This window comes from Rhodoferax sp. GW821-FHT02C08 (assembly GCF_059421805.1).
On the sequence record NZ_JBWKVR010000006.1, the window covers coordinates 1 to 56,697 of the forward strand.

General features: G+C 61.7%; 53 protein-coding genes and 1 other RNA gene (1 of these 54 only partly in view). 23 read left to right on the plus strand and 31 right to left on the minus strand.

The window, feature by feature from the left end:
• Positions 1-155: 155 nt before the first annotated feature.
• Both AC07VY_RS08975 and AC07VY_RS08980 read left to right on the plus strand, forming a co-directional pair.
• On the plus strand, positions 156-1,274 hold the full coding sequence (locus AC07VY_RS08975) for a succinylglutamate desuccinylase/aspartoacylase family protein (protein ID WP_495099955.1): 1,119 nt from the start codon (positions 156-158) through the stop codon (positions 1,272-1,274).
• Positions 1,275-1,292: 18 nt separating this feature from the next.
• Complete coding sequence (locus tag AC07VY_RS08980) at positions 1,293-2,069, plus strand: ABC transporter ATP-binding protein (RefSeq protein ID WP_495099954.1); 777 nt, start codon at positions 1,293-1,295, stop codon at positions 2,067-2,069.
• Here the strand turns inward: AC07VY_RS08980 and AC07VY_RS08985 are convergent.
• From AC07VY_RS08985 to AC07VY_RS08995, 3 genes are all read right to left on the minus strand, one after another.
• Positions 2,062-4,434: a putative bifunctional diguanylate cyclase/phosphodiesterase gene (locus tag AC07VY_RS08985; protein WP_495099953.1), complete on the minus strand. Its 2,373-nt coding sequence runs from the start codon at positions 4,432-4,434 to the stop codon at positions 2,062-2,064. The two genes, AC07VY_RS08980 and AC07VY_RS08985, sit on opposite strands and share 8 nt — an antisense overlap.
• Before the next feature lie 12 nt (positions 4,435-4,446).
• Positions 4,447-5,907 carry a cobyric acid synthase gene (locus tag AC07VY_RS08990; RefSeq protein WP_495099952.1) on the minus strand — a complete coding sequence of 487 codons (1,461 nt, stop codon included), beginning with the start codon at positions 5,905-5,907 and terminating at the stop codon, positions 4,447-4,449.
• Positions 5,908-6,028: 121 nt separating this feature from the next.
• Positions 6,029-6,949, minus strand: a complete 921-nt coding sequence (locus AC07VY_RS08995) for a sensor domain-containing diguanylate cyclase (RefSeq protein ID WP_495099951.1) — start codon at positions 6,947-6,949, stop codon at positions 6,029-6,031.
• A 145-nt stretch (positions 6,950-7,094) separates the two neighbouring features.
• Here AC07VY_RS08995 and AC07VY_RS09000 point away from each other — a divergent pair, with 145 nt between their 5' ends.
• On the plus strand, positions 7,095-9,302 hold the full coding sequence (locus AC07VY_RS09000; RefSeq protein WP_495099950.1) for a phosphocholine-specific phospholipase C: 2,208 nt from the start codon (positions 7,095-7,097) through the stop codon (positions 9,300-9,302).
• Positions 9,303-9,352: 50 nt separating this feature from the next.
• Positions 9,353-9,982 (plus strand): choice-of-anchor R domain-containing protein, encoded by a 630-nt coding sequence (locus tag AC07VY_RS09005; RefSeq protein WP_495119483.1) that lies wholly within the window; start codon positions 9,353-9,355, stop codon positions 9,980-9,982.
• On the opposite strand, the gene AC07VY_RS09010 is transcribed toward AC07VY_RS09005, so the two are convergent.
• The gene (locus AC07VY_RS09010) at positions 9,979-10,650 is read right to left on the minus strand and encodes a nucleoside/nucleotide kinase family protein (protein WP_495099948.1); all 672 of its coding nucleotides are present in this window, start codon (positions 10,648-10,650) and stop codon (positions 9,979-9,981) included. The two genes, AC07VY_RS09005 and AC07VY_RS09010, sit on opposite strands and share 4 nt — an antisense overlap.
• Before the next feature lie 9 nt (positions 10,651-10,659).
• Positions 10,660-11,643, minus strand: coding sequence for a TIGR01777 family oxidoreductase (locus tag AC07VY_RS09015; protein ID WP_495099947.1), 984 nt, complete (start codon positions 11,641-11,643; stop codon positions 10,660-10,662).
• A 238-nt stretch (positions 11,644-11,881) separates the two neighbouring features.
• On the opposite strand from AC07VY_RS09015, the gene AC07VY_RS09020 reads away from it, so the two are divergent.
• From AC07VY_RS09020 to AC07VY_RS09040, 5 genes are all read left to right on the plus strand, one after another.
• Complete coding sequence (locus AC07VY_RS09020; RefSeq protein WP_495099946.1) at positions 11,882-12,709, plus strand: helix-turn-helix transcriptional regulator; 828 nt, start codon at positions 11,882-11,884, stop codon at positions 12,707-12,709.
• A 73-nt stretch (positions 12,710-12,782) separates the two neighbouring features.
• The gene (locus tag AC07VY_RS09025) at positions 12,783-13,340 is read left to right on the plus strand and encodes a YbhB/YbcL family Raf kinase inhibitor-like protein (protein WP_495099945.1); all 558 of its coding nucleotides are present in this window, start codon (positions 12,783-12,785) and stop codon (positions 13,338-13,340) included.
• Positions 13,341-13,599: 259 nt separating this feature from the next.
• The gene (locus tag AC07VY_RS09030; RefSeq protein WP_495099944.1) at positions 13,600-14,775 is read left to right on the plus strand and encodes a YjgN family protein; all 1,176 of its coding nucleotides are present in this window, start codon (positions 13,600-13,602) and stop codon (positions 14,773-14,775) included.
• A gap of 1 nt (position 14,776) precedes the next feature.
• Positions 14,777-15,826 carry a M48 family metallopeptidase gene (locus AC07VY_RS09035; RefSeq protein ID WP_495099943.1) on the plus strand — a complete coding sequence of 350 codons (1,050 nt, stop codon included), beginning with the start codon at positions 14,777-14,779 and terminating at the stop codon, positions 15,824-15,826.
• A 210-nt stretch (positions 15,827-16,036) separates the two neighbouring features.
• A complete protein-coding gene (locus AC07VY_RS09040; RefSeq protein WP_495099942.1) occupies positions 16,037-16,924 on the plus strand; it encodes a VOC family protein in 888 nt (295 codons plus the stop codon).
• Here AC07VY_RS09040 and AC07VY_RS09045 read toward each other — a convergent pair.
• The gene (locus tag AC07VY_RS09045) at positions 16,921-17,775 is read right to left on the minus strand and encodes an amidohydrolase family protein (RefSeq protein ID WP_495099941.1); all 855 of its coding nucleotides are present in this window, start codon (positions 17,773-17,775) and stop codon (positions 16,921-16,923) included. The genes AC07VY_RS09040 and AC07VY_RS09045 overlap by 4 nt on opposite strands.
• Positions 17,776-17,961: 186 nt before the next feature.
• Between AC07VY_RS09045 and aroQ the strand changes: the two genes are divergently transcribed.
• The 3 genes from aroQ (at position 17,962) to AC07VY_RS09060 (ending at position 20,306) form a co-directional block, all read left to right on the plus strand.
• Complete coding sequence (aroQ, locus tag AC07VY_RS09050; RefSeq protein WP_490593867.1) at positions 17,962-18,411, plus strand: type II 3-dehydroquinate dehydratase; 450 nt, start codon at positions 17,962-17,964, stop codon at positions 18,409-18,411.
• A gap of 9 nt (positions 18,412-18,420) precedes the next feature.
• A complete protein-coding gene (locus AC07VY_RS09055) occupies positions 18,421-19,254 on the plus strand; it encodes a shikimate dehydrogenase family protein (RefSeq protein WP_495099940.1) in 834 nt (277 codons plus the stop codon).
• 89 nt (positions 19,255-19,343) lie between these two features.
• Positions 19,344-20,306, plus strand: coding sequence for an AEC family transporter (locus AC07VY_RS09060; RefSeq protein ID WP_495099939.1), 963 nt, complete (start codon positions 19,344-19,346; stop codon positions 20,304-20,306).
• A 155-nt stretch (positions 20,307-20,461) separates the two neighbouring features.
• Here AC07VY_RS09060 and AC07VY_RS09065 read toward each other — a convergent pair whose 3' ends face one another.
• Complete coding sequence (locus tag AC07VY_RS09065) at positions 20,462-21,601, minus strand: sensor domain-containing diguanylate cyclase (protein ID WP_495099938.1); 1,140 nt, start codon at positions 21,599-21,601, stop codon at positions 20,462-20,464.
• Positions 21,594-22,751, minus strand: coding sequence for a nitric oxide-sensing protein NosP (gene nosP / locus AC07VY_RS09070; RefSeq protein ID WP_495099937.1), 1,158 nt, complete (start codon positions 22,749-22,751; stop codon positions 21,594-21,596). Before nosP ends, AC07VY_RS09065 begins: the two co-directional genes overlap by 8 nt.
• Before the next feature lie 327 nt (positions 22,752-23,078).
• Between nosP and AC07VY_RS09075 the strand changes: the two genes are divergently transcribed.
• Positions 23,079-25,376: a coiled-coil domain-containing protein gene (locus AC07VY_RS09075; protein WP_495099936.1), complete on the plus strand. Its 2,298-nt coding sequence runs from the start codon at positions 23,079-23,081 to the stop codon at positions 25,374-25,376.
• A gap of 39 nt (positions 25,377-25,415) precedes the next feature.
• On the opposite strand, the gene AC07VY_RS09080 is transcribed toward AC07VY_RS09075, so the two are convergent.
• From AC07VY_RS09080 to AC07VY_RS09090, 3 genes are read right to left on the minus strand one after another with little or no spacing between them, the layout of a single operon-like run.
• The gene (locus tag AC07VY_RS09080) at positions 25,416-26,042 is read right to left on the minus strand and encodes a P-loop NTPase family protein (RefSeq protein ID WP_495099935.1); all 627 of its coding nucleotides are present in this window, start codon (positions 26,040-26,042) and stop codon (positions 25,416-25,418) included.
• Between the two features lie 36 nt (positions 26,043-26,078).
• Positions 26,079-26,495, minus strand: coding sequence for a GNAT family N-acetyltransferase (locus AC07VY_RS09085; RefSeq protein ID WP_495099934.1), 417 nt, complete (start codon positions 26,493-26,495; stop codon positions 26,079-26,081).
• Positions 26,496-26,533: 38 nt separating this feature from the next.
• Entirely contained in the window at positions 26,534-27,460 is a 927-nt protein-coding gene (locus AC07VY_RS09090; protein ID WP_495099933.1) for a LysR substrate-binding domain-containing protein, read from the minus strand.
• Positions 27,461-27,543: 83 nt separating this feature from the next.
• Here AC07VY_RS09090 and AC07VY_RS09095 point away from each other — a divergent pair, with 83 nt between their 5' ends.
• The gene (locus AC07VY_RS09095) at positions 27,544-27,672 is read left to right on the plus strand and encodes a hypothetical protein (protein WP_495099932.1); all 129 of its coding nucleotides are present in this window, start codon (positions 27,544-27,546) and stop codon (positions 27,670-27,672) included.
• A gap of 6 nt (positions 27,673-27,678) precedes the next feature.
• Here the strand turns inward: AC07VY_RS09095 and AC07VY_RS09100 are convergent, their stop codons facing one another.
• Both AC07VY_RS09100 and AC07VY_RS09105 read right to left on the minus strand, forming a co-directional pair.
• Positions 27,679-28,800, minus strand: coding sequence for a leucine-rich repeat domain-containing protein (locus tag AC07VY_RS09100; protein ID WP_495119484.1), 1,122 nt, complete (start codon positions 28,798-28,800; stop codon positions 27,679-27,681).
• 196 nt (positions 28,801-28,996) lie between these two features.
• Positions 28,997-29,206 (minus strand): hypothetical protein, encoded by a 210-nt coding sequence (locus tag AC07VY_RS09105; protein WP_495099930.1) that lies wholly within the window; start codon positions 29,204-29,206, stop codon positions 28,997-28,999.
• On the opposite strand from AC07VY_RS09105, the gene AC07VY_RS09110 reads away from it, so the two are divergent.
• From AC07VY_RS09110 to AC07VY_RS09120, 3 genes are all read left to right on the plus strand, one after another.
• The gene (locus AC07VY_RS09110) at positions 29,205-30,257 is read left to right on the plus strand and encodes a Gfo/Idh/MocA family protein (RefSeq protein ID WP_495099929.1); all 1,053 of its coding nucleotides are present in this window, start codon (positions 29,205-29,207) and stop codon (positions 30,255-30,257) included. The genes AC07VY_RS09105 and AC07VY_RS09110 overlap by 2 nt on opposite strands.
• A gap of 981 nt (positions 30,258-31,238) precedes the next feature.
• Positions 31,239-31,739, plus strand: coding sequence for a hypothetical protein (locus AC07VY_RS09115; RefSeq protein WP_495097163.1), 501 nt, complete (start codon positions 31,239-31,241; stop codon positions 31,737-31,739).
• A gap of 205 nt (positions 31,740-31,944) precedes the next feature.
• Entirely contained in the window at positions 31,945-32,652 is a 708-nt protein-coding gene (locus AC07VY_RS09120; RefSeq protein WP_495097164.1) for a hypothetical protein, read from the plus strand.
• A 92-nt stretch (positions 32,653-32,744) separates the two neighbouring features.
• Here AC07VY_RS09120 and AC07VY_RS09125 read toward each other — a convergent pair whose 3' ends face one another.
• From AC07VY_RS09125 to cobU, 10 genes are all read right to left on the minus strand, one after another.
• Positions 32,745-33,704: an aminotransferase class I/II-fold pyridoxal phosphate-dependent enzyme gene (locus AC07VY_RS09125; protein ID WP_495097165.1), complete on the minus strand. Its 960-nt coding sequence runs from the start codon at positions 33,702-33,704 to the stop codon at positions 32,745-32,747.
• Positions 33,705-33,798: 94 nt separating this feature from the next.
• A complete protein-coding gene (locus tag AC07VY_RS09130) occupies positions 33,799-34,752 on the minus strand; it encodes an SAM-dependent methyltransferase (protein ID WP_495097166.1) in 954 nt (317 codons plus the stop codon).
• A 94-nt stretch (positions 34,753-34,846) separates the two neighbouring features.
• The gene (gene cbiB / locus AC07VY_RS09135; RefSeq protein WP_495097167.1) at positions 34,847-35,824 is read right to left on the minus strand and encodes an adenosylcobinamide-phosphate synthase CbiB; all 978 of its coding nucleotides are present in this window, start codon (positions 35,822-35,824) and stop codon (positions 34,847-34,849) included.
• A gap of 4 nt (positions 35,825-35,828) precedes the next feature.
• Entirely contained in the window at positions 35,829-36,209 is a 381-nt protein-coding gene (locus tag AC07VY_RS09140) for a cupin domain-containing protein (RefSeq protein ID WP_495076552.1), read from the minus strand.
• Positions 36,210-36,235: 26 nt separating this feature from the next.
• Positions 36,236-36,664, minus strand: coding sequence for a GNAT family acetyltransferase (locus AC07VY_RS09145; protein ID WP_495097168.1), 429 nt, complete (start codon positions 36,662-36,664; stop codon positions 36,236-36,238).
• A 5-nt stretch (positions 36,665-36,669) separates the two neighbouring features.
• Positions 36,670-37,341: a 5,6-dimethylbenzimidazole synthase gene (gene bluB, locus AC07VY_RS09150; protein WP_495097169.1), complete on the minus strand. Its 672-nt coding sequence runs from the start codon at positions 37,339-37,341 to the stop codon at positions 36,670-36,672.
• 5 nt (positions 37,342-37,346) lie between these two features.
• Positions 37,347-38,126 (minus strand): ABC transporter ATP-binding protein, encoded by a 780-nt coding sequence (locus AC07VY_RS09155; protein ID WP_495097170.1) that lies wholly within the window; start codon positions 38,124-38,126, stop codon positions 37,347-37,349.
• Positions 38,123-39,118: a FecCD family ABC transporter permease gene (locus AC07VY_RS09160; RefSeq protein WP_495097171.1), complete on the minus strand. Its 996-nt coding sequence runs from the start codon at positions 39,116-39,118 to the stop codon at positions 38,123-38,125. The genes AC07VY_RS09155 and AC07VY_RS09160 overlap by 4 nt, the downstream gene beginning before the upstream one ends.
• Positions 39,115-39,972 (minus strand): ABC transporter substrate-binding protein, encoded by an 858-nt coding sequence (locus AC07VY_RS09165; protein WP_495097172.1) that lies wholly within the window; start codon positions 39,970-39,972, stop codon positions 39,115-39,117. The genes AC07VY_RS09160 and AC07VY_RS09165 overlap by 4 nt, the downstream gene beginning before the upstream one ends.
• Positions 39,969-40,550 (minus strand): bifunctional adenosylcobinamide kinase/adenosylcobinamide-phosphate guanylyltransferase, encoded by a 582-nt coding sequence (gene cobU, locus AC07VY_RS09170; protein ID WP_495097173.1) that lies wholly within the window; start codon positions 40,548-40,550, stop codon positions 39,969-39,971. The genes AC07VY_RS09165 and cobU overlap by 4 nt, the downstream gene beginning before the upstream one ends.
• A 171-nt stretch (positions 40,551-40,721) precedes the next feature.
• Here cobU and AC07VY_RS09175 point away from each other — a divergent pair, with 171 nt between their 5' ends.
• From AC07VY_RS09175 to ssrS, 3 genes are all read left to right on the plus strand, one after another.
• A complete protein-coding gene (locus AC07VY_RS09175) occupies positions 40,722-40,967 on the plus strand; it encodes a DUF904 domain-containing protein (protein WP_495076559.1) in 246 nt (81 codons plus the stop codon).
• Entirely contained in the window at positions 40,964-41,284 is a 321-nt protein-coding gene (locus AC07VY_RS09180) for a cell division protein ZapA (protein ID WP_490593883.1), read from the plus strand. The genes AC07VY_RS09175 and AC07VY_RS09180 overlap by 4 nt, the downstream gene beginning before the upstream one ends.
• Positions 41,285-41,331: 47 nt before the next feature.
• Positions 41,332-41,511, plus strand: a non-coding RNA gene (gene ssrS, locus AC07VY_RS09185) — 6S RNA.
• Positions 41,512-41,530: 19 nt separating this feature from the next.
• Here the strand turns inward: ssrS and AC07VY_RS09190 are convergent.
• The 4 genes from AC07VY_RS09190 to AC07VY_RS09205 all read right to left on the minus strand — a co-directional run bounded on the left by AC07VY_RS09190 (position 41,531) and on the right by AC07VY_RS09205 (position 47,355).
• Positions 41,531-43,954, minus strand: coding sequence for a sensor domain-containing protein (locus tag AC07VY_RS09190; protein ID WP_495097174.1), 2,424 nt, complete (start codon positions 43,952-43,954; stop codon positions 41,531-41,533).
• Entirely contained in the window at positions 43,951-45,264 is a 1,314-nt protein-coding gene (locus tag AC07VY_RS09195) for a cyclic di-GMP phosphodiesterase (RefSeq protein ID WP_495097175.1), read from the minus strand. The genes AC07VY_RS09190 and AC07VY_RS09195 overlap by 4 nt, the downstream gene beginning before the upstream one ends.
• Positions 45,265-45,512: 248 nt before the next feature.
• Positions 45,513-46,325: a prolipoprotein diacylglyceryl transferase gene (gene lgt / locus AC07VY_RS09200; RefSeq protein ID WP_495097176.1), complete on the minus strand. Its 813-nt coding sequence runs from the start codon at positions 46,323-46,325 to the stop codon at positions 45,513-45,515.
• 127 nt (positions 46,326-46,452) lie between these two features.
• On the minus strand, positions 46,453-47,355 hold the full coding sequence (locus tag AC07VY_RS09205) for a LysR substrate-binding domain-containing protein (RefSeq protein WP_495097177.1): 903 nt from the start codon (positions 47,353-47,355) through the stop codon (positions 46,453-46,455).
• Between the two features lie 106 nt (positions 47,356-47,461).
• Here AC07VY_RS09205 and ilvD point away from each other — a divergent pair, with 106 nt between their 5' ends.
• Positions 47,462-49,156 carry a dihydroxy-acid dehydratase gene (gene ilvD / locus AC07VY_RS09210; RefSeq protein WP_495076564.1) on the plus strand — a complete coding sequence of 565 codons (1,695 nt, stop codon included), beginning with the start codon at positions 47,462-47,464 and terminating at the stop codon, positions 49,154-49,156.
• A gap of 67 nt (positions 49,157-49,223) precedes the next feature.
• Here the strand turns inward: ilvD and AC07VY_RS09215 are convergent, their stop codons facing one another.
• A complete protein-coding gene (locus AC07VY_RS09215; protein WP_495097178.1) occupies positions 49,224-49,466 on the minus strand; it encodes a TIGR04438 family Trp-rich protein in 243 nt (80 codons plus the stop codon).
• Between the two features lie 85 nt (positions 49,467-49,551).
• Here AC07VY_RS09215 and AC07VY_RS09220 point away from each other — a divergent pair, with 85 nt between their 5' ends.
• Complete coding sequence (locus AC07VY_RS09220; RefSeq protein WP_495097179.1) at positions 49,552-49,872, plus strand: c-type cytochrome; 321 nt, start codon at positions 49,552-49,554, stop codon at positions 49,870-49,872.
• A gap of 115 nt (positions 49,873-49,987) precedes the next feature.
• On the opposite strand, the gene acs is transcribed toward AC07VY_RS09220, so the two are convergent.
• The gene (acs, locus tag AC07VY_RS09225) at positions 49,988-51,985 is read right to left on the minus strand and encodes an acetate--CoA ligase (RefSeq protein WP_495097180.1); all 1,998 of its coding nucleotides are present in this window, start codon (positions 51,983-51,985) and stop codon (positions 49,988-49,990) included.
• Positions 51,986-52,135: 150 nt separating this feature from the next.
• Between acs and AC07VY_RS09230 the strand changes: the two genes are divergently transcribed.
• Complete coding sequence (locus tag AC07VY_RS09230; protein WP_495097181.1) at positions 52,136-52,738, plus strand: TIGR00645 family protein; 603 nt, start codon at positions 52,136-52,138, stop codon at positions 52,736-52,738.
• A 33-nt stretch (positions 52,739-52,771) separates the two neighbouring features.
• Here the strand turns inward: AC07VY_RS09230 and AC07VY_RS09235 are convergent, their stop codons facing one another.
• Together AC07VY_RS09235 and AC07VY_RS09240 are read right to left on the minus strand one after the other, a co-directional pair.
• Positions 52,772-55,978 (minus strand): bifunctional diguanylate cyclase/phosphodiesterase, encoded by a 3,207-nt coding sequence (locus AC07VY_RS09235; protein WP_495097182.1) that lies wholly within the window; start codon positions 55,976-55,978, stop codon positions 52,772-52,774.
• Between the two features lie 96 nt (positions 55,979-56,074).
• Positions 56,075-56,697, minus strand: partial view of an alpha-E domain-containing protein gene (locus tag AC07VY_RS09240; protein ID WP_495076570.1) — the 3' portion only. The gene runs 337 nt beyond the window's last position; 623 of the gene's 960 nt are visible here — the last part of the coding sequence; its start codon lies off the right edge, out of view; it ends in the stop codon at positions 56,075-56,077.

Here is a 56,697-nt window from a genome sequence, read left to right on the forward strand (position 1 = left end):
GCGGCAGCCAGCCGCATCTATTCCGACTTTTACCTGCCGTTCGAGGCCTATCTGTTTGCTGCGGCGCTGTACCTGGTTGGTACCTTTGCGCTGATTGCGGCTTTCCGCGCGGCTGAACGCAAGTTTCTGGCCTATTTGGCACCCCGTAGACACTGATGCAACGCCAAGACCACCTCCTGCGCACCCAAAGCCTGGGTAGCCAGAAAACCCTGACGAGCTTCCACTTTGGCACGCCGGGAGCCCGGCCCAAGGTGTATATCCAGGCCAGCCTGCATGCCGAGGAGTTGCCCGGTATGCTGGCGGCCTACCACCTGCGCCGCTTGCTGGAGCAGGTCGAAGCGCAAGGCCTGATCCAGGGCGAGATCATTCTGGTACCGGTTGCCAACCCCATGGGACTGGCCCAGCGGCTGGACCACAAGCCCATGGGCCGCTTCGAGCTGAATACCTCGGAAAATTTCAACCGCCACTACCCCGACTTCTGCGCTGCCGTATTGCCGCTGGTACAGGACAAGCTCGGCTCCGATGCCGCGCACAATGTACGCGTCATACGCCAGGCTGCCGGCCAATATCTGCAAAACTGGGTACCCGAAACCGAGCTTGCAAGCCAGCGCAAGACTCTGACCAGCATGGCCTTCGATGCCGATGTGGTGCTGGACCTGCACTGCGACTGCGAAGCAGTCATGCACATGTACGCCGAGGTGCCTTGCTGGCCCACCTTGGAGCCGCTGGCCCGCCTGCTAGGCACCCAGGCCGTTCTATTGGCCAAGAACTCTGGCGGCCTGTCTTTTGACGAGTGCATGTCCGGGCTGTGGTGGCAACTGGCCGACAAGCTGGGCAATGCCTATCCGATTCCGCAAGCTTGCTGCAGCACTACGGTAGAGCTGCGTGGTGAAGCCGAGGTTGGCCACGCCTGGGCCCAGGCCGATGCCGATGCCATCTTTGCGTATCTGCAGCATCTGGATGTGATTGGCGGCACCAAGCCTGCCCTGCCCGCTCTGGCCTGCGCGGCCACACCGCTAGCCGGTGCCCAGTTCATCAAATCACCCGTGCCCGGCGTACTGGTGTTTGCAGCCAAGCCTGGCGACCGCTTGGCGCTGGGCGACCTGGTGTGCGAAGTCATAGACCCTATTGGCAACACCGTGCACGCCCTGCGCGCCGAGGTACCTGGCGTCATGTATGCACGTACCAACGAGCGCTACGCCACGCCGGGCGACGACCTGGCCAATATTGCAGGTGCTGTCCCCTTCCGTACCGGCAATCTGCTGGGTGCCTAATTTTTCTGAATACCGCTTATGACCACCCAACCCCTGAAACTCCAGGCCATAGACATCCACAAGAAGTTCGGCTCCAACGAGGTGCTCAAAGGCGTCTCGCTGGAAGCGCGCGCCGGCGATGTGATCAGCATCATCGGCAGCTCCGGCTCCGGCAAGAGCACCTTTTTGCGCTGCATGAATCTGCTGGAAAAGCCGAATGCGGGCCGCATCATCGTCGCCGGTGAAGAGCTGAAGCTGGTGACCGACAAGCACGGCGAGCTGGTGGCTTCTGAAGCCAAGCAGCTGCAGCGCATGCGCACCCGGCTGGCCATGGTGTTCCAGCATTTCAATCTGTGGGCGCATATGACGGTGCTGCAGAACATCATCGAAGCGCCGGTGCATGTGCTGGGTGTGCCCAAGGACGAAGCTATAGCCCGTGCCCGCAAGTACCTGAAGCTGGTGGACCTGCAGAACAAGGAAGACAGCTACCCGGCGCACATGAGTGGCGGCCAGCAGCAGCGGGTGGCGATTGCGCGCTCCCTGGCGATTGAGCCCGAAGTGATGCTGTTCGACGAACCCACCAGCGCGCTGGACCCGGAGCTGGTGTCCGAGGTGCTGAAGGTAATGCAGAAGCTGGCGCTGGAGGGCCGCACCATGGTGGTGGTGACGCACGAGATGGGCTTTGCCCGCGAGGTGGCGAACCACCTGATCTTTCTGCACAAAGGCCAGATCGAAGAGCAAGGCGTGCCGCGCGAGGTGCTGGGCCAGCCCAAGAGCGAGCGGCTGCAGCAGTTCTTGTCGGGCAGCCTCAAATAACGAAGGCAAACGGCTTGTTCGTCGCCCACAGGGTGACGAAAGACCCCACCTGCTCGGCCCCCATGGGTTTGGCAAAAAGATAGCCCTGGCCTTGGCTACAGCCTATGCGCTCCAGAATGCTGCGCTGGGCCGGAGTCTCTACACCTTCCGCCGTGGTTTCAAGTGCCAAAGCCTGGGCCAGTGCAATGATGGTCTGCACAATGGCCACCGCGCTGGCATCGCTCTCGGCCGCATCCAGAATACTGACAAACGAGCGGTCAATCTTCAGCTTATCGAGAGGGAAGCTGCGCAGATAAGACAGCGAGGAATACCCGGTTCCAAAATCGTCCAGTGCGATACGTATGCCCTTGCGGCGGAAGTTATGCAAAATGGCCTGCGCAGTCTGGCTGTCCTGCATCAAGGTGGACTCGGTAATCTCCAGCTCCAACCGATTGCCGGGCAAACCGCTGTGCAGCAAAGCCTCGTCCACCACGGACAGCACATCGGCATTCGCCAGCTGTACAGCCGACAAATTCACCGCCACCCGCAGTGGGTGCGGCCAATGCATGGCATCCACGCAGGCCTGGCGCAACACCCAGGTGCCCAGAGGCACGATCAAGCCGCTCTCCTCCGCTGCCGGAATGAACTCCAGCGGCGACACCAGACCCCGCTGGGGATGGTGCCAGCGCACCAGGGCCTCAAACCCCACCAAAGTGCCGCTCAACAGATCTATCTGTGGCTGGTAATGCAGCACAAACTCGCCACGCTCCAGGCCGTTGCCCAGATCACTCAAAATATTCAGCTTCTGCTGCGCACGCGCATCCATGGCCGGCTCGAAGAAGCACAGGGTGTGGCGGCCGGCCGCCTTGGCCGCGTACAAAGCCATGTCGCAAACCTTCAGCAGCTGCTCCGCACTGTGCGCATCCTGCGGCGAAAACCCTATGCCGATGCTGGCACGCACCTCGATGCGGTGGCTGTTCACCGACCATGCCTGGCCCAACGCAGCCTGCAGCCTTTCACCATAGGCCTGGGCTTGCGCGCGCGGCAGCAGGCCCGGTACGATCAGCGCAAACTCGTCACCACCCAGGCGCGCCAGTAGCTCGCGTGGCCCGACCTCGGCCTTCAGGCGCCTGGCCACCTCCTGCAACAACTGATCACCCACGGCATGGCCCAGAGAGTCATTCACGGTTTTGAAGTTGTCCAAGTCGAACAACAACAAGGTACAGGCAGCCCGGCAGCCCTCAGGGGAAAAATAAGCCTCCAACGCATTGCCAAACTGCAGGCGGTTGGCCAAGCCCGTCAGCGCATCCTGGTGGGCCAGGCGCACCATTTCCATCTCACGCAAACGAGCTGCGGTGATGTCCGAGCCCACACCGCGCCAGCCCTGCAGCAGCCCCGTAGGACCCAGCAAAGGCTTGGCGGTCAGGGACCACCATTGCAGTTGCTCTCCGACCAATACGGGCACCACCACTTGACGGAAAGGCGTGTCCTGGGCCATGCAAGCCTGCAAGTGCAAAAACATGGCCTGCTCTTCGTCACGCAGTTGAGGAAACTGGGTCGACAACATCTCGACCAGGTTGCGCCCATGCAGCAGAGCAGGCGCCACACCCATGGCGGCGGCCAGGCGCACGGACACATGGCGCAGTCGGCCATTGGAGTCTGTTTCCCACAGCCAATCGCTGGCGTTTTCCTCGAAGTCGTTCAACAGCAAACCTACCAACTGTTTTTGCCGTTCGATTTCAGTTTCAGCCTTCAGGCCGTCGCGGAACATGCGCCAGGTGACAAGGATAGTGGCGGCCATCACAAAGCCGTAAAGAATCAGCAGGCCTGTCATATAGCTGTATGCAGGTTCGGGCCGCCCGGCGAAAGCCAGGCCAGTGCCTACACACAGAATCAGCGTCCAAGCCATGGCCACCCAGGGCAGGTAGGCAAACATCCAGCTACCGGTACCAATAAAGGAGGTCACGGTGCCCACCAGTAACAGCCGCCCGTCAGCATCGCCCAGGTCAAACAAATACCAGATGATCCAGGCGAAAAGCACAGCCGCGGCGGCGATGCCGATGGCAAACCACCAGCCTTTGGCCATGGACACGACCGTCGCTTCCGGCACCGACTGGTGGCGCCACCACAGCAGCAGATTGGACGTCCCTAGCAAAATCACCAGCGCGGCCCAGCCCAGCAACGTTGCGTGGTCGGCCTGGTGCCAATAGGCCAGCAGCAGCGCCACGGCAGTGGAAATATTGCCCACGCTGCTGAAGGGAATGCGCCGCAGTACGGCCCGGAACTGGCGTCCGCGGTAAGCCGCTACCAGCTCGGGAGACAGAGACGCATCACGCCACGCCTGTATATGGGCCCAAACATATGGGCCAAGATGCTGAAATTGCATATCTCAGTGTAATCAGGGCTTGGCGACCAGCGATTGTAGAAAACCCGGCTCGAAATGTGGCTCCAAATAGTCGGCAAGACCGTCAAACACCGCGTCCAGCGTGGGCACGCTGGCACCAAACAGGGCCCGCAGCACCGCTGGGTCTTCCAGCATGCCATGCAGATACAGGCCCAACACATTGCCGGCGGCATTCTGCCAACCCAGGCCGTCGGGCAGCACGGCGTGGGCGATATCGCCGGCCTGGGCCATGGCGCTGTGCTGCAGCGTTTGTCCGTGGTGGATTTCATAGCCTGCCACGGGCACCCCGGCCAAGGCGGCCCAGGGGCCAGCCATACGTTCTGCAAAGCGGCTCTGCCGGTGCTGCACCGTCTTGCGCTCTTCAAACTGCGTGACCAAAGGCAGCAGACCCAGGCCGGGCGCATTGCCGTCTATGCCGTGGGTGTCTATCAAGGCCTCGCCCAGCATCTGCAGTCCGCCGCAAATGCCTAGCACGGCCCCACCCCGCGCGGCATGGGCAGCCACCGCCGAGTCCAGCCCTTGCTGGCGCAGCCAAGCCAGGTCGCCACTGGTGTGCTTGGAGCCGGGCAAGATGACCCAGTCGGCACCTGCCAGCTCAGCCGGGCTGCGGGCCCACACCAGGCGTACGCCGGGCACGTTCTTCAAGGGCTGGAATTCGTCCAGGTTGCTGATGCGCGGATAGGCCACGACGGCGATGGTGCGCGTCACCGTGCCATTGCTGCGGCTGCGGTCGTCAAACACACCATCTTCCTCGGGCAGGCCGTGCTGCCACCACATAGGCAGCGTGGCCACCAGCGGCACGCCGGTCAAAGCCTGCAGCTGCTGTGGCCCCGGCGCCAGCAGCCGCGCATCGCCGCGGAACTTGTTCAGCACAAAACCGCGCAACAGCTTGCGGTCCGCCTCAGGCAGCAGGGCCCAGGTGCCGTAAAGGTGGGCAAAGGCGCCGCCACGGTCAATGTCCGTCACCAGCAGGCAGCGCGCATCGGCATGGCGGGCCACGCGCATATTGACGATGTCGCTGTCGTACAGGTTGATTTCGGCTGGAGAGCCCGCGCCCTCGATCACCACCACATCGTTTTCGGCGCGCAATGCATCCAGCGCATGGGCCACCACCGGCCAGACCTTGGCGCTGCGGCTGCGCCAGTCCAGGCCGGTCAACTCAGGGCTGACCTGGCCCAGCAGTACGACTTGGCTGTGGGTATCCCGCTCGGGCTTGAGCAGCAGCGGGTTCATCCGCACATCGGGCTGAATTCTGGCCGCCAGCGCCTGGAAGTACTGGGCGCTACCGATTTCCCCCTGTGCAACAACACGCGCGTTATTGCTCATGTTCTGCGCTTTGAAGGGTGCGACCTTCAGCCCCTGGCGGGCGTAGTAGCGGCACAGCGCGGTGGTCAGCCAGCTTTTGCCGGCCCCGCTGGTGGTGCCCAGCACCATGGTGCAGACGGCGAGGCTCATGCGCAGAAATACTTCATTGGGGGTGGCTGCAAACGGTGCGAACCGCGCACCCATGTTATGAATAAAAAATGGCTCCAGCGCAGATTCTATCTGCGCCAGAAGCTATCAATTAAATAGCAACCTAAATAGCCCACATGCTGCGATCCCGGCCGGCACCCTTGGCCTGGTACAGGGCTTCATCAACGCGCTTGTAGACACTGCGCACATCGTCGCCCAGCCGCAGCTCGGTCATGCCGGCCGAGCAGGTGTAGCCAAATTCCGGGTGCGCTGGCAGCGGATGGCGCTGGCGCACCACATTCAACAAAACCGACACCACGCTGCCCAGGTTCTTGGGTGACATGCCGCGAAACAGCAGCAGAAACTCCTCACCCCCCAAACGGCCAAAACCATCGTCGCGCCGCAACGAACGCTGCACCGTATGGGCAAAGTCCTTCAGCACGGCATCGCCCGCCGGGTGGCCATAACTGTCGTTGACGCGCTTGAAATGGTCCAGGTCCAGCAATACCACGCCGCAAGGCGCAGCGCGGTGCTGCCGCTCGTCGATGGAGTCGCGCAGCAGATCCATGATGTGCGCGCGGTTGCTGATGCCGGTCATGCCGTCGGTCTGCGCAGCCCGCAAAGCCACGTCGCGCTGCTGGCGCATGCTGCGCTCGCCGCTTTTCAGTGCAGTGATATCCGACGCCACACACAGCATCCAGCCATCGGCACGCAAGGTCTCGGTCATCCAGATCCAGCGGCCATCGCACAGATCGGCCTCGAAAGCGCGAAACGGCAGCTTGCCACGGCGTGAGCGGATGGTGGCCAACCAGATTTCAATGTCGTGGGTCTCGATGTAAGCGCCCTTGCGCTGCGCATGGTTACGGCGCATCAACGCGGACCAGCTAAGCAGCTCGCCGTCATCCAGGCCATAGGCGCTGCGGAACGCGGGGTTCGCAAAGCGCAACTGGTCGTCTGCATCCAATAGCGCAACCAGCAATGGCGAATCGGCATACGCCATCAGCAGCTGTTGCGCGATGGGGTCGGTGCAAGCAAGGTGCAGCATGCGAACCATCATACAGACAGACGAGCGAAAAGAGGGGCGAATACGGCCCCTGGGGCAAAGGCTGACATGGAGATGTCACACCCGCGGCAGAAGATGGGTCCAGCTTGGCAAACGTTCAACCCAGCCCTAGAAGAAGGATTCCCCCATGACTTCCATAGACCGTCGCGCGCTGCTGCGAGGCGCTGCAGGCGTAGGCCTGTCCACCGTCTTCCCAGACGCCATCAAACAGGCCTTGGCAATCCCCGCCAACGCTGTGACCGGCACCATCCAGGACGTACAGCACATCGTGGTGTTGATGCAGGAAAACCGCTCGTTCGACCACTACTTCGGCACGCTGCGTGGTGTGCGCGGCTTCAACGACCCGCGCGCCGTGCGCCTCTACGGCTCTGGCAACTCGGTGTTTCAGCAGCCTAATGTGAATTCGGCGGGCGTGACGCAAACCCCAGCCACGCTGCAGCCCTTCCGCCCCGCAGGCGCCGACCTGGGTATGGCGTTTCTGGCCGACCTGGCGCACTCCTGGAAAGACGCTCACGGCGCCTGGAACAACGGCCTCTACGACAAGTGGATTCCGAACAAGACCAGCAAGACCATGAGCTACCTGCAGCGCTCGGACATCCCCTACTACTTCTCGCTGGCCGATGCCTTCACCGTGTGCGACGCCTACCACTGCTCGATCATGGCCTCCACCGACCCGAACCGCTACTACCTGTGGAGCGGCTGGTCCGGCCAGAACGGCACACTGACACCCGACGGCAACGCCACCGGCAACACCCCCGGCAATGTGGCCCTGGCCAGCAATGGCAATGGCGTGCCGCCCTACGGCCCGGTGGTCACCAATGCCGAAGCCGGCTACAACTGGCGCACCTACCCCGAGCGCCTGCAAAACGCCGGCGTCAGCTGGAAGATTTACCAGGACATCGGCGTAGGCCTGACCGCCGAAGGCTACTGGGGCTGGACGGGCCAGCCCTACATCGGCAACTATGGTGACAACTCGCTGCTGTACTTCACCCAATACCAAAACTCCACCCCCGGCCAGCCCCTGTATGACCGTGCCCGCAGCGGCACCAACATCTACAACAACGGCGCCTTCAACAACGGAGGCCTGTTCGACCAGCTGCGCAGCGATGTGCTGAACAACACCCTGCCCCAGGTGTCCTGGATTGCCGCACCCGAGGCCTACACCGAGCACCCCAACTGGCCCACCAACTACGGCGCCTGGTACGTCAACAATGTGCTGGCCGCGCTGACCGCCAACCCCGCCGTCTGGGCCAGCACCGTGCTGATCATCTGCTACGACGAGAACGACGGCTTCTTCGACCACGTGGTGCCGCCCACCCCGCCGATGACGGCCGCGCAGGGCAAATCCACCGTCAGCACCGTGAATGAAATCTACCCCGGCAACGGCACAGCCAGCTACCCCGCCGGCCCCTACGGCCTGGGCGCACGGGTCCCCATGCTGGTGGTGTCGCCCTGGAGCAAGGGCGGCTGGGTCAACTCCCAGGTGTTCGACCACACCTCCATCGTGCAGTTCATCGAAAAACGCTTTGGCGTGATGGAGCCGAATATCTCGCCCTGGCGCCGTACCGTCTGCGGCGACCTGAGCTCGGCGCTGGACTTCTCCATCGCCAGCGCCACCGCATCGCGCCTGCCCAGCACATCCACCTATGTGCCGCCCGCAAGCGATGTCACCAGCGGCAAGACCTACCCGAATCTGGCCGTCACGCCCCCCGCCAACCAGACCATGCCGGCGCAAGAACCCGGCGCCCGCCTGGCCCGCGCCCTACCCTACCAGTTGCAGGCCCTGGGCGTAGCGAATGCAGCAGGCCAAAGCTTCGGTATCAGCTTCACCAACACGGGCAGCACTGGTGCCTGGTTCCATGTACGCACTGCCAACGGCACCGTGGCCGGTGGCAGCACCGGCCCCTGGAGCTATACGGTGGAAGCCGGCAAGAGCCTGGCCGACACCTGGACACCCGCTGCGGGCACCAGCGCCTACGACCTGTCGGTGTACGGCCCAAACGGCTTCTTCCGCAAATTTGCAGGTGGCACAGGCGCATCGGCTGCCAAGCTGACGGTACAAACCGTGTACGACACCGTCGCTGGCGGCATTTCGCTGGTGGTCACCAATATCGGCACCGCGCCTACCAGCGTCACCGTGACGGATAAGTACATGAACAACGCATCGCACCAAACGGTAGCCCCCGGCGCCAGCTTCCGCTCGGACTGGACGCTGCAGACCAGCGCACGCTGGTACGACCTGGTGGTGACCGCCAGCACCGACGCCAGCTTTGTCTGCCAGTGCGCCGGCCACGTGGAAACCGGGAAGCACGGCGTCAGCGACCCGCTGCTGTGAGCCCCCTCAATCTCTTGATGTCAGGAACCGCTATGTTTTCCCCATTGAAAATGTCCCTCCGCCAGGCTGTCGTGTCGGCTGGTGCCTGCCTGTGCTTCGCCATGGCCCTGCCCGCACAAGCCAGTGTGGTCTACAACAACATTGACGCCGTACAAAGCGGCTCCGATGCGGTGTACGGCACCGGCCCGCTAGCCAACTCGTTCAACACCGGCACCTATGGCGGCACGCTGAACAGCATCCAGGCATTGCTGATGAACCTGGGCCCAGACCTGAGCTCCAACCTGCAGGTCAGCCTGTTGTCCAGCAACAGTGGCGCGCCGGGCAGCGTGCTGGCGACTTTCGACGGCCTGTCCAGCGCCAGCATCTCTTCCAGCGGGTTTGAAGCCTACCGCTTCTCGCTGGCATCCGGCTACAGCCTGGCGGCCAACACCACCTACTGGATCGAGATCGCGGCAGCCGATCCGAATGCGGTGCAGTGGTCGTATTCGTCCGACCTGTCCGGACTCGGCGTGGCTGGTGAATCGTCTTACAGCGCGGCGTTTGGCGTCAGCCCCAACGACACGGCGGCGCTGGCCGGCTTTGGCCCTTACCAGATGGCCGTGGAACTGCCCGAGCCCGGCTCGCTGGCCCTGGTAGGCCTGGGCATGGTGGGCCTGGTCTTTATCCGCCGCCGGACCTAAACCACCAAGGCGTCGGCCCGCGCGCGGGTCTGCAGCACGATCTCGGCGTTCAACTGGTCGTTCTGCGCCACCCGGTGCTGCGCCTGGGCCACGCTGAAACCCCAGGCGGCCTGGTGTCGCGCCACCAGGCGCTGCAATGCCACGTCCATAGGTACGTCCAGGTACCAGCAGGTATCCAGCAGACCGTCCAGGTTCCAGCCATGTTCGCGGTGCAGCAGGTACAGGCCTTCCAGCAGCACCAGGCGCACATTGGGGCCTATCTGCACCGCGCCTTCCACAGGATCACCCACGCTGTGCTCGAAACCAGGCCAGGGCACAGGGGGTGCATCGTCAGCCGCGTTACGCACGGCGCGCAAGCGGTCGGCCAGGCCGGCCGGGTCGAAGGTCCACGGTGATCCACGCCGTGCCAGGGCCCCATCCGGGTCGGGCATGCGCGCCAGGGCCGCCCGGCTCAGATGGAATCCATCCATGCCTAAAACCACTGCCGTGCCGGCACCGGCCTCGGCATTCACCGCCGCCACCAGCTTGTCGGCCAAGGTACTTTTGCCCGAACCCGGCAGCCCCACCAGGCCGACGATGCGGCGGCGCGGCCCCGGCGTGCGCAGCATCTGCAGCAGTTGATCGACGGGGTCGTTGAGTACGGGGGGTGCATTGCCCAAAGTCGCCATATATCTCGCTCACATCTTTCTTTTACGTTCCAGGTCTTGCAGCGCCGCTTCCAGGCGCTCAAACCGGAAATGGTAGCCGTCTGCGAGCAGGCGCCGTGGCACCACACGCTGGCCTTCGGTCAACAGGCTGGCTTGCTCGCCCAGCATCAGCTGCAACAACGCGGCAGGCACGGGCAGCGCCAGCGGGCGGTGCAATACACGGCAAACAGTGTCGGTAAACTCCTGCTGGCTTACCGGGTAGGGTGCGGTCAGGTTGTAGGCACCGCTGGGCGGCCTGTAGGGAGTATGGGGCGACTGGTGGAGCTGGGCCATCAGATGCAACACGCCGGCCACCACATCGTCCAGATGCACCCAGGTCAGTACCTGGTCACCCCGGCCCATGCGCGTGCCGACCCCCAAGCGGAATGGGCGCAGCATCTCGGGCAGTGCGCCCTTCAGGCCCAGTACCACGCCCAGCCGCACACAGGCCACCGCCACGCCGTGGGCGGCCATGCCCTGGGCCGCGTGCTCCCAGCGCTGGCATAGCTCGGACATGAAAATAGGCTGAGGCGGCGCATCTTCGCCCAGCGCGGCCGCGTCGCCCGGCGCCTGTATGCCGTAGTAGCCAATGGCCGAAGCACTCAGCAGCAGGCGCGGCTTGCGCGCCGAGGCCGCGACCCAATCCACCAGAGCCTGGGTCACACCGCTGCGGCTGGCATGCAGCTGCTGCTTGCGCTGCGGCGACCAGCGCGGGCCCAATATGGGCTCGCCCGAGAGGTTCAGCAGCACATCCGGCATATCGCCCGGCGCCACGTCGGCCAGCCTGGTCACATGGCGCACCGCCGTGCCAAACAAGGCCTCGGCCTTTTCGGCACTGCGCACCCACAGCGTGAGCCTATGGCCTTGCAGCAGCAGCGCACGGCACAGCGCCTGGCCAAGAAAGCCGGTACCACCAGTGAGCAAAATATGCAAAGGCGGGGCACCAAGTGTGGAACTGTGCGGGGTGGTCGGCATACAACTCCAGAAGGGAACGGACAGGGACTGGCGACGATTGTGGCGCGCCGCACAGCTTGCGCTAGAGTCCCAGTGTGGTGTTGCGTGCTTGATGGAATGAATAAAGTCGATGGATTTTTGACCAGGATTAGGCGCAAACCACAGCCACAGCTCCGCTATGGCGCGAATTTGCAACGACATCATGGGTAAAAAGACGCGGCTTTATGTTCCAGATAGCGCGCAACACCACACTAGCCCCATGTCCCTCCAAACCGCCGCCCCAGCCACCCCGGATGATGCCCTGCACAGCATAGGCGCGGCCTGCCAGCTATATGAACAGACCGGACACCGTGTCGCCACCCTAACCCTGCATACCGATCTGCTGGTGTGGGTGCAATCCGGCAGCAAGACCATCCACCACGCGCGCGGCAGCTACCGTTGCGACGCAGGTCATCTGCTGATGGTCGCCAGGAATAGCACCTGGGATGTGGCGAACGGCCCCACCACCCGGCCACGCTACCAGGCCTGCGTGCTGCACATAGAGCCGGAAATGGCGGCCGACTTCCACCAGCGCTATCCGGCCCTGGCAGGTGGCGCGCACGCCGTTCTGGTCCAGGTACTGGCGGTGGATGACAGCCTGGGCCAATCGCTACGGGCCGCCGCGGATGCGCTGGCCGAAACCAGCCGGCTGTCGGCGGCCGTACGCCGCCACCGCGTGACCGAGGTACTCATGATGCTGGCCGAGCGGGGCTGGGTGTTCCCACAGAACAACCGCTTGGGTATGGCAGACCGGGTCCGCCGCATCGTCGCAGGGCGGCTACACGCCGACTGGTGCGCCAAGGCGGTTGCCCACGCCCTGCACACCAGCCCCAGCACGCTGGCCCGCCACCTGGCCAAGGAAGGAACCAGCATTGCCGCCACCGTGCGCGAAGCCCGGTTGGAGGCAGCTCTGGACCTGCTGCAGTCCAGCGAACTGCCAGTGGGCGATATCGCCCAACAATGCGGCTATGGGTCGCACAGCCGGTTCAGTGCGGCCTTCAAGGCTCGCTTCGGCTTCGCGCCCTCGGTGTTGCGCGAAACGGCATAGCGGCTGCGCGATTCTGGCTAAAGAGTTAGCCTACCCTGGGCCACAGTAGCACCTTGTTTTCACAAGGAGTTCCATGTTCCCCCGTCTAATCCCGCAGGCCGCCGCAGCCGCACTATTCCTAGCCAGCCTCGCCGCGCAGGCAGCCCCCTTCACGCTGACCAGCCCCGACATCGCTGAGGGCCGCAGCCTACCGGATGCCCAGGTACTGCAAGGCTTTGGCTGCAGCGGCGGCAACCAGTCGCCCGCGCTGCAATGGCAAGGAGTGCCGCCCGGCACCCAAAGCCTGGCGCTGACCATGTACGACCCAGACGCCCCCAGCGGCTCCGGCTGGTGGCACTGGGTCGTCTATAACCTACCCGCCAGCACCACCGGTTTGCCCGCCCAGGTCGGCAGCAGCCAGCTAGCCTTGCCAGCGGGCGCGGTACAGGGTCGCACCGATTTCGGCACACCAGGCTACGGCGGAGCCTGTCCGCCCCCCGGCGACAAGCCACACCGCTACATCTTCATGCTGCACGCGCTGAAGGTTCCGCACATCGACCTACCCGCCGACGCCAGCGCAGCCATGGTCGGCTACATGCTGCACGCCAACACCATTGCGCAGACCCGGCTGACGGCCATTTACGGACGTTAAAAACAGCCCTCTGACGCATTTCTTCAACCGCCGGCCCCTCCACCGAGGCCAGCCCCCCCTGCTATCGCAGCAGGGCGTGGACGTGGGCATGACGGACCTGCTTGCACTGTTATGGCCCGACCAGGGCCTGGCCATCCAATTTTGATAGCAGCTTACGCAGGCAGCTACTGCGCTGGAACCTCATTCATTTGTATGAATGAAATGTAAAGAGCAGGCATTTCGACGCTACATTGAACGTATCCAAACGTAAGCATCCTCCATGACCTCAACCATCGAACCGTCCTTCGATCCCCACTCCACATTGCCGCCAGCGCCCGAACCACGCCAGCTGCGCATCGCCTTCACCGGCTCCGGCAGCGAATACCTGCGCATCTGGATCGTCAACCTGCTGCTCACCCTGGTCACGCTGGGCCTGTACTACCCCTGGGCCAAGGTGCGCCGCCTGCGCTACTTCTATGGCAACACCCTGGTAGACGGTGCTGCGCTGGACTTCCATGGCAACCCCAAGAAGATGCTCAAAGGAACGCTGCTGGTGGCCCTGCTGTTTGGCCTGTATTCAGCGGCTGGCCGGTTCTCGGCTATGGCCGGGCTGGTGGCCCTGGTGCTGGTAGCCATCGTCATGCCGGCGCTGCTGCGCGCCTCCATGCAGTTCCGGCTGGCCAATACCAGCTGGCGCGGCCTGCGCTTTGCGTTCAAAGGCAGCACCGCCGATGCCTACCGGGCCGTGCTGCCCATGTATGTGCCAACCGTCGTGATCGTTGCCCTGTCGGCCTCCGTACGAGAAATGGAACCGGACAAAGCGCCGCTATGGATAGGCATCACCATTCTGGCGTTGGCCCTTCTCGTGATACTGATGCTTCCCTGGTCCTTGTGGACGTACAAGCGGTACCAGCACCAGCACTACGCTCTAGGCCAGCTGCAAACCCAGTTCTATGCCCCAGCGAAAGCTTTCTACAAGCTCTCACTAAAGATATTGGGCTGGGGGGTGTTGGCATTTGCACTGCCGCTGCTGTTGATTTTTGTGGCGTTCATCACAACCAAACAGTTCGCCCACGGGTCCTTGGTAGCGTCCTTGGCCAGCATGCTGCCATTAATCGGAATGCTATTGGTCTTGGTCAGCCTCAAACCCTACGCCATCGCCCGCACGCAAAACCTGGTGTGGAACCAAACCGGCAGCCACGACCTGCAGTTCCACAGCGATCTGCGCTTCAAATCCCTGTTCTGGCTTACCGCCAAGAATTGGCTGCTGGTGCTGATTACCCTGGGCTTCTACTGGCCGTTTGCGGCGGTGGCCGTGGCGCGCATGCGGCTGCAGGCCACCAGTATCTGCAGCCATATCGACCCGGACAGCCTGGTCGGCCAGCCTCGCGACGGGGCCAGCGCCGCCGTGGGCGACGCCGCTGGCGACATGCTGGGCATCGACTTCGGGATCTGAGGTGCAGGTCGACTACTTTGACGGCATCCACGCCCGCGCCCACCCGGTCACGTTGCTGGTGGCCGATGGCCAACTGCACATCCAGGGCGACGGCATCCAGCGCAGCCTGGCACTGGCCGGCGTGCGCTGGCCGGAGCGCACCCGCCACGGCATGCGTGTCACCCAGCTGACCGAGGGCGGCGAACTGCACTGCGCCGACTCCGCCGCCTGGGATGCCTGGAGCCGGCAACAAGGCCTGACCGAATCGCTGACCGTGCGCCTACAGCAAAGCTGGCGTGGCGTAGTCGCCAGCCTGCTCACACTACTAGCGTTGCTGGGCGCACTGCACGTCTGGGGCCTGCCCCTGGCCGCGCAGGCTTCGCTGCTGGTGCTACCGCACAGTGTGGACATCGGCCTGGGCGAGGTCACGCTGCACACGATAGATACGCAGCTGATGCGACCCAGCCAATTGCCGCTGGCCGAGCAGGCGCGCGTGCAAGCCGCATTTGCGCAGGCCGTGGCCCATCTGCCGGCCGAGGATGTGCCTGAATGGCAGTTGGTGTTCCGCTCCAGCCGCATCGGCCCCAACGCGCTGGCCCTGCCGGGCGGCACCATCATCATGACCGACGAACTGGTCTATCTGGTGAACCGCGATACCGATGTGCTGACCGCCGTGCTGGGCCACGAATTAGGCCATCTGCAGCACCGCGACGGCGTGCGCATGCTGGTGCAAACCACGCTGCTGGGCACCGTGGGCTCGCTGCTGCTGGGCGACTTCAGCAGCCTGCTGGCGGGCACCACCGCCCTGCTGGGCCAGGCGCACTACTCGCGCAGCGCCGAGCACGAGGCCGACATTGCCGCCGTCCGCTTGCTGCAAGCCGCAGGCATACCGCCGGCCAGCATGGTCACCCTGTTCGACCAGCTGACCGCCGCCCGCAACCAGAAGAAAAGCGCCGACGGCAAAGAAACCGACCAGGACGATGTAGACAACTGGCTGGGCATTGCCTTCGCGTCCCACCCACCCGATGCCGAGCGCGTACGCTTCTTTCAGCAGGCCGGACCACGGCCTTAGCATTTACAAGAAAAGTGCCGCTGGCGCAGAAAATACCTGCGCCAGCAGCTACTGAATCCATAGCACCAGGCCATAGCCACCGCTACACAAAACATAGCTTCTTGCGTAGCTGGCACCTGCGCCAGAGCCTCATTTCATATAAAAGCCCGGACCACACGGCGGCACGCAAACACTGCCAAAATGCGTGTCCTTCCGTCCAAGCGCCCCACCATGAGCATTACCTACAACCGTACCACCGAAGACGTGGGCAATATCGTCGAGTTTGGCCACGTGAATGTGCGCGTGGCCAACCAGCAGCAGGCCATCATCTTCTACGCCATGGGCCTGGGCCTGACCCGCGACCCCTACCAGCGCACCGGCATCAGCAATGCCTGGATGAACGTAGGCAGCTGCCAGTTCCATCTGCCGGTGGGCAAGCCCGAGGTGCTGCGTGGCGTGGTTGGCCTGGTGCTGCCGGAGCTGGACAGCTTGGTGCAGCGGCTGCAGGCCGTGGCCCCGCTGCTGCAGGGCACGCAGTTCCGCTTTGAACGGCACGGCGATGTGGTGGACACGGTCTGCCCCTGGGGCAACCACATCCGCGTGCACGCCCCGGACCCGGCGCGCTTCGGCCCGCTGCGCCTGGGCATGCCCTATGTGGAGGTGGACTGCGCACCAGGCACAGTGGCCGGCATTGCCCGCTTCTACACCGAGGTGCTGGCCGCGCCGGCGACGCTGGGAACGGATGCGGACGGCAACTTTGTGCGCATTCCCATCGGTCTAGCCGAGAGCCTGGTGTTCCGCGAAACCACGCGCACCCTGCCGTCTTACGACGGCCACCATGTGCAAGTCAGCGTGGCGGATTTTTCAGGGGTGCACCGCCGCCTGCTGGCGCGCGGCCTGGTGACGGAGGAAAGCGATCAGAGCCAGTACCGCTTCCAGGACATCATTGACCTGGACAACGGCCGGGTGCTGGCCACGCTGGAGCACGAGGTGCGCAGCATGCGCCACCCCATGTATGCGCGCCGCCTGGTGAACCGCAACCTGGACAACGGCCCCGACAGCTTTGTAGGCGGCTACGAGGAAGCCGCGTTACGGCTACCGCCCACCGCTGCGAATTAGCCAGCGCTTGCGTCCCAGCCGAACAGGCGCCGAGGCGTATCCCACATCAGCGCCTGGCGCGCCGCCGCGTCGGGCACCAGCTTGTTGAACAGGGCCAACAAGGGGCCGTAGTCCACCCGCGCCGGGGCCCGCAGAAACGGCCAGTCCGAGGCCCAGACCAGGGACTGCGGCGTATAGGCCTGCAGCAGCGCCTGCACAAACGGCCACATGTCCGCATGCGGAAAGGCCTGGCCCGAGCTTTTCACCAGGCTGGAAAGCTTCACGCAGGCGCGGCCCGTTTCGGCCAGGCCCAGCAAGGCCTGGAAACCGGCCTGGCCCACGCCCGCCGCCGGGTTGGGCCGGCCGCAGTGGTCGAACAGCAGGCGCGCGCCGCTGTCCACCAGCATGGGCTTGAGCGCCACCAGCTGGTCCTGCTGCACCTGTACCTGGGCCCACAGGCCCAACGACCGCAGGCGCTCCAGCAAAGGGCCTATGCTCTGGTAGAAGTCCACCCCCAGCAGCGCCGGATTGAAGGCCACGCCGACCACGCCCTGGGCCTGCAGGTCTTGCAACTCACCCAGGCTGGCGTCGTTGCGCACCACCACCACGCCCTTGTAGCGGCCCTGGCCCCGGGCCAACGCGTCCAGCAGGCAACGGTTGTCCAGGCCGTAGCCGGAGTTGGGACCGACCAGCACCGCATGCTGCACGCCGTGCGCGTCCAGCACAGCGTCCAGCTGCTCGGCCGTGGCCAGCTCCTGGCCGGACGGCCGGTAGGCGGTGTCGGGCTGAAAGGGAAAGCGCGCCGGGTCGAATACATGCACATGGCAGTCCACCTTGGGCTGGGCAAGCGGGTTGGCGGGGCTTGTAGTCATAAGTCATCTCCTTCACCGGACAGTGTGTGGCGGGGTTGGCCTGGAAACTTGGAGAGAACCCAGGGAAAACCCTTTATTTTGAAAATGAACCATTTAGTACATTTTTGGTCATTCTAGCGATAACATGCAGGGTTCAACACCCGCATCCACCTCCGCCCGACCGGCCCCTCAACCCAAGGAACTCCCATGCGCATCCTCGTACTCCACGGCGTCAACCTGAACATGTTTGGCAAACGCGATCCCAAGCAATACGGCACCACCACGCTGGACCAGATCAACACCAGCCTGGTGGCCCTGGGCCAGGAGTTGGGCGCCACGGTGGAGCATTTCCAGACCAACCACGAAGGCGCCATGTGCGAGCGCATCCACCAGGCCTACGCCGACAAGGTGGACGCGGTGCTGATCAACGCCGGCGCCTGGACGCACTACAGCTACGGCATCCGCGATGCGCTAGCCATCCTGCCCTGCCCCATCATCGAGGTGCATATGTCCAACATCCATGCGCGTGAAGAATTCCGCCACCACTCGGTGTTCGGTGAAATCGTCAAAGGCCAGATCTGCGGCTTTGGCGCGGAAAGCTATCTGCTGGGCCTGCGTGCCGGTGTATCCGCTGCCCAGGCAGCACAAAAGGCCTGAGGACGCGCCATGATTTCCGGCAAAACCGAGCTCATCGCCCACATCGGCTTCCCCACCCACGCCTTCAAGGCGCCGATGATCTACAACCCCTATTTCGACCAGGCCGGCATTGACGCCGTGGTCGTACCCATGGGCTGCAAGACCGAGGACTACCCCACGTTTCTGCGTGCCGTGTTCAGTCTGCAGAATATCCGCGGCGCGCTGATCACCATGCCGCACAAAGTCACCACCGCCGGCCTGCTGGACGAAGTCTCGCCCACGGCGCAGATCGCCGGCGCCTGCAACGCCGTGCGCCGCACCGAAGACGGCCGCCTGGTCGGCGACATGTTCGACGGTGAAGGTTTTGTGCGCGGCGTGCTGCGCAAGGGCCAGAACCTGACCGGCATCCGCGCCCTGGTGGTAGGCTGCGGCGGCGTAGGCTCGGCCATTGCCGCATCCCTGGCGGCGGCCGGCGTCAGCACGCTACAGCTGTTCGACGCCTACACGCCATCCATGGAAGGCCTGGCCAGCCGCCTGCGCCAGCACTACCCCGCGTTGCTGGTGGAAACCGGCTCCAATGACCCAGCCAGCTGCAACCTGGTGGTCAACGCCACGCCCATGGGCATGAACGAGGGCGACCCGCTGCCCATGGACGTAGACCGTATCGCCCCCACCGCCTTTGTGGGCGAAGTGGTGATGAAGGCTGAAACCACCGCCTTCCTGGCCGCTGCCCAGGCACGAGGCTGCCGGGTGCAGGTGGGCACGGACATGCTGTTCGAGCAGATCCCGGCCTATCTGGAATTCTTCGGCCTGCCCAGCACCACGGCCGAGGTGCTGCGCGAAATCGCCACGCTGAAGTACTGAAGCTACGCCCCTGCACGGGCTGGGTCTGTCTACTTTTTTGACAGACCCGGCCCGTACATCCCGTTCCCGACCGCCACACCACCCCAAGCATGCTGCAAATCCTGGCCATCACGACGCCGATCTACCTGATCATCGCAGCGGGTTATCTGTCTGTGCGCTTTGGCCTATTCAACAAGCCCGATATGCGGGTGCTGGGCCGCTTCGTCGTCAACTTCTGCCTGCCGGCGCTGATCTTCAACGCCCTGTCCAAGCGCCCGCTGGGCGAAGTGCTCAACGGCCCCTACCTGCTGGCCTACGCCGCCGGCTCACTGACCGTAGTGCTGATCGGCATGCTGGTCGGGCTGCGGCTGCGCCGCCAAAGCATGCCGCTGGCCACCATGCAAAGCCTGGGCATGGCCGCATCCAACAGCGGCTTTGTGGGCTACCCCATCGTGCTGCAGCTGCTGGGCCCCACGGCAGGCGTGGCCCTGGCCCTGACCATGCTGGTCGAGAACCTGCTGGTGCTGCCCCTGTGCTTCGCCATGGCCGACAACGAAGGCCAGGACGCCGCCCAGCGCTGGCACCACACCCTGCTGAACAGCCTGCGCAACCTGCTGAAAAACCCCTTGGTGCTGGCCATACTGGCCGGCTTTTGCTTCTCGCTTTTGGGCCTGCAACTGCCCGCCGTGCTGGCGCAAACCGTGCAAATCGTGGCCACCGCCTCCAGCCCGGTGGCGCTGTTCGTCATCGGCGGCAGCCTGGTCGGTTTGAAGTTGGCCGGCGTGCGCCGCGACCTGGCCTGGGTGGCCTGCGGCAAGCTGTTGCTGCACCCGCTGGCCGTATTCACCATGCTGTGGCTGCTGCCCGCCGGGCTGGTTGTGGCGCCCGAGCTGCGCATCGCCGCCGTGCTGTTCGCCGCCATGCCCATGCTCAGCATCTACCCGGTGGTCGCGCAGAAATACGGGCTGGAAGGCTTCACCGCCGCCGCCCTGCTGGTGGCAACCGTCAGCTCGTTTTTCACCATCAGCAGCCTGCTGTGGGCCATGCACCATCTGCTGGGTTGGGTGGCCTGAGCTTGGGCGCTAAATCGGCCTCTACATAACCCATTCGTTCTGGGCGAATGGGCGGCCGCTGCGTAGCAACAATACGCACTTCTCGCCAGCCTGGCAGCGCCACTCTGAAGATCCTAGGCAGGCTACAGACAAAACAACCCTTGAGAGGGGGCTGGCTAATCCTCTTTGTCCGCGACCATGACGCAATTGCGGCCGGCCGCCTTGGCCGCATACAACGCTCGGTCAGCGGCACCCACTAAAGCGTCGCCGCTGTCACCATCGCGGGGAAACGTGGCGACTCCAAATGAAGCAGTGACTTTAATCAGAGAATCGGCATAAGGTACTGGCGCACCTGCCATCGCACCGCGCAGTTGCTCGGCTCTATCTACTGCGGAACCCTGCGCCGTATTTGGCATAACCAGCAAAAACTCTTCCCCGCCGTATCGACAATAAATATCACTACCCCGAGCATGTTGCTTCATCAAATTGCCGAAGATCCTCAGCACCTCGTCACCCGCCAAATGTCCATACTGGTCATTGACACGCTTGAAATGGTCCAGGTCTCCCATGACCACGCTGACGGAATACGCATGGCGCCGGGCCGCGACAAGTTCACGTTCCAAGGCTGTCTCCAGGTAGCGGCGGTTATATAGACCGGTCAGAGGATCATGAATGGCCAGCTCGCGTAACTCCTCCTGCAAAGCCCGAAGATTGCTCTCAGCACGGGTTCGTTCGCTGATGTCCATGAGCACACTGATGAGCTGCCGTTTCCCTCCAACATCCATCCCGCTGCCATGGTTTTCGACAATTATTTCAACGCCGTCCTTGCGCAAGCCACGGAATGTGTAGTGAACACGGTCAACTTCTCCACACTGCCGTTTCCGAACGTTTTCTGCGACCAAAGGACGGTCTTGTTCGACCACAAAGTTCGTGGGTGCCAATCCCACAACCTCGTCTTCTGAATAGCCAAAAATTTCAGCGAACTTGGCATTGGCATAGCTGATGACTCCGTCCTCGACAATGACAATGCCCACCAAAGACATGTTCACTAAACCACGAAATAGTGTCTCCGACACTCGCAGGGCGCGATTGATCTTCTCATTTTCACGTAAGGCAAGCTCCAGTTCCTGCGTCCGGCTATGCACCAATTCCTCCAGCATGACGGTGTTCTGAAACAAGCCATAGTCGGAGCCAAGCGTGCTGGCACTACGTTCCGCACGGTCCATCAACGCACGGATGATTTTGTTCAGGCGCGCAATTTCCCCCCTCAAGGCATCGTCGCCAGAGCCCGTCTGCGTTGCCACTTGGTCAGGCATCGGTGCTCCCATACTCATTGACGCCAATGGCAATACCGACAAAAGTCTGGGTGACATGCACACCATGGTATTGCTCACCATAGGTATTGAAGCCGATGACATGGTTGTCCACCAGGACTTCGTTGATACGATCTTTCTGTTGGTGTGACATTTCAAGTCTGCGCCATATGCAGTCGAAACCCAGAACCAGTTGCGGTGGACCGATTTGGCTGCGTACCCGCGCAAAGGCTTGCTTGAGGTTTTCCTCGATATCTATGCCCTTCGCCGTTCGTAGCACAAGGCCACTTTCTATGGCGCAAAAGAAGGTCAGACTGCCATCGGGATTTGCTTTCTGGATGGAGCGCACATAGTTTGCTCCATTTATCACCACCACCACAGGGTTGGCGGCAAAACAGGCGGAAGTTAGGTCATTCGCATCAATCCCTAACATGCGGGCATATTCCTGTGCCGCTGGCAAACCGTTGATCTCCATTACCAAGCGACGCGCGGGGTCGGCCTCGGTGACCACCATCCTTTCTTCGGTAGCGACAAAGTGCTGCGTCTTGAATAGCTTGAACGGCAGCCGCGTATTTACCAACACCAACACCGAGCTGTCCAAATAAAACTGCCCCTGAAAATAAACATGCGTATTGCGGAATTTGAGGTTATTGCCTGTAGAACCGCCAACCAACGCAATATCACCCAGGGCCCTCTGCAATGTATGGGTCACAAGCTCCTCACGTGCCGACATACCATCAATCAGCATAAAGGCAAAACTGTTGCTCGCGTCCGCATGTGGAGCCCGGGCTTCCAATGCTTGCAGCAGGGTCTGTACAGTGGAATATCCCGTACTACTGGTGAATTGCTGCAAGCGGTCAATGCAACCACTGACAGCATGGAATTCGCTGGCAGAAAAGCTCACCCCGCTCAGGCTACGCTCGCGGTAGCCTTGGGGCCCAATTTCACCCGCAGTGGTACACCCCACGACTTGAACCCCGTCAAACAGCCGCCGCATTTCAGCGGCAACCGACTCCAAGTCGTAAGTACCAAAGCAAAAGAAAACAACGAGCGCAATGTTTTCCTGGACGACGGCCTGATGAAATTCGCGCACAGCCTCGACCGCGTCTACAGCACAGGACTGCGCCCTGCGGATGCTGGTTTGAATGCCCATTTGTCCAGGCTCCTTCGTTGTCTCCATCACATGTCTAACCGCATCCCATTATGGTTGAGGTCATGATTTTGATTGGTGATTTATTTCGAACTGTGAAAGCATGGATGAAGCTTGGCCGAATAGCCTCTCATTGGATATACCCACCAGCAAAGTTTCCACAACATCGCGTTTGGGTTGGCTGCACCGGCTACATTCATCGCTGCAGCATATCTCCGGCAGCCCTTGCACGGCTGTAGGGCCAATCAACACGTGTCAATAGAAGCAGCACCTATTTCAATAGATGAGCAATGGCTAGGCCCCAGCACGCATGCGCGCGCGCGGCTACCCATGGGCCTGCTGATTTCCTTGCTGTTCCATGCGCTGCTACTCAGCTTGACCTTCGACGGCCAGGAAGGCGGACTGCCGGGTTTCGGTTTCCCCTGGGAAGAACGACGCGGCGCGGTACCGGCACTGCGCATCGTGCTCGATGCGGCGGAGCCCTCTAGCACAGAGCCTCCACCGGACACCGGGGCCAGCACCGCGGAGCCCGCAGGTACAACACCTGCGGCACCACTCGCCCGCAGTACTGCCATAGCCGAAAGCCCACGAACGGATAACCAGCCCACGCCGCCCCCCGAGCCCACAGACACAATCGAAACAGCATCAACGCCCCCCGACGGCGCCACTTGGATCGCGCTGCCAACGCCCGCACAAGAGACGGTGCAGCAAGAGGCGGCACACCTGAAAGCCAAGCAGCAAGACGCCGCCCAACTCGCCCGGCAAGAAGCTGCCCGCCAGGCCGCTGCGGTAGCCGAAGCCCTTCGACAGGAGGCACGGCAAAAGGAAGCCGAGCGTCAGGCTACGGCTCGCCTGGAGGCAGCCCGCGCAGAAGTCGCACGCCTGGAGGCTGCGCAACAAGCCGCCGCCCTCGCCGCCACACAACAGGAAGAAGCCCAGGCCGCGCGCGCCAAAACGACCAGGCAGGAAGCAGAACGCCAAGAGAGCTTGCGCCAAGACGCCCTCCGCCAGGAAACGGCCCGGGCCGAAGCCACGCGCCAGGAGACGCTACGGCAAGAAACCAGCCGCCAGGAAGCCGCACAGGCCGAGGCGCAACAACAGGTCCTGACCGTCGCCCGCGCCGAAGCCGAGCGTTTGGAAACCGCCCGAGTCGAAGCCGCAAAGCAGGAGCGTGAACGCCAAGAGGCCGAGCGCCAGGCCAGCGCACGCCAGGACGCTGCGCGGCTAGAAACGGCCCGGGCCGAGGCCGCCAAGCAGGAAACCGAGCGACTGGAGGCAGCCAAACAAGCCGCCGCACGGCTAGAGGCAGCCCAACAAGAGGCCGCAAATGCCGCCAAGGCGGCACGCGCCGAAGCCGAACGCCAAACCGCTGCACGCCAGGAAGTTGCACGCCTGGAGGCTGCGCGGGCCGAAGCAGCCAAGCAAGAAACCGAGCGCATGGAAGCCGCCAAGCAGGCGGCTGCGCGCCAAGAGGCAGCCAGGATCGAAGCCGCGCGTCGGGAGGCAGAACGCCAGGCCGCAGCCAAGGCAGAAGCCGAACGCCTGGAAGCCGCAAAACAAGCTGTCGCACGCGTAGAAGCCGAGCGCCAAGCCGCAGCCCGGCAAGAAGCCGCCCGGGCCGAGGCTGCCAAGCAAGAGGCGGCCCGCCTGGAGGCCGCCAAGGTAGAAGCCGCACGGCGGGAAACCGAGCGCCTGGACGCGGCAAAGCAAGCGGCTGCACGGCAAGAGGCCGCCCAGCAGGAAGCGGCCAAAACCGCTCGCGCCGAGGCCGAACACCAAGCTGCCGCGCGCCAGGAGGCGGCAAGGACCGAGGCTGCCAAACAAGAGGCAGCACGTACCGAAGCGGCCAAGCAGGAAACTGCACGCCAGGAGGCCGCCAAAGCAGAAGCCTCGCGACGCGAGGCAGAACGCCAAGCGGCGCAGCAAGAGGCGGCAAGGGCCGGAGCCGCTAAGCAAGAGGCCAAACAAGAGGCAGAACGGCAAGAAGCTGCGAAGCAGGCTGCGGTGCGGCAAGAAGCGGCCCAGCAGGAGGCGACCAACGCCGCCAATGCCGAACGTGCCGAAGCCGACCGCCAGAACGCAGCCCGCCAGAACGCAGCCCGCCAGGAAGCCGCCCGGGCCGAGACCGCCAAACAAGAAGCCACGCGCCTGGCCGCCGAACAGCGCGAAGAAAAACTCAAGGCCATAGGACGGCAGCTGAACGAAGAAGCCGATAAGCGCGCGGCGGCAGATGCCGCACGCGCGTCCTCCTCACTGCCATCGTCGTGGAGCAGCGCACGCCGAGGCAGGATCTTCGGCCGCATCGACACCAACGAGGAAATGGTTCGGTACGCCGAAGCCTGGACCCGAAAAATCGAGTCCCCCATGACCTTCGATGCGGCAGTCCGCCAAGTCGTCAAGCAGCCCCATGCCGATCCCCTGGTGCTGGTGGCTGTTCGAAGCGATGGCTCGGTAGAGTCGGTAAGCTTCGTCATCTCCAGCGGCGTGCCGGCCATCGACGAGGCAATTCGCCGCATCATCTACGGCCAGGCCAACTACCAGGCCTTCCAACCCGCCCTGGCCCGCGAATTCGACGTGATCGAAATACGCCGCACCTGGTACTTCGACATGGCGATACGGTTGTATTGACCGGGGCAACCCGCCTTGCCCAGGTCACCACGTTTTCATTTAAGCGGAGGGCAGGCGCGTAGACACAAAGGTTTGTAGAACCTTGGCAAGGTCCTCTCCACGATTTGCAGCGGCAAGCAAATCAGAAACCTCGGCCTCGCTACGGAGGCAGGCTTTTGACCCCGCAAACTGCGTGAACAAAGCCTGGTGGCCTGCAAGGGAGCGTGCATCGCCTCGGGTTGGGTAAGTCGAGGCCCACGCCAGCAATCTGGCCAGCCCCGCCTCGGATTGCGCTCTGCCCATATGGGCCTTGCTCTCTGAACCTCTGGCGCGCAACCTGGCTTCACATATGCCCCAATCCAGATTCAGCCAAATCAGTGCGCTGGCATCTTGCAGAAATGGCGCGGCCAACTCCCCAAAAACGCCCTCCACAACCCAGCCCGGTTGGGCCCGGGCGCTGCCCATGAGAAATGCCACCTCAGGCTCCGGCCGCTTTAGGTCAAAAACTCCTGCTTGCCAGAACAATTCATCCAGATGGACTACCGGCACCGATGCTATTGCAGCCAAGCCTTTAGCCAGCCAGGTTTTTCCGCTCCCACTATTGCCGACTATGACTAGCTTCATTCCGTCCTGCCGATTGGTTTGATATTGCCCGTTGAATTGGAAATCTGATTTCGCTGCGCGCACAGCCCAAAGCCTGTAACGCTGGGCGCTGGCAGCATCCTACTTCGCACCACGCGCCATACGTCGCAACCGTCGCTTCCGCTCCATCGCTACCGCAGACTCGTTAAAGCCCTGCTTTGCGAAGAATTGAGATGCCCCCTCTCGGCCGGCGCGCAATACCCAGGTAATGGATTCATCCTGCCCTACGATGTGCTCAACCAGCGCATGGCCGACGCCTCTTCGCCGAAACCCATCCGCGACAACCACCATAGACAGATAGCCGTTTGAAATGCCGTCCGTGATGGCGCGGGCAAAGCCGATAACTTGCTCATCCACTACAGCAACAGCTGTGCGCTGAGATGCAGCAATCAGCCTGGCCAAATCGTCCTGGGCTTCCACACGATGGCCCCACCCGCTGACAAGCAGCAACTGGTGGACTGTGTAGAGGTCAGTAGCGTCGAAATTTCGAACGAGCATATGATTTCCTTCATGGCACTAAGCTGGGCAAGCGCCCCTCAAGCCCCAAACACCTCCAGCGCGAACTCCCCCTTTTGCAGCTCCTGCACCAGGTAGTCCACGCAGACCTTCAGCTTGGCCGAATTGCCTAACCGCGTAGCCGTCACGGCCCACACATTGGCCTGCTGGTGGTAAGCCGGTAGCACGCGCTGCATGCTGCCGTCTTTGAGACGGGCGGCTACGTCCCAGCTGGACAGCAGCACAATGCCGTGGCCGTCCACCGCCCAGTTGTGCACCGCATCGCTGTGGTTGGACCCCAGGGTGCTGGTCACCTTGACCGACTCCACGCCCTGCGGGCCCTGCAACCGCCACACACCGTAGGCCTGGTCGCGGTCGCGGAACAGCAGGCAGTCGTGCTGGGCCAGGTCGGCCAGGGTCTTGGGCGTACCGCGCCGCGCCAGGTAACTGGGCGCGGCGCACAGCACGCGCACGCTGTTGGCCACAGGGTGCGCCACTAGATAGGGTTCGCTGATGTCGCCCACGCGGATGTCGATGTCAAAGCCCTCGCCCAGCACATCGACCCGGCGGTCCACCAGCTCCAGCCAAATATCCAGCGCCGGGTACAGCCGCTTGAGTTGCGCCAGGATATGGCCCACGTGGTTGCGGCCCAGGCGCAGGCTGGTGCTGATGCGCAGCGCGCCCGAGGGCGTGGCCCGGGTGCGGCCCACCTCCTGACTCAGGCTGTCGGCCGTGTCCAGCACCTTGCGCGCCCACAGCAGCGCCGTCTCACCTTCATCGGTGATCGACACCCGCCGCGTGGTGCGGTGGAACAGCGCCAGCCCCAGGGCCTGCTCCAGCCCGGCCACGCGTTTGCTCACATAGGCAGGGGAAATGCCCAGCTCCACCGCCGCCGCATTAAAGCTGCTGCGCCGCGCCACGCAGCAAAAAACACGCAGGTCGATCAACTCCCATTGATTGTTCACCATTCGTTAATCGTCAATCAAGTTCAATGCCAATTACAAATAGATGGGTTGTGAGCAGCATGCCGCATTCCCACACCAAAGGCAGCATGACTTCTTCCCCCAAGCTCCGTATTGCCATGGCCGACGCCGAGCAAGCCGGCCTGCCGCTGTATACCTCGCTGGCCAATCTGCTGACCTGGCCCGGGCCCAATGACGCCCCGCTACGAAAAAAGTAGGGAGGCCTAGTTAACAACTTTCTCAACACCGACAATTTTGCAATGGGCCGGTGCCCCGATCGCAGACCGAGAAACTTTTTTTATTCCGGTGTATGACAAATCAATCTGTTTTAGTTTTGGTAAACCTGCAAACGCACCAGCTTCGATATTTTTCAGGCTATGCATTTGATTGATATCGATAAATTCTAAATTTTTCAAACCATCGAAAGCATGCTTCGGAATGGATACAAACTTATTTTTACTCAGTCCTAAAATCCGAAGGCGAGGAAGCTCACGCAGTGCTGCGAGAGGCACGCCCACAAAGTTATTTCCAAATAGCTCTACACTTTCAACGTTGGGCAACCCCACCAAAGCATGCTCCTGAATTTCAAGAGTCTGGTTATGCGTTAAGTTTAAGTTCAGCAGATTTTCTAGCCCACAAAAACTCTTATCCGGAATGCTTGCCAAATCAGCATAAGAGATGTTGAGAGATTTAAGCTGATTCAGATTTTTCAAGGTAGCAACCGGTATATATTTCATCTCCTTAGACTGAATATTTAGGGACTTCAATTTTGAAAAACCTTCAAAAATTTTGGGGGCAAATGTACTTACACCCCCATTGATGTATATCGTCTCGGCGTGGTCACTTGCCCGCAGACTTTCATCTGAAAATTTTCTAAGCCAGTGATCTTTGAGCCGGATTCGCGTTTTATATTCAAAATTTTCATTTGAATTATGAAATGTGATCTCACAGAATTCAGTTCTATGTGCAGCCTGATATTTCTGACTTTCATCATTCATGAACACATATGCACAAATGAAAGCGATTGGCAAAATTAATCCCAATACAAACCCGATAAGCAATCTTCTTTTTAAAGAAAAATTTTCACGGGGATAAAATATTAAAGATAGAACAGCAAACGCAATAAATAATAAAACTACCGAGATCTCGATAAAGGCAAAAAAACTTATTGCGGCACCCTTAGCGATACCACCGTAATCTTGCGCAGAGCCATCTTGAATTAGAAAAAAATAAAGGCAAATTAAAAAATAAAAATTTTTGACATGCGACATATAACAATCAATCAGAATTGTGCTGATAATAAAATCCCAAAACCCAATCTTGAAATAATCTAGCTGCAAACGCAATTAAATTCTGCTTATTTTGCAGCATGGATTAAATTTGAATTAATTTATCCTCAACCCAAAACAATAAGTAATCAATTTCATGAAAATAATATCGCAAATCAATTAAAATAGCATTCTGCAAAAAATAAGCCGAAGTCGATTAAAACCATTAAGGCAATAGGTAGTTTAATCTTATATAACCAAGCATGATTCGAGCTTAAGACATCCAAATACACCTGATTTCAATAAGCAGTGGCAAAAACGCCGTTTCGCTTGCGTCGGCAATCGACACACACAGGTCGATCAACTCCCACTGCATATTCACCATTGATTGTTCACCATCCGTTAATTGTGAATCATGTCTCAGGCTAATTACAAATGCATGGGTTGTGAGTAGCATGCCGCATTCCTTCACCAGCAACACCATGACTTCTTCTCCCAAGCTCCGTATCGCCGTGGCCGGCGCCGGCATGATCGGCATGGCCCATATCGCCGTGCTGGCGCGCAGCCCGCGCTGCGTGCTGTCGGCCATCGTGGACCCTTCGCCCGGCGCAGTCGCCATCGCCACGCAAGCCGGCGTGCCGCTGTTCACCTCGCTGGCCGATCTGCTGGCCCAGGCCCGGCCCGACGGCGTGCTGCTGGCCACGCCCAACCACCTGCACGTGCCGCAGGCGCTGGAATGCATCGCCGCCGGCATGCCCATCCTGCTGGAAAAGCCCATTGCCACCACCCTGGCGGAAGGGCTGCAACTGCAAAAAGTGGTGGAAGACACGCAGGCCCGGGTGCTCATAGGCCACCACCGCGCCCACAGCCCCATCATGGCCAAGGCCAAGCAGGTGGTGGACAGCGGCCAACTGGGCCGCCTGGTCAGCGTGACCGGCAGCGCCCAGTTCTACAAACCCGACGACTACTTTGCCAACGGCCCCTGGCGCACCCAGGCCGGCGGTGGCCCCATTCTCATCAACCTGATCCACGAGGTGCACAACCTGCGCATGCTGTGCGGCGACATCAGCGCCGTGCAGGCCTTTGCCAGCAACGCCACGCGCGGCTTCGCGGTGGAAGACACGGTGGCCATCAACCTGCGCTTTGCCAACGGCGTGCTGGGCAGCTTCATGCTGTCCGACACCGCCGCCAGCGCCCGCAGCTGGGAGCAAACCAGCCAGGAAAACAAGGCCTACACCACCTACACCGACGAGGACTGCTACCACATCGCCGGCACCCAGGGCAGCCTGGCCGTGCCCACCATGCGCATCAAAACCTACCCTCGCCCCGAAGACCGCTCGTGGTGGAAGGAGTTTGAGGTAGGCACTATCGGCATGGTGCGCGACGACCCACTGAAGCACCAGATGAACCACTTCGCCGACGTCATAGAAGGCAAAGCCGCCCCCCTGGTCAGCGCCCGCGACGGCGTGCAGAACCTGCGCGTGACAGAGGCCATTTCGGAGGCGACTCGTACTGGGCTGGTGGTGCAGATTTAGGCTTTGTGCGTCCGCTGCAAGGTCGGTTGATTTGCTATAAAAATCGCGGCTTCTTGCGTAGGTAAATTCTGCGCTAGCGGTCGATTTGGCTTGAGCCTTTGGATTTGGTTGGTGCGGCCAACATCCCTGGCCGGGACGTGCGCCCGGCGGCGCAGTCACCTTTCTTTGCGTCGCCAAAGAAACGTAACCCAAAGAAAGGCGAGCCGAAGTCGTCGCCCCCTGCGCTGCGCTACGGGGTACGCTGCGTTGCTCGGTCTGGTCGGGGTCCCGCTCGAACTCGGCCTGCGGCCTCAAACAATCGCGGGCCCTGATCCGCCCAGCCCTGCGCTACTCGCCGACGCCACACGGCGTGGGAACGGACAGCCAAACAGCCAGCCCGGCTGCGCCGGGCTGCAACAACCTCGCGCCCTAGGCGCGATGTGGCGCACAGCGCCACCGATCCCGATCCCCGGGGTCCCCCTCTGTATGCGCCGAGGAGCACAGCTTTGGGCGGATCAGGGCTGGCGTTGTCTGAGCCGCAGGCGAGTTTAGCCAGACCCCGCACAAAGCGCGCACCGCAGGTTCCCGTAGCGTCAGCGGAGGGCGCAGACAGTGGGGGCGCCTTTCTTTTGGTGACTTTTCTTTTGCGCAAAAGAACAAGTTACTCGCCCGCCGGGGCGAACTCCCGGCCGGGGATCGGATGGACGTCAGGCACCATCCACACTACCCCAAACCGCACATAAATCTTCAAATAAAAACAGGCTCCAGCGCAAATTCAACCTACGCAAGCAGCTATAAAAAATAGAGCACTGGGTAGTTCCACATTTTTGAGGGGAAGATACATGCGGGCCGGAAACCGATCGGTTACGCCGGGCTATAGTGGCTCACGCCTTAAAGGGTCGGGTTTTTCAAAACTTCTATACCTGTACACAAACAGGCCCACCCGACGAAAAGTCAGTCTAAAAACCAATTTCAAAAAATTCGGATGGACGTTTTAAACCAATGTATACCGCCATAACCGCACCCACTAGTTCGGACATTATTCGCGCGAAAGAGGCCACGTCCTTCGAAGTCGCATCCGTCTGCAATGATCTCTTTGGATCGACTTGGCACCAAAGCTACGTGCGCCTAATCGAGGTGACAACGACCATGAGAGTTTCTAATGCGGTCAATTTAGCGTACTTGGTTGCCCGTACGCGAAGTGCTTTCGACATCGATGAAGCAATGTCCGATTCGTGTTTGACGTCCGCAAGCATCGAAGAATTACGCCTATTGCATAGCACCGCATTGGCTGAGCTTGCTAAGCCAGATCACGATCTGAATCAGTGCCTAATAGCGACGCTCAATGCAATTGATTTGTCACGAGCATCCAATGTCAAGCGGGTTATCTTCAAGATCCGGGAAAATTCATCGATTAATCAAGCATCATCCAAACCCAGACAGGAGATGCTCTTCAACATTGCGGATAAATTCATTTATCTCGCTCTGCATAACGAGTCATAAATGATGATTAACAAATTCGTCGAACGCCCCCTCAACGGCGGGCCTTGAATGCGGGATTTGTCCAAACTTCTATGCCCGCATCAGACAAGGGCACAACACGCAAAGCCTGCCACCTTCAGGATTTCGATGCATTTCTTAAACCTCAGCAGTCGACTTAAACCTCTCAGATTACGGTGTACATCACGAAGACGTCGGGAGCGCTTAGGTGGAGACTAAAAAAGCAATCGAACTCGGCGCGAAGGTCGTGCAACTGCAGTCGCTGATGGTCGCATATGCCACCGATGGACGCACTTCAGATCAACCTCATGCGTATCGTGAACTGTATGGCGAAGTGACTATTGAACTTGAAGATGCCAAGTACGCCAATCCGAATCCACACAGATCACTAGAAGTTTTTTACGCTTTCTGCAAGCTGCAGGAAATGAAGACCTATTCGAGTCGTCGAGTCTATGTCGAAGAGCTATACGCCGATGTCCTGCTTGATCTCAAACGAATCCAGCGCCATGCGCCATCCTCCAAGAACTGGGGTAAAGCAAATGAAGCCCTCTCAGATGAACTGAATCCAATACGAGCGCAATGGCTGAAAGCAAAGAACTTCATTTACTCTGCAACTCCTGACTTCGAAAACTCGGTCAAGGAGTCCATCAACGCCGTAGAGTCCAGCCTGATGGTCTTACTGAAAGAACCAAATGGAACCCTGGGAAAGATCATCAAACAAGCCAATCTCGATCCAGATATTGAGCGCCTAGTAAGTCAGGCCTACGGAGCCATCAGCAACAAGGCTTTTGTTCGGCACGGAGGCACTGTTGCATCGGGCCTAACAAAAGCTGAGGCCGAATTTTTTCTAGAGTTTGCAGCAACATCTATCGTGTACATAACTCAAAAGCTGAAGCGCGAGAAACGTGAGCTCTAACCCGTTCAGGTCGATACGCTACTACATCTACGAGCACGGCTCTATCAATCTAGCCGACAGGAAGCGGCAATCTCCCCAAGATCTAACGCCCCTTACCCCGGCAACGCCAACGCATCCTGCCCCAACGGCGGCAGCACCCCCAGCCGCACATAACCCGGCAAGCCAAAAGACGCCGCATCCCGCAGCTTGATACCCCGCGCGCGCAAACGCTGCAGGCGCAGCGGTAAATCGTCCCCGCTGGGCCGGGTGCAAAAGAAGTTCGCGCTGCTGGGTAGGCATTCCCAGCCCAGGGTGCGACACAGGATGATCTGCCGGGCCTTCCAGGCCCGCAGCTTTACCAGACTCTGCGCCAGCCACTGCTGGCTAGCCGGGCGGCACCAGGCTTGCAGCATGGCCACACCGTGCGCGCCCACCGGCCAGGACGGGCACAGCATGGACACGGCCTGCACATCCGCGCCTAGCGGCGCGATCACGTAAGCCGCGCGTATGCCTGTCAGGCCCAGGGCCTTGTTGGGCGTCCACATCTGCCAGACCCGGTCGCGCTGGGTGGCATCCAGGCTCGGGGCGCCGTCGAGGCGCAACGGGGCATAGGCGCAGTCCAGCACCAGCTGCTGGTTGGGCCGCAAGCCGTCCACCATGTCCGCCAAACCAGGATGGGCCTGCCCCAAGGGGCTGGACGGCTCGCAAGCCCACAGCAACTGGGCTTGGGGTGCATCGGCCTGTGTCAGCCCCCAGGCCTGGGCGGCTTGCAGATAGTCGCCGTAATGGTGCTTCGGCAGGTACACGCGCTGGCGCTGATGCACAGCGCTGATACGGTGGATGAACTCGCTGGCACTGCCTGCCAGCAGGACGCGCTGCGTGCCCACGCCGTGAAAGGCTGCCAGCTGCTCTTTCAGGGCCGTGTAGTGCGGGTCCGGATAGCGCGTGGCGTCAGCCTGCTGCAGATCGGCCAAGGCGTGCGGGCACGGACCGCAGGCGTTGCTGTTGGTGGAAAAATCCCAACGTGGTACGCCCAACGCATCCGGGCCGCCGTGGGTGAATAGCGAAGTCATTGCACTATCAAATATATAGCACGCTGCGCAGATGGAATAGACGTGAAAGGTAAATCTACCTGAATGACCAGACGAATGGCCGGCGCAAGCATCGTCAGAGCGGCTTCTGCGCGACCACGGTGGGGAACATCCGGGCGCGGTCATCGATGAAGCGGATATCGGCAAAGCCGGCATCCTGCAGCTGGACCATCGTTTGTGCATGGGTACGGAAGGCACTCCACTTTGCCTCAATGACACGCACAAACATCACATGCTGCAGCGCCAACGATTCCGAGTCCACTTCCGCCATGTTCCACGGAGATTCAGCGGACAAGGCGGGCGGCGGCGTCAAGAAGCTGGTGATGAGCGTGCCACCCGGCTTCAGCATATCGAAGAACGACCGGTATAAAGCCGTTACGCGGACGTGGTCTGGCTCATAGATATTGAGGCCATTGCTGGTCAGTACGTCCACCGTGGCGTTCGGCTGCGGCGTCCATGCATCTTCGAGGTGGAGCGACAAACGCTTTGTCAGCCCACGATCCCGCGCCAGCTCTGACGCGCCGTTCAAAGCCTGCTGGTCCAGATCGATGCCCACCAGAGTCACGTCCGGGTGCTGGCCGTAATCAAGCAGCAGCAATTCGCCCATCAAACCGCAAGGGACCGACGCCAGCACCAGCCCAGGCCGAAGCAAGGCCTGCAATTGCTGCTGAAATATGCCAAACCGCTCCCGGGTTGCCAGCACCGCCGGCAACTTCTCAAATATCCGATGCTCCAGAGCGGTCATCGCATGTGTAGCAGTGCTACCAGGACGGTAAGTTACCAATTGGTGCGTCCAGTAGGCGTTCAGGCCCCGGTTTTCCAGCAGGAACCGCCCCAGCGCAAATGCGGACAAAGCCTCTAGCAATTGAATTTGTTGGTCCACCGTGGCGCCGGGAAGGTCGCCCGCCTGATGAAGCCGCGACCGGATGGATTGCAACAGATCACTGTCGCCGTCCCGTGGACCGGCACCGTGGGAAATGAGTTGGTCCTGGCGGGTCCTTGATGACACGGTTTCGTTAAGATTTTTCATTCGTCTTTTTCTGCGAGTACACGGAAGTGTTGTTGAAGAGCTTGTCGTTGGCGGCGCTCTATCGAAAGCACTGATGCCGCCGACTATAAATATCTCAGGGAACCCATTTCGCTACAAAAAACAGAGCAAGAAGCGCAAGCAAAACCAGCGCCAGCAGTGCATTACGCGCATGGATACCGGCCCGGTACATATCCACCGCGCCCGGTGCTCTGCCGGTAGGATGCAAGATGTAAACACCCGGCTTGCCCAGCCGCACATCCAGCGCCAAAGCCATGGCGGCCATGGGCCAGCCGCTATTCGGAGAGGGAGTGTAGGCAGCTTGTGTGACCAGCGCGCGCCAACCGCGGCCGCCAGAGACCAGTAGCAACAGCACGGCGGTGATGCGCGCGGGCAACCAGCTCAGCACGTCGTCGGCCCAGGCCGCCCATTTGCCGGCCCATTCCCACACCTGGCCGTTGCGCACGCCACGGTAACCCCACATGGCGTCGGCGGTATTGGCGAAGCGGTACAGCGCCGCGCCGGGCAGGCCCAGCAGCAGGAACCAGAAGATAGGGGCGACGACCGAGTCGTTCAGGTTCTCGGCCAGCGACTCGATGGCGCTTTCACGCACCTCGCTTTCGCTGAGCTGCGTCACGTCGCGGCTGACCAGCCAGGACAGCCGTTCCCTGCCTGCGTCCAGGGACTGGGCCAAGGCGTCTTCCACCGCCTGCACCTCGCTGTACAGCATGGCCCAGGCCAGCAGCGGCTTGAGCAGCAGGCCCAGCAGCAGCACGGCCAGGGCCGTGGCCCACAGGCTGTGAAAGTGCTGCGGCAGCCACAACAGGCCTTTTTGCGCCGCCACAGCTGCTATGCAAACCATAGCAGCCCCCGTACACCAAACGAGAGCTCCCAGCCAAAAGGACTTGTAATCGGGGTCGGGTGCCGGCACCGGACCGTCCAACGGCGCCACGCGGCGCCCAGCCCAACCCAGGGCATTGCCTATCCACACCACCGGGTGGCACCAGCTAGGCGGCTCGCCCAGGCGCCAGTCCACCACCAGGGCTATCAGCAGTACAAGAGCAATCAGCAGCATGCTTTCAAGCACGGGCCAGCGGCCGCAATTGGTCGGCGAGCGAACGCGTCTTGTCGGTGGCCACATCGCCGGTGTGCAGGGTCGATTTGCGCTCGATCAGCATGATGTGGCATTCCTCCTCCGCTACCGGGTTGTGCCGCGTGCCTTTGGGCACGACATACATCTCGCCCTGGCACAGATCGACCACGCCGGTTTCCAGCTCGATGCGCAGATGGCCTTTGAGCACCATGAACAGCTCATCCTCATGTTCATGGCTGTGCCAGGCCAAGGAGCCCAGCACCTTGGCAACCTTGATGTACGAGTCGTCCAACTCGGCGATCACGCGGGGCGACCAATGTTCGGTCAGCGATGCGGCGATGTCGGCGGGGGAACTGATGGGTGTCATGGAAATCCTTGGTTTGTTCAGCGCGCTCACTGCGCCGGGCCGTCGGGAATCAGGCGCTTGCCCAGGCTCACGGCCTCGTCCTGCGCGTAGCCCAGGCGGCGGTAAAAGGCCAGCACGGCGCTGTTGCTGGTGCGCACCTGCATGTTCAGCTTGGGGCAGCCCAGCACCAGCAGCTGTTGCTCGATGTGCTGCATCAATTGGGCCGCATAGCCGCGGCGCTGGTGGCTAGGCGCCACGGCCAGGTAGTTGACCCAGCCACGGTGGCCGTCGTAGCCGGCCATGGCCGATGCGATCAGTTGACCGTCCAGCTCGCCCACCAGAAACAGCTCGGGCTGCACCTGCAACTTGCGGGCAATGTCTTTGTAGGGGTCGTTCCAGGGGCGGGTCAGGCCGCAGGCCTGCCACAGGGCGACCACGGTGGCTGCGTCGGAGGTTTGGTAGCTACGGATCTGCATAAAGGCTATTTTCCCTCTGCGAACAAGGTGGATGCCTGGCCCCACTGGTCGTCGAACACCAGGTCGGCCAGGGCTTCGCGGCGGGCCCAGTTTTCTTCCTCCAGCATGGGCCGATCGTAGAACTGGGCCACCGGCCCCAGGCACAGCAGGCCCACCGGCTCGGCACCTGCGGGCAGGCCCAGCACCTCGGCCACGGTGAGCGGGTCGAAGATCGACACCCAGCCCATGCCCAGGCCCTCGGCGCGCGCCGCCAGCCACAGGTTCTGGATGGCGCAGGAGGTGGAGGCTAGGTCCATCTGCGGCAGGGTACGGCGGCCGAAGATGTGCTTTTCGCGCCCATCGGGCAGCACCACGGCCAGCAGCTCGGCGGCGTCCAGCAGGCCCTGCACCTTCAGGCGCATGAAGTCGTCCTCGCGCTCGCCCATGGCCTGGGCGGTGCGGACGCGCTCCACCTCCACCACGGCGTGCAGCTGCTGGCGCAGCGCCGGCGCCGAGACGCGGATGAAGCGCCAGGGCTGCATGAAGCCCACGCTGGGGCCGTGGTGTGCGGCCAGCAAGAGGCGACGCAGCAGCTCGGGCGCAACCTCGCCGCCGTTGAAATGGCGCATGTCGCGCCGCTCGTAGATGGCGCGGTAGACGGCTTGGCGCTCGGGCGCGCTGAAGGCGTGGTCGTTCATTCTGTTTACTCTAATTTTGGTAGCGCAACCCACTGGTTGGCTATGCGCTGTACGGTGATTCGTTGGTCAAACACCTGCTCCAACGCGCGCTGTGTGGCCGCATCGCCACAAGCGCCCTGGTGCAGCACCCGGCCCTGGGCCAGCACCAGCATGTCGTCGGCCTGCAAGGCCATGGACACCTCGTGCAGCACGCTGACCACGGTGTGGCCGCGCGCCAGCAGCGCACGCACCAGCAGCAACCAATCGGTCTGGTGGGGAGGGTCCAGGTTGGCCAGGGGCTCGTCCATCAATAGCACGGGGGCCTGCACCGCCAAGGCCCGCGCCAGCAGCACACGCTGGCGCTCGCCGCCGGACAGCTGGCCCAGGTTGCGGGCGCGCCAGTCCCAGGCCTGGGTGGCGCGCAGGGCTTGCTCTACGGCGGCACGGTCGGCGGCGCTGGGTGCGGCCAGCCAGAGCTGGTGCGGCAGGCGGCCCAGCATGGCCACGTCCCACACCGTCAAATCATCTGCGCTGCCCTCACCACTTTCGCCCTGCCCTAGCCAGGCCAACTGCTGTGCGCGCTGACGGCCCGACAAGGCGGCCAAAGGCTGGCCCAGCAGCTCAACGCTGCCGGTGCAGGGCAAGAGGCCGGCCAGCACCTTCAGCAAGGTGGATTTGCCCGCGCCATTGGGGCCGACGATGCTGGTCCAGCGGCCTGCGCCCAACGCCAGGTCGATACCGTGCAGCACAGGCACATTTCCCAGGCTGGCGCAGATTCCACTTGCGCAGATAGCTATTTTTTTCATAGCACACCCACCGTGCGCTTGTGCATGCGCCAGAGCAGATAGCAGCCGCCCAGTGCGGCCGTCAACACGCCCACCGGTAGTTCTTGCGGAGCAGTCAGCCAGCGCGCCAGGATGTCGGCCGCCATCAGCAATACGCCGCCTGTCAGGCTGGACAAAACCATCCAGCGGCCGTGCGTGGTCGGCACCAGCGAGCGCGCCAGGTGCGGAGCCACCAGGCCGACGAAGGCGATCATGCCGCTCTGCGCCACGGCCGTGCCAGTGGCCAGCGCCAGCACCGCAATCAGCGCGGCCCGCATCTGCGACAGCGGCAGGCCCAGGCTGCGCGCGGTGGCCTCACCCAGGCTCAGGCCGTCCAATACCGGCGCCAACATCCAGGCCACCAGCAGGCACAGCGCCCACACGCCGGCCATCAGCACACACGCGCTCCAGCCTATGAAGCCGGTGGTGCCCAGGTTGAAGCCCACGCTGGCGCTCAAAATCTCGGGCACGGCCTGCAGCACCAGGTCTTTGGCGGCGCCCAGCACCACGCCAACGATGACGCCGGCCAGCAGCAGGCGCAGCGTGTGCTGCACACCACGCGCCAGCACCAGGGTCAGCAGCACGCCGCCCACCGCGCCGGCGAACGCCGCACCGGTCAACCCCAGGCGCACCAACCAGGCGGTGGCGGCGGGTGACACGCCCAGCAGCGCCAGGGCCACGGCAATCGCCAGCGAAGCGCCGGACGCGCTGCCCAGCAGATACGGGTCGGCCAGTGGGTTGCGGAACAGGCCCTGCGCCACCGCACCAGCCAGTGCAAACAAGGCCCCTGCCAGCCAGGCACCCAGGGTGCGCGGCAAGCGGATGTCCCACAGAATCTGCAGCGCCACCGGGTCATGGCGCGCGGCCAGCAGGCTGTCCAGCCCGGTGCTGCCAATGCTGGCGCCGACCAGCAACAAGACAACGGACAACAGCAGCAACACCGCAGCTGTGGGCCAGGCTTTGCGTGGGTTCACGGAGCTTTGTCCTGCAGGCAGGCGGCCATGGTTCGCGCCGCCTCGGCCATGCGCGGGCCGGGGCGCACCAGGGTGTCCGACTGCTCGGGCGTGAAAACGCAAACACGCTTTTCACGGATGGCGCGTATGCCAGCCCAGCCGGGGCGCTGCGCCATGTTCAGCGCATTGCGGTCGCCGACCATGATGAGGTCGGGGTTGGCGCGCACCACAAATTCGGGGTTTAGCTTGGGGAATGGGCCCAGCGCGGCGGGCACCACGTTTTGCGCGCCCAGGCGGGCCAGGGTTTCACCGATGAAGGACGCGGTGCCGGCGGCATAGGGCGCGGCATTCACCTCGAAATACACCCGCGTGTTTTTAACCCGGGCCGGCAGCGACTGCGCAGCAGCGGCCACGCCGGCATCGATGTTCCGCCAGATGCGGGCGGCATCGGGCACGTCCAGCAGCAAGCCCAGCTTGTCCAGCACGCGGCGCACATCGGCCGATGTTTTAGGCTCCAGCGCCACTACCTTCAGGCCCAGAGCCTCCAGCCGCGCACTGGCGCGCGAGGCGGTGGCCACCACCACCACGTCAGGCCGCAGGGCGACAATGGCCTCGATATTCGGGTCCAACCCGCCACCCACCTGCGGCAGGCCGCGCACGCTAGCCGGGTAGTTGGAATAGCGGTCCACACCCACCAGGCGCTGGCACTGGTCCAGTGCGCAAATGCTCTCGGTCAAGGACGGCAGCAGGCTGACGATGCGCTGCGGCGCCTGGCTGAACTGCACCAGCGTGCCTCGGTCGTCGGTAAGCTGCAGCGCCTGGGCTGGCAGAGCTAGGCATAGCAGCAGCCACAGAAACAGATCGGGCAGCTTCAAGCAGCACCCTTCAGGCTCAGGGGCAAACCAGCGGCCATCAAGGTGACCCGCTGGCAGCGCTGCGCCACCTGCTGGTTCAGACTGCCCAACGCATCCACGAAGGCGCGCACCTCGCGCCCCAGCGGAATCACGCCCAGGCCGATCTCGTTGCCCACCAGCACCAGCGGGCCGGGTGCCTGCGTGATTGCTTCCAAAAATATAGCTACTGGCGCTGGTACTTCCTGCGCTGCAGGCCTTATTTCTTCAAAGTCTGGCGGCATCAGCAAGTTCGTCAACCAGAGCGTTAGACAGTCCACCACCACCAGGGTGTCGGCTCGGCTGTGCTGGGCTATGGCCTCGCCCAGGCGCAGCGGCTCCTCCACCGTGGCCATGCCGGGCACGCGCTCGGCCCGGTCGCTTTGGTGGCGGGCAATGCGCACACGCATTTCGTCGTCCCAGGGCTGGGCGGTGGCGATGAAGACAGCGCGGTGTGCGGGCGATGCGGCCAGCCAGTCGGCGGCCATTTGTTCGGCCCGGCGCGACTTGCCACTTTTCTGGCCGCCGAGTATGAGTTCACTGCGAAAGGTGTGGACGGGCATGGTCCTGGATAAGCACTTGCGTGGATAGGGATGGTGGAGAAATCGATGCGGGGCGTCCGCTCAGGCAGGCCCGCTGTTGCAAGCCGCTGAGCTACGGCGTGTAAACCATGCTATGCGTAGCGAGTCCATGATTTTACGACGCCACGGCGCACCACTACAATCACAGAGCTTATGGCCTCCCCCACCCAAATTGAACACATTGCTGAACGCACCGAGCGCCTGCTGCTGCGTTACCGCGAGCTGCAACGCACCAACCAATTGCTGACCGAACAGGTCAACAGCCTGGCCCAGGAACGCGACTCGCTGAAGTCCCGCCTGGGCGCAGCGCGTGCCCGCATCGACGCCCTGCTGGAACGCCTGCCAGAAATCAGCAGCCCGCCAGCCGTGCGCGCAGCCCCCCGCAAGGACCAGCCATGAAGCAAGTGGAAGTACAGATCCTGGGCCAAAGTTACCGCCTGGGTTGCCCCGAGGACGGTGAAGCCCGTTTGCTGGATGCGGTGAAGATGGTGGACACAGCCATGTGCGCCATCCGCGATGGCGGCAAGATCAAGGCCCGCGACCGCATTGCCGTGCTGGCCGCGCTGAACCTGGCGTTCGACCTGTCCGACCGCAACAACCCGGCCGCCGCACCGCTCAGCCCCCGCGCCGAAGCCGCAGAGGACGGCGACCCCGCGCTGGCAGCCCTCATCACCAAGCTCGACCTGGCCCTGGGCGACGACGGGCAATTGCTCTAGAACTTTACTTCCGGTGCGTTGGCACTGCGCTGAATCGCCTAGAATCGGGTTGTCTGCGATGTATGCCGGGCTTTATATTTCCTTGAACCAATGCTCTATGAGCCCGGGCCTGGAATATCCCCTGGGGAGCGTGATCATCTCGCGTTAGATGAACCCAACTTCAGGGTGACCTAGCCCACCTGAACCCCGGTTCAGGATGCCGGTCCGGTGACATTCGCAGACACCCTCTACCCTGCGTCGCCCCTTTCAGCGGGCCTCGGCAAACCTTCCGACAGCATCGTCGATCACGCTGTCGAGATCGCCACTCGGCACCGCCGCCGAATACAAAAACCCCTGGTACTGCTCGCAACGCAAGCCCTGCAGCACCTGGCGCTGGGCTATGGTTTCCACACCCTCCGCGATGATGGTGAGCTTAAGCGCACGGCCCATCTGGATGATGGCGCTGACGATAGCCAGATCGCTTTCGTCCGACGGCAGCCCGCGGATGAACGAACGGTCGATCTTGAGTTTGTGGATGGGAAACTTCTTCAGATACGCCAGGCTGGAATAGCCGGTGCCGAAATCGTCAATCGACAACACCACGCCCAGCGCAGCTAGCGCCTGCAGACGCGCAAAAGCCTCTTCCGCGTCCTGCACCAAAATGGACTCGGTAAGCTCCAGGTCCAGCAGCCGAGGGTCCAGCCCAAATTGGTGCAAAACACCGGCCACCCGCTCCACAAAATCGGCCTGCTGGAACTGCAAAGCCGAGACATTCACCGATACAGTGCGCGCCGTTCCCGCGCGCTGCCAGACCGCCGCCTGGCGCACAGCCTCGGTCAACACCCAGGAGCCAATCGTGGTGATGTAGCCCGACTCTTCGGCCAGCGGGATGAAGTGAGCCGGCGACACCTGGCCCAGCTCGGGGTCGAACCAGCGTATCAGCGCCTCCACCCCCAGCACCTCGCCATCGCCCAGGTTGACCTGAGGCTGGTAGTACAGCTGCAGATGGCCCGCATCCAGCGCCAGGCGCAGGCGGTGCTCCATCTTCATGCGCGACAGCAGGGCCACATTCATCTGCGGTTGGTAGAAGCGGAAATGGCCACGCCCACGCTCCTTGGCACGGTTCATGGCGGTGTCTGCCGCCTTGATCATGTCGTCCAGGTTTTGCCCATCGGAGGGGTACATGGCCACGCCGATGCTGCAACCCACCGAAAAGTCCATATCGTCCATATGGAAGGGTTCGGTCATGCTTTCCAGCACCCGCTCGGCCACCATCTTTGCGCCTTCCGAATCGGCCTGGTGCAGGTACATCACGAACTCGTCCCCGCCCAGGCGGCACAGCGTATCGACCTGGCGCAGGCAGGCCGCCATGCGGCGTCCGACCTCGACCAGCACCCGGTCGCCAAACAAATGGCCCAAGGAGTCGTTGATGTTCTTGAAGCGATCCAGGTCCAGAATGAGGATGGCGAATTCGCCTCCATCGCGCTCCGCCAGGCGCAGCGCAAAGTCCACCCGCTGAGACAGCATCAGACGGTTTGGCAAGCCGGTCAGCACATCCGTATAGGCCAGCTGCTCGATGCGCTGGTGGTTGGCCTTCTTTTCAGTCAAGTCCTTGAAGAAACCTATGCTCTGCACGATCTGCCCCTGGGCGTCACGCACGGCAATCCAGGACAGGTGAACGGTACAGACGCTGTCATCACCCCGGGTATGCAGAGCCTCGCCATCCCAGTGGCCGTCACGCTGCCAGCCGCCCTGGATGCGCGAGAACAAGGCAGTGCCGCTGGTATCCCGAAAAAGGTCTGGAATGTAGCGACCCAGCAGTTGCGATTCCAGGCAGCGGCTCAAGCGCATGCACACCGGATTGATGGCCACCACATGGTGCTGCGCATCGGCGATGAAAATCGCGTCCAGGCTGGCCTCGAAGACCTTGCCCGCCAGCTGCAGCTTGGCCTCGGACTCGACGCGATCGGTGATATCGCGAAACGAATACACCCGCCCGATGGCTCGGCCCTGGCTCATTTGCGGCCGGGTCACGCGCTCCAGCACGCGGCCGTTGCGCAGCAAGACGATGTCTGTTCCCTGGTAGAGCGGTGTCGCAACAATGTGCTCCATGCGCCGGCGGTATACCGCGGCGTTGTGCACGGACTCTGACATATGCGCGTACAAGGCCTGGCTATTGCGCCCCTGTAAAAGCGCGTGTGGTGCAGCCCACAACTCCGAAAAGCGCTGGTTGCACACTGTGACCACGCCATTCAGGTTGCAGGCCAATATGCCGTCCACCGTGGACTCCAGCGTGGCTTGCATCTCGGCCAGCACCAGTTCCAGCTGGCCCTCAACCTGGCGCAGCGGCCCCAGATCACGCAGTCCCACCACGTAGACAGAGCTGCCATCCGGCAACAGCACCGGGTTGACAGAGCGCTCCACCGATCGGCTGTTGCCATTACCGCAGCGCAACGTGGTTTCGGAGCGTATACGCTGTGAACCACCCTGCTCTACTTCGCTCCAGAAAAAAACATCTTCCAGCGCCGCCAGGAACACCGTGACCTGCTGGCCTACCACCTGTTGCCGCAACATGCCCAGCAAATCCAGCGCGGCGACGTTGACTTCCATCACGGCGTAATTTGCACCCGACACAATCCACACGGCTTCTGGCAAGCCCTCGATCAGCGTCCCCAACACGGAAGCCGTCATGTGTCGCTACCTGGCCTCTCGTAATGGGGCATCTGCTCGAAGTAGTACGCTACCCGCTGACGCGGAGACAGATAGTCCTGCACCGCGCGCGGCAGCTGCGACGGCTTCAGGCTGCGGCGAATGCCCATCTCGGGCGCATGTTCCAGATTGACGATCAGCGCTTCGTCGCGCGGCACACTGGCATCAAAAACAATCACACTGGGTTTGAGCGGCCGGCTGGAATTGACGGACACCACCATGGCATAGCCGTCGTTCACCAGCTGCACCACCGAACCCGGTGGATACACACCCATCATGCGCACGAAAGCGCCCAGGGTGACAGCGTCGAAACGCGACTTCATCTGCGCAAAAATCAGGGACAAGGCCTCGTGCGGGGTCAGCGCATTCACCAGCCGGGGCGGGTTGCACAGATTGTCATAGCGGTTGACCAGGGCCAGTATCTTGCCCATGTCCGACATGTTTGCGCCCACCAGGCCCGATGGAAAACCGCTGCCGTCGGCCAGTTCGTGGTGTTGCGACATGGCGCGCAAAACATCCTCCGATGCCCCCATGCGCCGCGCCAATACCAGGCTCAGGTCCACATGCTCCTGGTAGGCCTGCAGTTCGGACGCTGAAAACCCCGGATCTGCGGAGCGCAGGCGATCAGGCATCTGGATCTTGCCAAGATCGTGCAGCAGCCCGGCCAGGCCCAGGTCGGCCAGCGCTGCAGACGGCAGGCCGAGTGCTTTGCCCAGCAGCATGGAAATCACCATCACATTTACGGGGTGCACGGCACTGCGTTCACCCATGGCCTCGGACAACAGGCGGATGGCAGACTCGCCCTCGGCCAGCAAGTCCTGCACACAGCGCCCCACCAGCGCCCGGCTTTCGTCATGCAGCTGTACAGGCCGCTGGGCGACCTGTTCGGTCAAACGTCGGTATTGTTGCGTGGCCTCGCCAAACCGCCGTTCGCACAAGGCCAGGCTGCGCCGCTGCGCCTCCAGACGCTCACGACGCAGATCACGTACACGGTCCTGCCCACTTGAGTGCAGCGGGGCTACCGGCTCATGTTCCGGCTTAAAAAGCCCCGACGGATCGGACACAGGCTCATGCTGAGGCCCATCAGGCACCTCGGAAACCTCGTCGCTCTGGTCGGGGAAATAACGAACGCGGCTCAGACCCAAGGAAAGAATCGTCTTGATCTGGTCGTCCGAAGTAATCTTGAAACTACCCTTGGGAAAGGGGTGGTCCATCCAGCCTAGCTCCAGCTGGATAAACATGCCGTGGCGCAGCTGCGCGACATCAATCCATTTGGCGACGCGTTCTCCCATGGTCTTATGTGGCTACAGCTAAAAGTGGCATCGTTTAATTATGCAGCCTAGGGGTGACATTTTGTTACCAGGCGTGAAATAGTTCCTTGAAACCGACATCCCCTCGGCCCCCCCTGTTATCGGTTGCGGATTTGCGCAAATTCATAGAGCAGAACCCTAGGAACAGCACCACAGCGTCCAAAAAACTCTAACGAATGCTACCAATTAAATAGCAAAAAATGTAACGGAAATAAGCGGTAAAGGCCGTCCTAATCCGTCTTACGCCGGCGCCCCAGCCACCACCATGCGGCGGCACCGCCCAAGATCATCGGCACGCACAGCCATTGGCCCATGCTCATACCCAGAGAGAGCAAGCCCAGGAAAGCATCTGGCTCGCGGAAAAACTCTGCAATAAAACGGAACACCCCGTAGCCAAACAGGAAGGCGGCCGCCACCTGGCCCTGCGCACGCTCCTTGCGCGCATACAACCACAGCAGAATGAACAGCAGCAGGCCCTCCATCAGGAACTGGTAGACCTGCGAGGGATGGCGTGGCAGCGGGCCGCCGTCGCGGAACACCATGCCCCAGGGCAGATCGGGTGAACTCAGCCGCCCCCAGAGTTCACCATTGATGAAATTACCCACCCGGCCCGCGGCCAGGCCGGTGGGAACGCAAGGCGCCACAAAGTCAGCCACCTGCCAAAACGGCCGTTTGCGCGAATGGGCAAACCAGACCATGGACGCAATCACGCCCAGCAGGCCACCGTGGAAGGACATGCCGCCCTGCCAGACGTACAAAATCTCCAGCGGGTGGCTCAAGTAAAAGTCGGGCTTGTAAAACAGGCAGTAGCCAATGCGCCCGCCCAGCACCACACCCATCACGCCCAGAAACAAAATGTCCTCCACGTCCTTGCTGGCCCAGGCACCAGGACCCTGGATATGGACAAAGGGCGGATGCCGCAAGCGGCGCGTACCCAAAAACATGAACAAGGCAAACGCGGCCAGATAGGTCAGTCCATACCAATGGACAGCCAGAGGCCCGAGTTGCAGGGCGATGGGGTTGATTTGGGGGTGGATCAGCATGGCGGCTATTTTGCATGCAGCCATGTTGCCGGCCGGTAAAGCCAGGAGCCCGGTTTGAAATTACATGAAAAATATGCCTCTGGCGCAGATAACAACTGCGCAAGCAGCTATCAAAGATATAGCAGCCCTAAACAGCACCCTGCCCCACAAACTCCACAAACCGCTCAAGCGACGGGCCGGCCCCCTGCTCCGCCCAGACCAGACTGGTTTCGCAGCCCGGCACACCAACCGCATCAGCCAGCGCCCGGTACACCACCCCCGGCCGCTGGAACTGGGTCACGCTCTGCGGCACCCAGGCCAGGCCCAGGCCGGCAGACACCAGGTTCACAATGGTCTGCATCTGTATCGCCTCCTGGGCCACCTCGGGCAGGCGCCCTGCTGCGTGGTACACGCCAAAGATCGCGTCATATAAAGACGGCACGATACGGCGCGGGAAGATCACCAGGGCTTGGTCCAGCACGTCGGCCAGAGCCAAGCTGGGTTGCGCGGCCAGGGCATGCTGCTCGGGCAGAGCCAGCACCAGCGCCTCGCGGCTGACCACCTGGCGTGCCAGGCCAGGCGGCACAAAGCCGGGCGCGTGCAGCATAAAGCCCGCATCCAGCTCGCCACGCGCAAACGCCTCCAGCTGCACATCGCCCGTGGCCTCGACCAGCTCCATCTGCACCTTGGGGTACAGCGCCCGGAAGCCGCGCACCCATTGCGGCAGCAAGGCAAAGCCTACCGTGGACACAAAAGCCAGTCGCAAGCGCCCCAGCTCGCCCGCCGCCGCCGCCCGCGCGTGCTCAGGCAAAGCCTGGGCACGGGCCAGCAGATCCAGCACCTCGGGCAGCAAGGCCCGGCCCGTCGCGGTGAGCTGCACGCTGCGCTTGGTGCGGTCGAATAGGCGTGCGCCAAGCCGTTTCTCCAGCTGCGCAATGGCCTGGGTCAGCGGTGGCTGGGTCATGAACAGGCGCTGCGCTGCGCGGCCGAAATGCAACTCCTCGGCCAGCACGGCGAACTGGTTCCACAAGCGAAGTTCAATGGCATTCATATGTACAGCATATTAATAGGCATCTAAAAATAGATTGGACCCTGGTTTTCACCCGTAGCATACTCAGCGCTGCAAAAAACACCTCCCCACGCTGAAAAGAGACACCATGGAAACCAAACCCATCATCCTCAACCCCCGCTCCAAGAACATCACCGAAGGCAAGTCGCGCGCGCCCAACCGCTCCATGTACTACGCCATGGGCTACGAAGAAGGTGACTTCAAGAAGCCTATGGTCGGCGTCGCCAACGGCCACAGCACCATCACACCGTGCAACTCCGGTCTGCAAAAGCTGGCCGATGCGGCCATCGCGGGTATTGAAGAAGCCGGCGGTAACGCACAAGTCTTCGGCACCCCGACCATTTCCGACGGCATGGCCATGGGTACGGAAGGCATGAAGTACTCGCTGGTCAGCCGCGAAGTTATCAGCGACTGCATCGAAACCTGCGTGGGTGGCCAGTGGATGGACGGCGTGGTGGTGGTCGGTGGTTGCGACAAGAACATGCCCGGCGGTCTGATGGGCATGCTGCGCGCCAATGTGCCCGCCATCTATGTGTACGGCGGCACCATCCTGCCAGGCCGCTACAAGGGCCAGGACCTGAACATCGTCAGCGTATTCGAAGCCGTGGGCCAGAACGCCGCCGGCAATATGAGCGACGAAGACCTGCTGGAAATCGAAAAACGCGCCATCCCCGGCACCGGCTCCTGCGGTGGCATGTACACGGCGAACACCATGTCCAGCGCCTTCGAAGCCCTGGGCATCTCGCTGCCCTACTCGTCCACCATGGCCAACCCGCACGACGAGAAGATGAATTCGGCCAAGGAGTCGGCCAAGGTGCTGATCGAGGCCATTAAGAAGGATCTGAAGCCACGCGACATCGTGACCAAGAAGGCCATCGAGAACGCCGTGGCCGTGATCATGGCCACCGGCGGCTCGACCAATGCGGTGCTGCACTTCCTGGCCATCGCGCATGCGGCCGGCGTCGAATGGAGCATTGACGACTTCGAGCGCATGCGCAAGAAAGTGCCCGTCATCTGCGACCTGAAGCCCAGCGGCAAGTACCTGGCGGTAGACCTGCACCAGGCCGGTGGCATTCCACAAGTGATGAAGACGCTGCTGGCCGCCGGCCTGCTGCACGGCGACTGCATCACCATCAGCGGCCAGACCATTGCCGAAGTGCTGAAGGATGTGCCTGATGTGCCACGCGCCGACCAGGACGTGATCCGCCCGATCGACAAGCCCATGTACGCAGAAGGCCACTTGGCCATCCTGAAGGGTAATCTGTCGCCCGAAGGTGCCGTGGCCAAGATCACCGGCCTGAAGAACCCGGTCATCACCGGCCCGGCGCGCGTGTTCGACGACGAGCAGTCCGCACTGGCGGCCATTCTGGCCGGCAAGATCGTGGCTGGCGACGTGATGGTGCTGCGTTACCTGGGCCCCAAGGGCGGCCCGGGCATGCCCGAGATGCTGGCCCCCACGGGTGCACTGATTGGTGCCGGCCTGGGTGAAAGCGTGGGCCTAATCACCGACGGCCGTTTCTCCGGCGGCACCTGGGGCATGGTGGTCGGCCATGTGGCACCGGAAGCGGCTGCAGGCGGCACCATTGCCTTTGTGCAAGAGGGTGACTCCATCACCATCGATGCGCACAAGCTGATCCTGGAGCTGAACGTGCCCGAGGCCGAGATCGCCAAGCGCCGCGAAGGCTGGACCCCGCCTGCGCCGCGCTACACCCGTGGCGTGCAGGCCAAGTTCGCCTTCAATGCATCCAGCGCCAGCAAGGGTGCGGTGTTGGACGCGTACTAAAAACCGGCCCCCATGAAAAAAGCCCAAGGCCGCACGGCCTTGGGCTTTTTTACTTGCGCGGACAGATTCAGCGAGGCCGCTTGGGCGGCAGGCCCAGGGCGTCACGGTGCTTGTCGATACGCGCCTGCTTGCGCTTGTCTTCTCGTTCCATGACCTTGCGCTTGGTACGGCCACTGGCATCGGACCATGCCCACCACAGAGCGGCCAGGGCAAACGGCGACAGTACGACCCACCAGTCCCAGCCGGCCACCGGAGCCCACTCCATATACTTCATGGTCAGGGTCACTACCCCGATGAATAAGAACAACATTTTCGCCTCCTGGTACGGGCATATGCCGCAATCGACCTTGCCTACAATTTCCAACAAGCACTTTACTCCAACGCTACCCCCGAAGATGCAACGCACTCTCCTAAGTTTGATGCTGGCCTGCAGCGTAGCCAGCCCGGCCCTGGCAGACCTGGCGCTGGCCACCTCACAGAACTGCCTGGGCTGCCACTCCGTCAACAGAAAAAAGGTAGGGCCGGCGTTCAAAGACATAGCCGCCAAATACCAGACCGACAAGACCGCCGCCGACCGCCTGGCCAGCACCATCCGCAAAGGCAGCGTGTGCCCATCTGGCAGTTGCAACTGGGGCCCACTACCCATGCCGGCGAATGAGCGCGTCAGCGAGGCCGATGCCAAAAAACTGGCAGCCTGGGTGCTGACGCTGAAATAAGGTCAAGGCCCAGCCATAAAAAAGCCCGCGGCATGTGCGCGGGCTTTCAAGCATTTTAGCCCTCTAGCGCAGATACTACCTGCGCCAGCAGCTATACAAAATATAGCAGCACCAATTAATAGGTTTGCCCCAGCTGCCCCAGGATCGCCGGGTTCTCCAGCGTCGACGTGTCTTGCGTGACCGCTTCGCCCTTGGCCAGGTTGCGCAGCAGACGGCGCATGATTTTGCCGCTGCGGGTCTTGGGCAGGTTGTCGCCGAAGCGGATGTCCTTGGGCTTGGCGATGGGGCCAATTTCCTTGCCCACCCAGGCGCGCAGCTCGTTGGCGATCTGCTTGGCTTCATCACCCGTCGGGCAGCCGCGCTTGAGCACCACGAAGGCACAGATGGCCTCCCCGGTCAGATCATCCGGGCGACCCACCACGGCGGCTTCGGCCACCAGGGAGGTATGCGACACCAGGGCCGACTCAATCTCCATCGTGCCCATGCGGTGGCCGGACACGTTCAGCACGTCGTCGATACGGCCGGTGATGCGGAAGTAGCCACGGTCGGCACTGCGCACGGCGCCATCGCCGGCCAGGTAGATCTTGCCGCCCATTTCCTCGGGAAAATAACTCTTCTTGTAACGCTCCGGGTCGTTCCAGATGGTGCGGATCATGCTGGGCCAGGGGCGTTTGACCACCAGCAGGCCACCAGTGCCGTTGGGAATGTCATTGCCCACCTCGTCCACGATGGCAGCCATGATGCCGGGCAAAGGCAAGGTGCAGCTACCGGGCACCAATGGTGTGGCGCCGGGCATGGGCGACATCATGTGGCCACCGGTTTCGGTCTGCCAGAAGGTATCCACAATCGGGCAACGCTCGTGGCCCACATTCTTGTAATACCACATCCAGGCCTCGGGGTTGATGGGCTCACCGACCGAGCCGAGGATACGCAGGCTGTCCAGGTTGGAGCGGTCCGGGTGCACGGCGGGATCGGATTCGGCTGCCTTGATCAGCGAGCGGATGGCCGTAGGCGCGGTGTAGAAGATGCTGCACTTGTGGCGCTCGATCATCTGCCAGAAGCGGCCCGCATTCGGGTAAGTGGGAATGCCTTCAAAAATGATCTGCGTGGCGCCCGCCGCCAGCGGGCCGTAGGCCACATAGGTGTGGCCGGTGATCCAGCCAATATCGGCGGTGCACCAGAACACGTCATCAGAACGCAGGTCGAAGGTCCAGTCCATGGTCAGCTTGGCCCACAGCAAGTAGCCGCCGGTACTGTGCTGTACCCCCTTGGGTTTGCCGGTGGAGCCCGAGGTGTAGAGGATGAACAGCGGGTGTTCAGCCCCCACCGTCACGGGCGGGCAATCGCTGCTCTGGCCAGCAATTGCCTGGGCAAAGGTCTTGTCGCGCCCGGCCACCATATTGCAGGCCGTAGGGGTACGCTCGTACACCAGGATAGATTTCACCGACTTGCAACCGCCCTGAGCCAGACCCTCATCCACGATGGCCTTGAGCGGCAGTTCCTTGCCGCCGCGCATCTGGTAGTTGGCGGTGATGACCGCCACGGCACCTGCGTCGATGATGCGTTCGTTCAAGGCCTTGGCCGAAAAGCCACCAAACACCACGCTGTGGGTCGCGCCAATGCGGGCGCAGGCTTGCATGGCGATCACGCCTTCCAGCGTCATGGGCATGTAGATCAGCACACGGTCGCCTTTTTGAACGCCTTCGGCCTTCAGCGCATTCGCGAACTGGCTGACACGCGCCAGCAGCTCCTTGTAGCTGGTGTGCGTCACCTTGCCGTCATCCGCCTCAAAAATCACCGCAGTTTTGTTTTCGGTGGGCGTACCCATGTGCTTGTCCAGGCAATTGGCCGACGCGTTCAATTCGCCATCGGCAAACCACTTGTAAAACGGCGCATTGGACTCGTCCAGCGTCTGAGTAAACGGCTTGCTCCATTGCAGGTTTTCACGCGCCAAGCGGCTCCAAAAACCTTCGAAATCCTGCTCGGCCTCGGCGCACAAAGCGTTGTAGCCGGCCATACCTGAAATACGGGCCGACTGCACCATTGCGTCGCTAGGGGGGAATACACGGTTCTCGATCAACACGGATTCGATCGCAGAGCTGGAACTGGTCATGGATTTGTCTCCTCAGGGTGTAGTTGGTATGTACTGGGCGGTAATGTGAATCTTGGCTCTTACACGCCGCTGACATGCAAAGTAGGCAATGATCGACAGTATCCCCAATCCTACAATCCAGCCGTAAAGTTACCAATATTCTGCGCACATATGTCCGAACCCACTTCCTCAAAAAACGCTCCGCTCGGCCCCTTACCCAGCTTTATTTTTGCCAGCCGCTGGCTACAGCTGCCGCTCTACCTCGGCCTGATTGCCGCACAAGCGGTATACGTGGTGCATTTTTTGATGGAGTTAATACATCTGATACAGGCCACTTTGGGCGACCAGGATGCGCTACAGATCCTCATTACCAGCGTGGGCTACAAAAACACGACCGTTCCGACTGCGTTGAATGAAACCATCATCATGCTGGTCGTTCTGGCGCTCATCGATGTCGTGATGATCTCCAACCTGCTGATCATGGTCATTGTGGGGGGCTATGAAACCTTTGTCAGCCGCATGAACCTGGACGGCCACCCTGACCAGCCAGAATGGCTTAGCCATGTGAACGCCTCGGTGCTGAAGGTCAAGCTGGCGACCGCCATCATCGGTATTTCATCGATACATTTGCTGCGCACTTTTATCAACGCGGCAAATTACGAGGTAAAAGTTCTGATGTGGCAGACCATCATCCACGCCGTATTTCTACTCAGCGCGCTGGCCATCGCCTACACCGACAAGCTGCTGACGGCCACCCACAACGCTCGACATTAAGTCCAAGCATATTGACGATCGCCGAGGGCGGGCTCACACAAGAAGACTGCGCCGCCGCTCGGCCCCTCGCTTACGCTCAATCAACCACTTCGCAAGCTCCTCAGCCGCCATAGGACGCGCAAAATAGTAGCCCTGCAGTTCGTCACAAGCCAAGGCCCTCAATTGACCGGCCACCTGCTCCCCCTCCACCCCTTCCGCTACCACCTTCAGACCCAGGGTATGGCCCAAGGCAATGATGGCGCGAACAATCGCCAGGTCGGTCGGATCGGTCAACATGTCGCGCACAAAAGACTGGTCTATTTTCAGCTTGTCGATCGCAAAACGCTTGAGGTACGCCAGACTGGAATAGCCCGTCCCAAAGTCATCGATCGATAGCTGGATGCCCAAAGCCTTGAGCGCCACCAGCTGCTCCTCGGCCAGGTTGGTATTGCCCATCAGCACGGACTCCGTGATCTCGATTTCCAGCGCCGCAGGCATGACACCGTGCTGCTGCAGACAATGGCGCACCTGCTCGGCAAGATCGCCGTCGGCCAACTGCAGTGCAGACAGATTGACCGACACACTGAGGCTGCTCAGTCCCTGCCCGTGCCAGCGTGCCAACTGCGAGCAAGCCTCTTGCAGCACCCAGACTCCGATCGGGCGGATCAGGCCTGTCTCTTCGGCCAAGGAAATAAAACTGGCGGATGGCACAGCCCCCAGCTCCGGGTTGTCCCAGCGCAGCAAAGCCTCCACACCCACAATGTCCAGGGTATTGGCATTCACCTTGGGCTGGTACTGCAGGCTGAACTCGCCCAATGCCAACGCCTGGCGCAAGTGCTGCTCCAATACCAGCCGGTGCTGGGCCAATTGTTCGATCTCGGGCTCGTAGAAGCGCAGCATATCGCGCCCCGCATTCTTGGCCACGTACATGGCGGCATCGGCCCGCCGCATCAGTTCATCCAGATCCATACCGTCTTCAGGGTACAGCGCCACACCCACACTGCAAGACACATGCAAGGCATTGCCCTCCACATGGTGTGTCTGCCGAATCAGCGGTATCAGCCGCTGTTCGACCATCTCTTGCACCTCACTACGTTCGACAATACCGCGCAATACGATCACATATTCATCGCCACCCAGCCGGCTGACCGTATCGCCAGCCCGCACCACCCGTGTCAGCCTACTGGCCACGGACCGCAGTACGCCATCGCCAATATGGTGGCCCAAGGTGTCGTTGATGATCTTGAATCGGTCCAGGTCAATGAATAGCACTGCGACGCGATCGCCGTCGCGCCGCGCTGCTTGCAGGGCTTCTTCCAACTTCAGCACGCACAGGGCGCGGTTGGGCAGCTCCGTCAATACGTCGTGCTGTGCCAGATACTGCACCCGGGCTTCGGTACGCTTGCGGTCGGTGATGTCTACGGATATGCCGATGTACTGAGACACGGCCCCCAGACGCGAGCCGTCCCGTACGGCCGACACCATCAGCCAGGCCGGATAAGTCTCGCCCGAACGCTTGAGAAAATTCACCTCGCCCTGCCAGGCATCACGCTCCTGCAAAAAGCCATCCAGGTGCTGCCCCAAGGTTGCGGCCTGCGGCCCTTCGATCAAAAACCCCAAGTGTTCACCAATCACCTCATAAAAATCGTAAGAGGTGCTGCGGCAAAACGCGCGGTTCACACTGAGTATTTTTTGCTTGGGATCCATGATGATGATGCCCTCCGACGAGGCCTCGAACACCTTGGCCCACAGCTCCAGGCGCTTCTCCATCACCTTCAGCACATTGACGGGGGTAAACGCCGTCAGCACCGCATCCCGCCCTTGAAACTGCAAGCGACGAGCTGACAACACGGCCCAGGACGGCTCGGCAGCACCCTGCCAGCGCACCTCGAATTCATCCACCTTACCCTGGTCGGACAGGTGCTGAAAAAACCGCGCACGCACGCCATGCTCCAGACCTGTTACCCAGGGGTCACGGGTGCTGCCCCCTAGCCACAGCTGGGCCGGTGCATTGGCATGCAGTACCTCGTGGTCGGGTACCGAAGTCACCACAAGGGCGATCGGGATAGCCTCCACCAAAGCCTGCTGCGCCTGGGCTGCACGGGTACGGGCCGCCGTCTCCTGCTGCACCATGCGCTGTTCGTCCAGCTGCGCCAGCATGCCATTGAAAGCGGTGACCAATTGGCCTATTTCATCCCGGCTGTGCCACACAGCGCGCCGCGTGTGGTCGCCGGTCTGGCGCACGGCATCAGCCACCAAAGCCAGCTGCTTCAGCGGCCGCGAGATCTGCCGGGCCACCGCATACACAAGGCTGAGAATGCAGGACAACAGCAGCAGTGCCGTGCCCAGGTCCAGCCACATGCGACTGAACAGCATATCCACGCGGTCATGCAGCAGGCGGTCCAGATCGGTTGCCGTGCTCGCCCAAGCCGTGCTCATCGCATCCAGCGTCTCGGTGTAATGGATGCCCAGCTGCGCAAGTATCTGGGGATCAGAGTTGCCATCGGCCAGCTCCTGCACGGCAGTCAAGAATGCGCCCAGCCTTTGCTCCAGCAGCTTGCGTCCATTCTCCAGCGCTGCGCGCTGCACCGGCGTGCCTGCGGCAAATGCCTGGTTGTAGTCGGAACGAATACCCAAGGCCACGGCATCCAGTCGGCCAGCCAATATCAACAGCTCGGTACGCCGGTCTGTCACGCCCGACGGAATTTTGTCTGCTGCGGGTGCCTTGGGAAGTATGCGTACGGTGTCGTTCAGCACCTCCAGCAACTCGGGAAAGCGCAGCACCACCAGGGACATAGCGTAGTAGCTATCCAGGTCCGGGTCCAGAATCAGATTCGACTGGTTGCCCACCGTGGTGAGCAGCTCGCGGCCTTGCCGCACCATGCCTTTCAAGGCATTTTGGCGCCCCACCTCGTCCACCCGGGCGGCGATACGCCAGGCGGAAATGAATTCCTGGCTGGCCTGGGTGGTTTTCAGCTCTTCGTCCAAGCTTTCGCGCAATTGCTGAAAGCGTTGCAACGCAATTTCACTCTGCCCGCTCTGCGATGGCAGAAAGGGCAACATCAATACATCTCGTACCGCCACGCTGTACGCCGTGCCTCTGATCTCCTTGCGGGTGAAATCAATGGACAGGTACTTTTCGTGGATCAGGATGCCGGACACATAAATGACCGCGGTCAGGTCCAGCAGGTAAATCAGCGTAAGTTTGCGCCCTACGCTCAAGCGCCCTAGCCAACGGGTGAACGTGTTGGTCAACGCCATGGCGTTAGGCGGGCTCCGGAATCAAGACGTGGAAAGAACTGCCCCGGTGGGCAATCCTTTCCAGTAGGGCTAAGTAAGATGCCAGCTCTCCGCCGCTCAGTTGGCGGTAGGAACCAAAAACTCTCGGCTGATGTACGCGCCCAGCTCATTCACCCGGTCCAGGAACTGGGTCAGGAAAGCATGCAAGCCGGTGGCCAGGATTTCATCGATACGGGCAAACTGCAAATCGGCACGCAGTTTGCCGGCGCGGCGCAGCGTCTCGCTGCCCGGGTCGCTGGACACCAGCAGCAGGTTGTTCAGCACCTCGTTCAAGCTGCCGTGCAGCGAACGCGGCATGTCGGCGCGCAGAATCAGCAGCTCGGCGACACGCTCTGGCTTGATCACATCGCGGTACACCTTGCGGTACACCTCGAAACCCGAGACGCTGCGCAAAATAGCGCTCCAGTGGTAGAAATCGTACTCTTGGTCCTTCTCATTGGCAGTGCCAAAGAAGTCGCTTTGCACCGCATGGAACTTGACATCCACCAGGCGCGCAGTGTTGTCGGCCCGCTCCAGGAATGTACCCAAGCGCAGGAAGTGAAAGGCCTCGTCCTGCAGCATGGTGCCTAGGGTCACGCCGCGCGACAGATGCGAGCGGAACTTGACCCATTCGAAAAACTGTGCCGGGTCATTTTCAAACTCGCCAGACTTCAGCATGCGGTTGACTTCCAACCAGGTGG

Coding starts and splice junctions, on each gene's coding strand:
- AC07VY_RS08975 (WP_495099955.1), top strand. CDS start 156: ATGCAACGCCAAGACCACCTCCTGCGCACCCAAAGCCTGGGTAGCCAG.
- AC07VY_RS08980 (WP_495099954.1), top strand. CDS start 1,293: ATGACCACCCAACCCCTGAAACTCCAGGCCATAGACATCCACAAGAAG.
- AC07VY_RS08985 (WP_495099953.1), bottom strand. CDS start 4,434: ATGCAATTTCAGCATCTTGGCCCATATGTTTGGGCCCATATACAGGCG.
- AC07VY_RS08990 (WP_495099952.1), bottom strand. CDS start 5,907: ATGAGCCTCGCCGTCTGCACCATGGTGCTGGGCACCACCAGCGGGGCC.
- AC07VY_RS08995 (WP_495099951.1), bottom strand. CDS start 6,949: ATGCTGCACCTTGCTTGCACCGACCCCATCGCGCAACAGCTGCTGATG.
- AC07VY_RS09000 (WP_495099950.1), top strand. CDS start 7,095: ATGACTTCCATAGACCGTCGCGCGCTGCTGCGAGGCGCTGCAGGCGTA.
- AC07VY_RS09005 (WP_495119483.1), top strand. CDS start 9,353: ATGTCCCTCCGCCAGGCTGTCGTGTCGGCTGGTGCCTGCCTGTGCTTC.
- AC07VY_RS09010 (WP_495099948.1), bottom strand. CDS start 10,650: ATGGCGACTTTGGGCAATGCACCCCCCGTACTCAACGACCCCGTCGAT.
- AC07VY_RS09015 (WP_495099947.1), bottom strand. CDS start 11,643: ATGCCGACCACCCCGCACAGTTCCACACTTGGTGCCCCGCCTTTGCAT.
- AC07VY_RS09020 (WP_495099946.1), top strand. CDS start 11,882: ATGTCCCTCCAAACCGCCGCCCCAGCCACCCCGGATGATGCCCTGCAC.
- AC07VY_RS09025 (WP_495099945.1), top strand. CDS start 12,783: ATGTTCCCCCGTCTAATCCCGCAGGCCGCCGCAGCCGCACTATTCCTA.
- AC07VY_RS09030 (WP_495099944.1), top strand. CDS start 13,600: ATGACCTCAACCATCGAACCGTCCTTCGATCCCCACTCCACATTGCCG.
- AC07VY_RS09040 (WP_495099942.1), top strand. CDS start 16,037: ATGAGCATTACCTACAACCGTACCACCGAAGACGTGGGCAATATCGTC.
- AC07VY_RS09045 (WP_495099941.1), bottom strand. CDS start 17,775: ATGACTACAAGCCCCGCCAACCCGCTTGCCCAGCCCAAGGTGGACTGC.
- aroQ (WP_490593867.1), top strand. CDS start 17,962: ATGCGCATCCTCGTACTCCACGGCGTCAACCTGAACATGTTTGGCAAA.
- AC07VY_RS09055 (WP_495099940.1), top strand. CDS start 18,421: ATGATTTCCGGCAAAACCGAGCTCATCGCCCACATCGGCTTCCCCACC.
- AC07VY_RS09060 (WP_495099939.1), top strand. CDS start 19,344: ATGCTGCAAATCCTGGCCATCACGACGCCGATCTACCTGATCATCGCA.
- AC07VY_RS09065 (WP_495099938.1), bottom strand. CDS start 21,601: ATGCCTGACCAAGTGGCAACGCAGACGGGCTCTGGCGACGATGCCTTG.
- nosP (WP_495099937.1), bottom strand. CDS start 22,751: ATGGGCATTCAAACCAGCATCCGCAGGGCGCAGTCCTGTGCTGTAGAC.
- AC07VY_RS09075 (WP_495099936.1), top strand. CDS start 23,079: ATGGGCCTGCTGATTTCCTTGCTGTTCCATGCGCTGCTACTCAGCTTG.
- AC07VY_RS09085 (WP_495099934.1), bottom strand. CDS start 26,495: ATGCTCGTTCGAAATTTCGACGCTACTGACCTCTACACAGTCCACCAG.
- AC07VY_RS09090 (WP_495099933.1), bottom strand. CDS start 27,460: ATGGTGAACAATCAATGGGAGTTGATCGACCTGCGTGTTTTTTGCTGC.
- AC07VY_RS09095 (WP_495099932.1), top strand. CDS start 27,544: ATGACTTCTTCCCCCAAGCTCCGTATTGCCATGGCCGACGCCGAGCAA.
- AC07VY_RS09110 (WP_495099929.1), top strand. CDS start 29,205: ATGACTTCTTCTCCCAAGCTCCGTATCGCCGTGGCCGGCGCCGGCATG.
- AC07VY_RS09105 (WP_495099930.1), bottom strand. CDS start 29,206: ATGGTGTTGCTGGTGAAGGAATGCGGCATGCTACTCACAACCCATGCA.
- AC07VY_RS09115 (WP_495097163.1), top strand. CDS start 31,239: ATGTATACCGCCATAACCGCACCCACTAGTTCGGACATTATTCGCGCG.
- AC07VY_RS09125 (WP_495097165.1), bottom strand. CDS start 33,704: ATGACTTCGCTATTCACCCACGGCGGCCCGGATGCGTTGGGCGTACCA.
- AC07VY_RS09130 (WP_495097166.1), bottom strand. CDS start 34,752: ATGAAAAATCTTAACGAAACCGTGTCATCAAGGACCCGCCAGGACCAA.
- cbiB (WP_495097167.1), bottom strand. CDS start 35,824: ATGCTGCTGATTGCTCTTGTACTGCTGATAGCCCTGGTGGTGGACTGG.
- AC07VY_RS09140 (WP_495076552.1), bottom strand. CDS start 36,209: ATGACACCCATCAGTTCCCCCGCCGACATCGCCGCATCGCTGACCGAA.
- AC07VY_RS09145 (WP_495097168.1), bottom strand. CDS start 36,664: ATGCAGATCCGTAGCTACCAAACCTCCGACGCAGCCACCGTGGTCGCC.
- bluB (WP_495097169.1), bottom strand. CDS start 37,341: ATGAACGACCACGCCTTCAGCGCGCCCGAGCGCCAAGCCGTCTACCGC.
- AC07VY_RS09155 (WP_495097170.1), bottom strand. CDS start 38,126: ATGAAAAAAATAGCTATCTGCGCAAGTGGAATCTGCGCCAGCCTGGGA.
- cobU (WP_495097173.1), bottom strand. CDS start 40,550: ATGCCCGTCCACACCTTTCGCAGTGAACTCATACTCGGCGGCCAGAAA.
- AC07VY_RS09175 (WP_495076559.1), top strand. CDS start 40,722: ATGGCCTCCCCCACCCAAATTGAACACATTGCTGAACGCACCGAGCGC.
- AC07VY_RS09180 (WP_490593883.1), top strand. CDS start 40,964: ATGAAGCAAGTGGAAGTACAGATCCTGGGCCAAAGTTACCGCCTGGGT.
- AC07VY_RS09190 (WP_495097174.1), bottom strand. CDS start 43,954: ATGACGGCTTCCGTGTTGGGGACGCTGATCGAGGGCTTGCCAGAAGCC.
- AC07VY_RS09195 (WP_495097175.1), bottom strand. CDS start 45,264: ATGGGAGAACGCGTCGCCAAATGGATTGATGTCGCGCAGCTGCGCCAC.
- lgt (WP_495097176.1), bottom strand. CDS start 46,325: ATGCTGATCCACCCCCAAATCAACCCCATCGCCCTGCAACTCGGGCCT.
- AC07VY_RS09205 (WP_495097177.1), bottom strand. CDS start 47,355: ATGAATGCCATTGAACTTCGCTTGTGGAACCAGTTCGCCGTGCTGGCC.
- ilvD (WP_495076564.1), top strand. CDS start 47,462: ATGGAAACCAAACCCATCATCCTCAACCCCCGCTCCAAGAACATCACC.
- AC07VY_RS09215 (WP_495097178.1), bottom strand. CDS start 49,466: ATGTTGTTCTTATTCATCGGGGTAGTGACCCTGACCATGAAGTATATG.
- AC07VY_RS09220 (WP_495097179.1), top strand. CDS start 49,552: ATGCAACGCACTCTCCTAAGTTTGATGCTGGCCTGCAGCGTAGCCAGC.
- acs (WP_495097180.1), bottom strand. CDS start 51,985: ATGACCAGTTCCAGCTCTGCGATCGAATCCGTGTTGATCGAGAACCGT.
- AC07VY_RS09230 (WP_495097181.1), top strand. CDS start 52,136: ATGTCCGAACCCACTTCCTCAAAAAACGCTCCGCTCGGCCCCTTACCC.
- AC07VY_RS09235 (WP_495097182.1), bottom strand. CDS start 55,978: ATGGCGTTGACCAACACGTTCACCCGTTGGCTAGGGCGCTTGAGCGTA.